Origin of the sequence: Thermovibrio ammonificans HB-1 (assembly GCF_000185805.1) — a bacterium.
Classification (GTDB): Bacteria; Aquificota; Aquificia; order Desulfurobacteriales; family Desulfurobacteriaceae; genus Thermovibrio; species Thermovibrio ammonificans.
This window is the reverse complement of the sequence record NC_014926.1, coordinates 1,610,001-1,664,561: the sequence shown is the minus strand read 5'-3', so window position 1 is coordinate 1,664,561 and position 54,561 is coordinate 1,610,001. Positions and strand designations below refer to the sequence as shown.

The following is a 54,561-nucleotide window of genomic DNA, read 5'->3' as shown; positions in this document are numbered from 1 at the left end:
GTGAGAACTTTACCTCCTCTGCCGTTGGAAGCTCCCCGGCCGCAAGCTTCCTTTCGTAGCTTTCAAGGCTTGAAACGTTCCTCCTGTACCTGCTATCGCTGAAGGAGGCCGCCGAAGGGCCTATTCCCAAGTAGTTGTTCAGCCTCCAGTAGTGGAGGTTGTGCTTACACCGGAAGCCCTCCAGCGCAAAGTTCGATATCTCGTAGCGTTTTAAGCCTTTCTCCTCTAAGAGCTTCGCCCCAAGGCGGTAGCACTCCTCAACCTGCTCCTCCGGCGGCAGCTCCACCTTCCCCAGCTCCACCAGTCTCCCCAGCTGAGTTTCGCTGTAGGGGGTGAGGGCGTACAGGGATACGTGCTTCACCGGGAGGGAAAGCAAGGTCTCCAGCTCTCTTAGAAACTCTTCCGGCCGCTGGCCGGGAACGCCGTAGATGAGGTCTACGCTCACGTTGTTGAAAACTTTTAGGGCCTCTTCTACGGCCTTTAACCCCTGCCGGGCGGTGTGCCTTCGCCTTAAGGCTTTAAGAGTTGTGTCTGAGAGGCTCTGAACTCCTATGCTGACCCTGTTCACCCCCAGCTCCCTTAAGGCCCTGAGCTTTTGGGGCGTTGCATCTTCCGGGTTAAACTCCACGGTGACTTCCGAGAACTGCCCCACCCGCGACAGAAGGGTTTCAAAGAAGGAAGGCTCCATAAGAGAGGGGGTTCCTCCGCCGAAGTATACCGTGGGGAACTGCTGAAGCTCCGGTTGTAGGAGGGAGAGCTCGGTAAGGAGGAGTTTTACGTAGCCATCCTTTGTTCTGCCGGCTTCCGAGTAGAAGTCGCAGTAGAAGCACTTTGAACGGCAGAAGGGAACGTGGACGTAGAGGGCTTCAAACGGCCTGTTCACTGCCCTCAATCTCCTCTATCTTCTCCTGAACCTCCGGGTCGTTGAGGACCTTCTGGGCCTCCCTGTACCACATGAGGGCCTTGTTGAGCTCCCCTTTAATCTTGTGGATGTCGCCTATGAGGACTTTGAGGCGGGCCTTCTCCTCGGGGGTTAGGGAGGAGTTCTTTATCGCCTCGAGCAGGAACGATAGGGCGTCGGTAAGCTCACCTTTACCTATCATCGCCTCCGCTATGAGGGCGGTGGCTTTAAAGGCGTTTTCGGTGTTGAGTGCCGCCTTTGCCGCCTCTATGGCCTCGTCGAACTTCCCGAGTCCCAGCAGCGCTTCGGCCGTAGATAGGGCCTTCCTGCCGTCCTTCTCGAAGGTTTTGAGGGTCTCTATCTCCTGCTTGATTTCGCTGGGCTTCTCCTCCTCGCCTATCTTCTCAACGTACTCCGATACTATGTCGTTCAGGTCGAGAACCTGCTCTAAGACTTCAAGGACCTGCTCGGGCTCTGGAAGCTCCTCTACCTCTTCGGGGAACTCTATACCCTCGAGAACCTCTTGGTACTTGCTCTTGACCGTTGCTGCAATCTTCTCGTAGAGGTCCCTGTCTACCAGCTTCAGCTTCTCAAGGTACTCCTGGGCCTCTTCCACCTCACCCAGCTCGAAGTTGATGAGGGCAAGGAGGGTGTACTTCACCTTGGGGGCTTGAAGCTCTTTTACTATCTGTTTCAGCAGCGGAAGTCTGTCGGCCTCTGAGAAAACGGAAACTACGAACTTTAAGAACTCCTCGTTGTTCTTGTAGTTCTGGAGCAGCGGGGGAAGGAGGTCTTTTATGAGCTTCGGGTCGTCTATGTGGGCAAGGGCTTCAACCACCTGCCTGTCGAGGGACTCGTTCTTCCTTATCTGCTCGGCCTTCAGCAGCGTTCTGAGGGCGGACTTGTAGTTCCCCAGCTTCAGGTAGAGGTTTGCCGCAAGCACGTAGTTGACAAGGGCGTTTTCCGTATCCTTCTCCTCCATCAGGAGGTCGGCGTAGCGCTCGTAGAAGAGGGGGTGGAACTGCTCCTTTATGAAGTCCTCAATCAGCTCCTTTATAGAGTCGGCCCGAATCCCCGACTCTTTAAACCGCCTGTAGCTCTCAACAAGGGTGTTGAAGGCTTCGTAAAAGAGCTCCTTCTTCTTGTAGGTGTTTGCGAGCAGCTTTATCGCCTTAAGGTTCAGCGGGTCTATTTTCAGGATTCTCTTCAGGATGGGAATTGCTACGTCGTAGTAGTCCTCTTTTATCCGCTCCTCGGCAAACGAAAGGAGCAGCTTAACGGCGTCCTCTTTCTTGCCGAGCCTGATGAGGGCGTCTATGTAGGGGTTTAAAATGGAGAGGTCGTTTGGCCTTTGGCGGAGGAGCTCCTCTCCCAGCTTCACCGTCTCCATTGCGTCCCCGGCTTTTACGGCTTCGAAGAAGAGCTCTTCCGGGGACTTCTTTTTAAAGAGGTCGAACAGTCCCAAAGCCACCCTCCAGAAAACGGCCGAAGCAGCTAAACCATTGGAGTATTATAATACACCATATAACCCCTTAGGGGCCATTAATGGCTGTTAATCTAACGTTAAACCCGGAGCGGGCAAGGGAGGTTGCCCGGGAGCTTCTGTCCGCCTTCGAGAAGGGCGGTATTTTCGGCAAGCGCCAGCTCCCCGACGACGCCGTAAACGAACTCCTCCCCTCCCTTGAGTTTGAGGAGGCCCTGCTTCTGGTCACGTTCACAACGGCACTCGACTACATGCGAAACGCTTCCGAGCTCTGGAGCTCCTCTATAAAGACCTTCTCCGACGAGGAGGTTAAGTGGGTTTTCGACCCCAAAGAGGTGAAGAGAAAAGGGGCGGAGGCCCTTAAAGAGGCCCTTTTGAAGCACGGGCTCGCAAAGAAGAAGAACAGGGACCCCCAAATCTGGTTCTCTATAGCCAGCTCCCTTGCCGAAAGGCACAACGGCAGCCTGAGGAGCCTCTTTGAGAGTTACGGTTACGACGTTGAATTTATGTTTAAAGACTTTCTGAAGAACCGGAAGGAGGAGTTCCCGAGCCTTTCGGGGGAGAAGCTCTTTCCCCACTGGATTCGCTCCCTGAGGGATAAGTTTAACCTGCCCTTTAAGAACGTTGAGAAGCTCCCGATTCCCGTTGACGTTCACGTGGCCCGGGCAACGTTCACAACGGGCTGCATAACGGGTAAGTACTCTGCCAAGGGGCTCAACGAGACCATAAAGAGAAGGGTTGTAAAGGTGTGGGAAGAGGGGCTAAAAGGAACCGGCATAGCCCCGATAGAGATGTTCCGCCCCCTTTGGCTTTTGAGTAAGTACGGCTGCCACTACAGGAAAAACGGCGAAAGGCCCAAGAGGGGTGAGTGTCCGGTGGGCCACCTGTGTGTAGACGGTAAAGTGGTTGTCACTTCCGGCAGGGTGGAGATAGATACCAAATGAGAGGCTTTACCCTGCTTGAACTTCTGATAGTTCTCGTTATCCTCTCCCTGCTCCTGACGGTTTCGCTTCCCGCCCTGTTTAACCTATCGCTTTCATCCCGGGAGAGCTTCGACAACAGGCTCTCCTCCCTCTCCTCCCAGATCTGCCTGCTGGGAAAGTGCGGTAGCGTGTGCGTAGATTTCCTGAACGGCACCCTTAGCCTCGGCGGAGAGAGCCTTAAACTGCCCTTGAAGCCCAAAACTTTCGTTGTTCCCGGAAGGCTCGTCTCCGGTGAGCAGTTCAACTCTTTCTGCTTCACCCCTTCCGGACCCACCGACGCCCTGCTCGTTCTAAAGGAGGGGGACTCCTACAGGGCCTACCTTTTCCTTTTCCCTACGGGAGAGGTTTACACTTACAACTTAACAACGGGGGAGGCAGATACCTTAAAGGACAAAGTGGAAAAGGGGAGGCTGGCGGAATGGTTCAGGTATTACTGATTCTGGTGCTTCTTGCCTTTGCAACCATGTTCGTTTTCTCGGTTAAACTCTACCTCTACGTAAGAGAACTTGAGGAGCACCTCAGAGACCTTGAATCGGACTTTTTAAAGAGCGCTTCCCTCCTTTCCGACCTTGAAACGAAAGTTGAGCAGCTTGAGAGTAAAATTAACTTCCTAAACAACGAAGTTAAGGTTCTCATAGCCGCTCTCAGGAGGGAAGAATGAAAGACTTTATCTCGATGCTCGATGCCGACAGGCTCTTCATAGAGAACATAATATCCCTCTCTGCCTTCCTAAAGGAGAAGCAGAAGAAGGGGGAGCTCTACAGACCCCTCGAGGGCTTTACCGCCGCACTGATATTTGAAAAGCCGTCCACCAGAACCAGGGTCTCCTTTGAAGTGGGAGTTTACCAGCTCGGCGGCCACGGCGTTTACATGGATACTCAGGGCTCCCAGCTGGGCAGGGGTGAGCCCATAAAGGATACTGCGAGGGTGCTCTCCCGCTACGTAGACCTGATAGTCATAAGGACCTTCGGCCAGGAGAGGGTGGAGGAGCTTGCCCGCTACGCCTCGGTTCCCGTTATAAACGCCCTTACCGACCAGGAGCATCCCTGTCAGGTTCTCGCCGACCTCTTTACCATCTGGGAGTACAAGGGAGAGTTGAAGGGGCTAAAAGTTGCCTACCTGGGAGACGGCAACAACATGTGTAACTCCTGGCTCGTGGGTGCAGCCTACATGGGAATGCGCTTTTACGCCGCAACCCCCAAGGGGTACGAACCCCTTGAGAAGTACGTTAAGGCCGCCAAGGAGATTGCGAAGAGTACCGGCGCAGAAATAGTTGTAACCAACGACCCCGAAGAGGCGGTTAAAGACGCCGACGTTATCTATACCGACGTTTGGGCCTCTATGGGTCAGGAGGCCGAGGCCGAAGAGCGCCGACGGATTTTCACCCCCTACCAGGTAAACGGCGAGCTTGTAAAGCTGGCAAAGCCGGATTTCCTCTTTATGCACTGTCTTCCGGCCCACAGGGGCGAAGAGGTTACAGACGAAGTTATAGAGGGTGAACGCTCCGTAGTTTGGGACCAGGCCGAGAACAGGCTTCACACCCAGAAGGCCTTGATTTTGAAGCTTGTGAGGAGGGTGAGGCCTTAGGGCCTTACCCTCTCTGCGGCCCTCAGCTTTGCGCTCCTTGCAGCCGGGTTCTCTACCACCTCCTCTTCCGTGGGAACTATCGGCTTCTTCGTCACGGGAGTGAACCCTTCAAGGTTCCTTAATATGTTCTTAACGAGCCTGTCTTCCAAGGAGTGGAACGTTATTACGGCGAGTCTGCCTCCGGGCTCCACGAACTCTGCCGCCTTCGGTATGCCGGTTTCAATCTCCTCAAACTCCCTGTTAACGTATATCCTTATGGCCTGAAAGGTTTTTACCGCCGGGTGTTTCTTCCTTCCGGCCCACAGCTTTTTTGGAATCACCTCCTCCACTATCGAGGCCAGCTCGGTTGTTGTCTCTATGGGTTTCCTCTTTCTCCTCTTTACTATCTCCGAGGCTATTTTCCGTGCGAACTTCTCCTCGCCGTACCGGAAGATTATCCTTGCCAGCTCCCGTTCGGAGAGTTCGTTCACCACCTCTTTTGCCGTTAACTTCTGGCTCCTGTCCATCCGCATGTCGAGGGGCTGCTCCTTCCAAACGGTAAACCCCCTCTCGCCCCGTAGGTGGAAGTGGGAAACGCCCAAGTCAAAGAGTACCCCCTTTACCCTTTCGACCCCTTCCATCTGTAGAACCCGGTCTATTTGGGAGAAGTTGGCGTGATAGATGGAAACTCTATCGCCGTAAGGTTTAAGCCTCTCCATTGCCCGTTCTATCGCCTCTTCGTCCCTGTCTATGGCTATAACCCTGTTCTCGGGGTGTGCCTTCAGTATAGCCTCGGTGTGGCCTCCTCCCCCTAAAGTTGCATCTACAAACACTCCTCCTTCTTCCGCCTTTAGTACTTTAAGGGACTCTTTGAGAAGTACCGGCGGGTGGTATATCTCCTCCATTGCTCCTCCTGCACAAAATTTGTGCACAGCTCGGACCTCAAGAACAGAAATTAGTCACACTTTTAGCCGATTACCACGTTTGAGGGGGATGTTGCCGTTTTGGCACGGGCCGTGCTTAAACTGGAGGTAGCTCCACCTGGGAGGTGATGCCATGAAGCGTTTAGTCTTTGCCCTTGCCTTAGCCGCGCTCCCTTCGGCTGCTTACGCGTCGGGTTCCAAGCTGGACAGCGGCGATACAGCCTGGATGCTCGTTGCCACTGCCCTTGTGATGCTTATGACCCCCGCCGGCCTTGCCCTCTTCTACGGGGGTATGGCCCGCAGTAAGAACATTTTGAACACGATAGCCATGAGCTTCCTCGCCTACTGCGTTGTCTCCCTCGTTTGGGTGGGGTGGGGGTACACGCTGGCCTTCGGCCCCGACTTCCACGGGATTATCGGTAAGCTTACTAAGCTCTTTCTCTCTGGGGTCTCCCCCTCCTCCCTTTCTGGCACCATACCCGAGTACCTCTTCGTTGCCTTTCAGGGAACCTTCGCGGCGATTACCGTTGCCCTTGCGAGCGGTGCGGTTATAGAGAGGCTGAAGTTCTCCACCTGGCTTGTCTTCTCGGTTCTTTGGGCAACTGTTGTTTACGCCCCTGTTGCCCACTGGGTTTGGGGAGGAGGCTTCCTCGCCCACGACGGAGCCCTCGACTTTGCCGGCGGCACGGTGGTTCACATAAACGCCGGTATAGCCGGCCTCGTTATGGCCCTTATGCTCGGAAAGCGCAGGGGATACGGCAGGAGCGCCTTCTTCCCCTCGTCGGTGGTCCTAACGGCCCTTGGGGCGGCCCTTTTGTGGTTCGGCTGGTTCGGCTTTAACGCAGGTTCGGCACTTGCCGCAAACGGCTCTGCTGCCGTGGCAATGCTCGTTACAAACACCGCTGCTGCTGCTGCTGCAATCTCGTGGCTGCTTGTGGAGTGGCTCTTCCTTAAAAAGCCCACCGTTTTAGGGGCAGCCTCCGGCGCCGTTGCTGGCCTTGTTGCAATAACTCCTGCCGCCGGTTACGTGGGAATCGGCGGAGCTCTGGCGATAGGGCTCGTTGCAGGTGCCCTCGGCTGGTTTGGCGTGTTTGTTCTGAAGAAGAAGCTCGGCTACGACGATTCCCTCGACGCCTTTGGCGTTCACGGTATCAACGGTATCTGGGGAGCGATTGCCACCGGTATATTTGCCTCAAAAGTGATAGGGGGAACGCCCGGCGTTCTCGAGGGGAACCTTCCCCTGCTGTGGACTCAGGTTAAGGCGGTTCTCGTAACCGTTATCTACTCTGCCGTTATGACCGCTGCCGTTTTTGCCGTTAGTTCCCTAATCACCGGCGGAGCAAGGGTAACAGAAGAAGAGGAAATTCAAGGCCTTGACTCTGCCGTTCACGGCGAGAGGGGCTTTAACCTGTAGGTGAAGGTAAAAAAAGGGGGGCGCAGGCCCCCAAGAAGAAGAGGAGGTGAAAATGGTGAAGCGCGCTTTAGGAATTTTAGCAACCGTGATTTGCCTTTCACAGCCTTCCTTTGCAGGTGTATCGGCTCAGGGGGCTCTCTCCTACGGCTTCTTTAACAGGGTTTCGGCAGGCAGCGGTGCCCGCCTATCCAGCGCCCTTTTGGAGTTAAAGGGGGGAACCGGACCCGCCTTCAACGTTGCCGTAGGCTCGTTACTTCTGCCCACGGTTGCAGGTGACCCCTTAAAGAACGGCGCAAACTTTGCAACAAACGGCGGAGGCAGCCGCTTCGGCCTTTTATGGGGGTATTTAAAGATACCTGCTCCCGGCGGTTTTGAGCTCTCTGTAGGGGAGCTTACTACAAACGTAGGTGCCGAGCTTCCCGCCACCTACTCAAACCCCAACGTCCAGTTCGGCCTTCTGTGGAGAGCCCAGCCCTTTATCTATAAAGGTGTGCGCCTTTCAAAGGAGGAGGGCCGTTTAAACCTTTACACCGAGTACGACTGGGGCAAGGGGCTCGGCAGCAGCGACAGCAGGGCTTTCGGTGCCGGTGTGGGATTTAACCTTTCCCGAGGGGAACTCGGCCTTAACTACTTTAGTGTTAACGGTTACAAGAGGATGCTCGACGCCGTTTACACCCTTCCCCTTTCCGGAGGTTTTTCGGTTACGCTGAACGCCGACTACCAGTGGCTTGTAGACTCACCCTCCAAAAGGGGTGAAGGGGTTGCCCTTTACCTTACCGCCTCCGGGGGAGCTTTCAGCCTGCCCGTTCGCTTCGAGGTTGTTAACGAAGAGGCCGGCTCGAACATATACGGCTTGAGCGGCGGCAGGGCGGTCTCCGTTACCGTAACCCCCACTTTTAAACTCAACGGCTGGTCGGAAATCAGGCTGGAGGTTTCGGAGGTCTCCGCTTCAAGGCCGGCCTTTAACGGTAAGAGTGAGGTTACGTCGGTTGCCGTTGAGTTTACCGCCTGTTTCTAAGGTTTTGGGCCGTTTCCCTTTGTTAGAATTTGCCTATGGAAGCCTTAACAAGTAGGTACCCGTGGGTTAAGAGGAAAACGGCTTACTGGGTTTGGCTCAACACCGTTGCGCGGGCCATTGCCGGCCTGTGCCGCCTTAGGGTTTACGGCAGGGAGAACGTTCCTGCCGAGGGCCCGGTTCTCCTTGTGGCCAACCACAGGAGCTACCTCGACCCTCCGCTTGTGGCCTATGCGGTTAAAAAGAGGCCCGTTTTCTTCATGGCGAAGTCGGAGCTTTTTACAACCCCCGTTCTCTCCACCCTAATAAAGCACTGGGGTAACGCTTTCCCCGTGAAAAGGGGTAGGGCCGACCTTACCGCCCTTAAAACGGCCCTTGAAGTTCTGGAAAAGGGGGAGCTTGTCTGCATATTCCCCGAAGGGCAGCGTGCCCCTGCCGGGAGGTTTGTAAGGCCCAAGTGGGGGGCCGGAATGGTTGCGCTCAAGGCCCGGGTTCCGATAGTTCCGTGTCTGATTGAGGGGAGCGAGAAGCTGATAGGTAAAGAGGGGCTTGTTACGGGGTGGCCGAAAGTTACCATTAGGTTCGGTAGGCCCTTTACCATAGATTTAGAGGATAGTAAGGAGAACTACCAGAGGGCAGCCAACCTGATGATGGAACGGATAAAGGAGCTTCAAAATGGAGATAAAAGTAGCTAAGAGTGCAGGTTTCTGCTGGGGTGTAAAGAGGGCGGTTAACATGGCCGTTGAGGCCCTTGAGAAAGACGGCAGGGCCTACTGCCTCGGCGAGCTCATCCACAACAGGCGGGAGATAGAGAGGCTCCGTAAACTCGGTATGGACTTTATAGAGGATATGGACGCCGTTAAAAAGGGCGATACCGTTGTTATCCGCTCCCACGGCGTTGCCCCCAGCGTTATAGAGTTCCTTAAGGGCAGAGGGGCCCGGGTTGTAGATGCCACCTGTCCCTTTGTTAAAGACGTTCACGAAAAGGCGATGAAGCTCGAAAGGGAAGGGTATCCCGTTTTAATCCTTGGAAACCCCAAACACCCCGAAGTTATCGGAATAGCCGGCCACCTGAAGGAGCCGATTATCGCAAGCACCGTTGAGGAGGTTGAGGCACTGCCCAAGATGCCCCGTTTAGGGGTAGTGTGTCAAACAACCCTGAACCTGAACTTCTTCAAGGAGGCGATATCCCTTCTTGCCCTGAAAGTTAAAGAACTCAAAGTTTATAATACAATATGTAGTGCCACCTCTATCAGGCAGAGAGAGACCCGCAAGCTGGCCGGCCAGGTGGATGTAATGCTGATAATCGGAGGAAAAAACAGCTCAAACACAACAAAACTCTACCAGATATCAAAATCCGTTAACCCCCGCAGTTACCACGTTGAGTCCAAGGACGAAATCGACCCGGCGTGGTTTGAAGGTGCAAAGAGCGTTGGTATAACCGCAGGTGCCTCTACACCTGCTTGGGTTATAGATGAAGTCGTTCAGTTCGTTAAAGACCTTGGTAAAGGGGGAGTGCTAAGTGGAAGGGGAGTTTGCCAAACTGCTGGAGGAGAGCTTTAAGAAGCTCAACCAGGAGGTTATAACCGGAACGGTGGTTAAAGTCACCGACCGGGAAGTTTTCGTTGACTTCGGCTGGAAGTCAGAGGGGGTGGTTCCTGTTAAGGAGCTCGGCTACAAGCCGAAAGTGGGCGACAAAATAGACGTTTGCGTTGTGGAGCCCGAAACCGAAGAAGGTTACGCTCTCCTCTCGGTGAACTGCGCCCGCTCCATTAAGGAGTGGGAGCGGATAGCCAACGAGATAGAGGAAAGGGGTGTCGTTCGGGGTGTCATAAAGCAGAAGGTCAGAGGTGGCTACAAAGTAAGGCTCAAAGAGGGTATAACCGTTTTCCTGCCCATGTCGCAGGTTGACATAATGCCCGTTGTTCACCCCGACCAGTGGCTCGACAGGGAGATAGAGGCCAAAGTTCTCTCGGTGGATAGAAAGCGAAGGAGCGTTGTAATCTCGAGGAGGAAGCTCCTTGAGGAGGAGAGGGCCAAGAAGCGTAAAGAGACCCTCAAAAGGCTTAAAGAGGGCGAAATAGTAGAGGGCACCGTTAAGAACATAGTGGATTTCGGTATCTTCGTTGACGTAGACGGGGTAGACGGCCTCGTTCACAAGAGTGATATCTCCTGGAGCGGGCTTAAAACGCCCTTCGACGTTGCCCAGATAGGCGACAAAATAAAGGTGAAGATAAAGAAGATTGAGAGAGATAAAGAAAGGCTCGTTCTCTCTCTTAAGGAGACCCGCCCCGACCCGTGGGAGCGGATAGAGGAGCTCTTCTCTCCCGGTCAGGTTGTTGAAGGGGAAGTGGTTAAAGAAGATAGAAAGGGCGTTTGGGTTTACCTGCCCAACGACGTTGCAGGTTTCCTTCCTGCAGGTGCCGTTCCCAAGGGGGTGAAGCTAAAGTACAAACACAGGTATAAATTTGTTGTGGACAGAATAGACCGGGATAAGAGGAGAGTTATACTGAAATGGCAGGAGGAAGAGCGCCGGAAATAAAGAACAAAAAGGCCTTTTACGACTACGACATACTGGAGCGTTACGAGGCCGGCATAGAGCTTAAGGGCACCGAGGTGAAGTCCCTCAGGGAGGGTAAGGCGAACCTGCGCGACTCTTTCGTCCGGATAGAAAACGGCGAAGCTTTCCTCTTTAACGCCTACATAGCCCCTTACACCCACGGCAACCTCTTTAACCACGAGCCCACAAGGAAGAGGAGGCTCCTACTCCACAAGAGGGAGATAAAGAGGCTTGCGGGAAAAGTTGCCGAGAAGGGGCTGACCATTGTTCCCCTGAGAATCTACTTTAACGAGAGGGGAAAGGCAAAAGTGGAGATAGCCCTCGTTAAGGGAAGGAAGAAGTACGACAAGAGGGAAGCCATAAAGAGGAGGGAGCTGGAGAGGGAGGCTCAGAAGGCCATGAAGTTCTACAGGTAATCTCCCCGTAAAACTCCCGTTTGCTAAATCTAAAAACTTGCCTTAAATTAAAGAGCGGCGGTTAGAAGCTGTCTGTGTTCATCGCACTCATACTCTCTGCTTTCAGAGCGGTTCTTCGGAACCGCTCCTTTTTATTTAACCCCCATTGTGAGGTAAGCCGTGGAGGAAAGGGTTCAGCAGGTTATAGATAAAGTAAAGGAGCTTCTGGCCCCTATCCTTGAAGAGGGGGGCTTTGAGCTGGTTGACGTTGAGTTTCAGAAGGAGCCCGTCGGTTGGGTTTTGAGGATATACGCCGACAGGCCCCAAGGGGGTATAACCATATCTGACTGTCAGTGGATAAGCGAGAGGATAGGAACTCTCCTTGACGTTGAAGACGTGATTCCCCACGCTTACCACCTTGAGGTTTCGTCTCCGGGGCTCGACAGACCCCTGAAAACCCAGAGGGACTTTGAGCGCCACAGGGGCGTTGTTGTGAAGATAAAGACCCACGAGCCCATGGATAACCAGCGTAACTTCAAAGGGGCCGTTGTTTCAACCTCGGAAAGGGGCGTTACCGTTCACGACGTTTCCCGTAACGCCGACGTTGAGATACCCTACGACAACATTAAGAGTGCCCGGGTAGACATAGATTCCCTTTTCAACAAGTAAATAAGGAGGACACCGTTTATGGAAACACTCGGTAAGACCATAGAGCTTCTCTGCAAGGAGAAGGGCATATCCAAAGAGGACGTAATAGAGGCCGTTAAGGTCGGTATCATAAACGCCGCCAAGAAGGCGGGCTACAGGGGAGACCTTGTCGTAAAAATAGACGAAGACGGAAAGGACTTCGGCATATACCAGCGCAAAAAAGTGGTTGAGGAGGTTACAGACCCCGACCACGAAATCTCCCTTGAGGAGGCCCGGGAACTCTTCGGAGACCAAGTTAAACTCGGAGACGAGGTTCTCATAGAGATAAAGACCGAGGAGCTTGGAAGGATAGCCGCAAAGGCGGCGGCTCAGGTTATCCACGATAAGATAACCGAGGCCGAAAGGCGTGCCCTCTTCGACTACTTCCGCCAGAAGATAGGGGATGTTATCTCCGGAACTGTAAAGGAGATAAAGCGTAACGGCGACATAGTTGTAGACTTGGGGCGGGTTATCGGCGTTCTGCCCAAGGAGGAGCAGATTCCGAAGGAGCGCTACCGTATAGGCGACCGGGTAAGGGCTTACATCTACGATGTTGTCTTCGACTATAAGCGCTACAACAGGAAGAAGCCCAGCAGGATAGACGACTACCCTCCCCCTTACGTGATTCTCTCGAGGACCCACCCCAAGCTCTTAAAGAGGCTTATGGAGATTGAGATACCGGAAGTTGCAGAGGGCCTTGTTGAGGTAAAAGCCGTTGCCAGGGAGCCCGGCGTAAGGGCCAAGGTGGCCGTTGACTCCAAGGAGGACTACATAGACCCCGTTGGTGCCTGTATAGGGGTCAAGGGTAGTAGGATTCTCCCGATTTCCCGGGAGCTCTCCGGCGAGAAGATAGAGATAATAAGGTGGTCTGACGACGTTGCAGAGCTTGTTGCAAGGGCCCTTTCGCCTGCCAAGGTGATACAGGCCGAAAGTTACGAGGATGAGAACGGGGAGTTCCGCGTGGAGGTTGTTGTCCCCGACGACCAGCTCTCCCTTGCCATCGGTAAGCACGGCGTTAACGCAAGGCTCGCCTCTAAGCTTGCCGGCCAGGCAGGCCACGTTGTCGGGATAGACATAATAAAGGAGAGCGACTACAGGAAGCTTGAAGAGCTTGAGGCGGAGGAAGAGGAGGCCGAAGAATGAGGCGGTGTGCCGCCTGCAGAAGGGAGGCCGAGAAGGAGAGCTTCCTCCGCTTTGTGGAGTTTGAAGGAAAGCCCTTGCTCGACGTTGCCGGTAAGCTGCCGGGCAGGGGCTTTAACGTTTGTCCCAGCTACGGCTGTATAAGGCAGTTCGTTAAAAGGCAGTTTAAGGGTAAGGTTGACCCGGACGGGCTCTACACAGAGAGTGTAAAGGCCCTGAAGGAGTATCTCCTCCACCTGCTCTCCCTTGCCCACAAGTCGGGGGCCACCGTTGTCGGCCAGGATAGCATAAAGGGGCTCACCTCTCCGGAAGGGGTTTTACTCTTTGCAGACGACCTCAGCGACAAAACGAAGAAGAGGCTCAGGCGGGAGGGGTGGCTTACGCTCGACGGAGTTTTTACCAGCGAGGAGCTCGGAAACGCCCTGAGAAAGGAGCGCAGGGCCGGTGCCGTTTTCGTTGAGAGGGTGGGCTTGGGCAGGAAGTTCTACGAGACCGCCAAGAAGCTCCACTCCCTTCTCTCCTCGCGCTAACCTCCTCCCTTGTTATACTTAGATTAAGGGAGGTTAGCCGCCATGCTCGACGTTCTCGCCTTCGGAAGCGTAGTTATAGACAACGTTCTCGTTGTAAGGAAGTTTCCCGCCGTTAACGAAACGGTTCAGGTGGATAAGTACCGCTACACTTACGGCGGAGCCGGGGCAAACGTTGCCGTTGCCGCTGCAAGGCTCGGCGCCAAGAGCGGGATATTTGCTGTTGCCGGCAGCGACTTTAAGAAGACCAACTACGAGAAGCACCTTGAGAAGGAGGGTGTAGACAGGAGGGGGCTCATTCCTGCCGACTTCCTCATGCCCAGGAGCTTCATCGTAAGCAAGGAGAGCAGCGACGACCAGATTCTCTACTACTACGAAAACAGAAAGGGCACGGCTAAAAAGCTCTTTGAGAACATGGAACTTGCCATCAGGCTGGGGAACGGGAGCCAGGTGTGCCACTTCTCCACCGGCCACTTTGAGTTCTACTACAGGCTCCTTAAAGGGGGTAGGCTGAAGAGCGTTGTGAGCTTTGACCCGGGCCAGGAGACCTTTAACTACCCCTACCGGGTTGTTCGGATTATCCCCTACGTTCATATGCTCTTTATGAACAACCACGAGGCCAAGCGGATAAAGGAGCTTTTGAAGATAAAGAGCCTGCGCCAGATAGAGGGGCCGAAGCTCCTGTGTGTCTCTTTGGGGGCTCAGGGCTCTGTTATTCTCTTTAAGGGTGAGGTCTACAGGATTCCGGCGGTTCGCCCCTCGAGGCTTATTGACCCTACGGGTGCGGGAGACTCCCACAGGGCCGGATTCATAGTTGCCCTTCTTAAAGGTTACGACGTTAAAACCGCCGGTAGGATAGCCTCAACAGTTGCCTCCTTTACCATAGAGGCCGAAGGGGCTCAAACGAGCCTGCCCACTTGGGAGAAGGTTGTAAGACGTTACGAGCACTTCTTTAAGGAGAAGTTCCCCCAGCCGCAGACCAGCTGGGAGGAGACGAAGAGGGAGCTCCTCTCTTAGAGGCTCCCCTTTAAACAGCTGAGGTTTTCGAGCTTCACGCCTTTTTCCTTCCAGAGCTTCCGGAGCTTCTCAACCTCTGCCTGCCGGAGCTTCTGCCTCTTTAAAACCAGCTTCACGTAGTTCTTCACCTCCTTGTACGGGAGCACCCCTCCGGGAACGAACTTCTCAACGTAAACGGTTACGTACTTGCCCCCGAAGTCGGCAACGAACACCTGACCCTTTTTAGGGTTGCCATTCATAAACACCAGGGCGCCTATCGGGTCTTTGGGGTCGCGGTAGTAGAACTTCTCCTTAGCGTTAAACTGGCCCAGCCTGCGGGCAACGTCCTGCCAGCTCTTGCCGCTTTCCAGCATCTTCTTGGCCTCTAAAGCCCTCTCCTTCGACTTAAAGTAGAAAACTACCGCCTTTACCCTGTCGGGCATTTTGAAGCGCTCCTTGTTCTTCTCGTAGAAGGCCTTGGCCTCTTCGTCTGTTACCTTTATCCCCTTTTCAAGCTCCTTCCTGAAGAGCTCAACGGCCCTGGTTGCGTAGTACTCCTCGTACATGTGTTTAAACCGGGGAAGCTTGTCGTAGCCCGCCTTTAAAGCCTGCCTGTAGAAGTACTCGGTGAGGAACTTCTCCTTGAGGTAGTTCTGAAGCTCCTTCTCCCTCTTCTTGTTATAGGGAGCCTCAACCTCGAGTCCGCAGCAGGAGGCTACAAGCTTATCCCCCTTCCTCTCGATTTTTAACTTCTTCGTTACCTCGTCGTAGAGCGACTTAACCGCCTGGTCAAAGTGCTTAACCTCCAGCTCGTGCCTGATAAAGTCCTTGTCGCCCTTAGACATTTTCGAAGGGTCTTTTTTGGGAAAGAGCTCCTTAAACCGCTCTACTATCTCCTCGTTTGTCACCGGCTTAAGCCTCTTCTTGGCCTCTGCCGATACGTAGTACCTTGCGAGCCACTCCTTCTTAAACTCCTCCATCTCCTTCTCAAGCCCGCTGCGCTCTGCAAGCCCTGTAGACTCAACGTAGTTTACAACGAGCCTGCGGTTCACCATCCTCTTTAACAGCTCTTCCGGGTGGGCGGCGAAGAAGTTCCTGCTCTGGGGGCTAAGTAACTTCCACGTGTAGCGGAAGTCTGCCAGCGTTACCTTTACACCCTTACCCTCGGCAAGGGGGGTATCCGGGGTGCACACTGCGTGCTTCTCCTCGGAGACCGTTGTGTGCTGCTCTTTAAGCTCTTTCGTCTGCGGGGAGTTGCAGGAGGCTACGGAAAAGAGCAGTAGGGCTACAAGGGCTTTTCTCATAGAACCTCTCCTAAACTGTTTAGTTGAGAGTATAAAAAAACCCCGGCAGAGCCGGGGCAGAAGAACTTTAAGGAAACGGGAGGTTACTGTCTCCTCTTCCTCCTCAGGCCGAAGAGTCCGAGGAGTCCGGAGAGGATAACTCCCAGGTTGAACAGGCCCGAGGAGGCAGGAGCAGTGGTCATTGCACAGCCGCCTCCGCCTCCACCGGTCGGGGCAGTAGCGGTCGGGGTGGTAGAGGTCTCACCGAGGGCAACGGTTATCGGTTCGGTTACCCTTGTTTCGGCCTTTGTCTCCTCCAGGTCGATATCTGCTACGAGGCTCGTTCCCTCAACCCTGGGCTTAACGGTCTTCTTAACGCCGTTGACTTCGTAGCCGACAACAGCGTTGTTGGGGTCTACAAGGAGCGTTCCGTTTTCAAAAGTTACCTGGAAGTTGCCGGTGGCAGTTGCCGTGAAGGCTACGCCCAGCTTAGAGAAGTTGAAGGTTTGGGCTATGGTCACAAGCTGGGCCTCCTCGGTGGGAATGTTACCGAGAACGTTCTCAACGGAGGCGTTGTCGGAAAGTGTAACGGTTACCGGAACAACCTTACCGCCTACGTCAACTTTGAGGTCTACCTTAGTTCCAGTTTCGGAACCTTCAACCTCAACGGTTTGTGGAACTTCTACCGCGGCGTTTGCCTGCCTCATTACGGAGAAGGCGAGCTCACCCTCTCCTGGGATGCCGTTTCTGAGGGCTGCAACGTTAATTGAGAGTTCCTTGGTGTAGGAGTCGTAGGAAGCCCAGCCCTTGGCTATGGCCTCTGTTACCGGTATGGAGGTGGGGTGGAACTGCTCCTTGTCCACCTCGTAGTAAACGTTCTCGCCCTCGGAAACCCTTACCTTGTGAATCTTGGTAGCGTTTATGTAGAGGGCGTCTATCGACGTAACCCCGAGATTTGCAAGGCTGAACTTAATCTTCTCTATGTACTCGGATGGGATTATCGGAGTGAACACCGGCTGGAGTCCGTCGGGTCCGGCTGCGAGTATCTCGTCGGCAAGGTGCTCAAGGCCGAGAAGCTCGGGAAGCTCGTTCTTCAGCCTGAGGACTATTGCCCTGCGGGGAACGTCGTCGTTGTAGAGGGCCTCTGTCTCAACCTCGGCCTCTACGCCGTCGAACTTCATCTTCCAGGAGGAGGTCTCTCCGTTGAGGGCGAAGGCTATACCCTCTATGCCGGAGCTCTCCACCGGAATTGGAACGAGGTGCCTGTCTACGTCCAGGCCGTTTGTGAGGGCGTTAACGAGGATATCTCCCGCCGTTGTAACCATTACCTCCTTACCGTTCATAGTGCCGTACTTGGGAGAGCCGTCTGCGTTCTCGGGAGAGTTGAAGAAGACCCTAACGGCCTCTTTGTAGGCCTCTGCAGGTATCTTCACGGGAACGGTAACTATCTGCCTACCCAGGCCGAAGTACTTAATGTGGCCCTTGTCGTCCTTAACTATGAGCTGCTGGAGGGACTCGGAAGACTCTATATCCGACATGTTTGCCTGCGGTAACCTTCCGTTGAGGGCGTCGTGGCAGGCGGAACAGTTGAGCTCCTCTCCGTTAACGGTCTTACCGGCACCGAGGGCGTACTCTTTGGGCAGAACGCCGTGGTCTATGCTGAACGGAGCTGTCCAGATGTAGAAGACGGGCTCTGGGTTCTTAACGCCCTCGGTCTTGAGGACCTCTTTGAGGGCGGACTTCATAGCCTCGTACTCGGTGTCCGTGTCGATTTCGGGCAGGTAGTCGCCGTTATCGTCGCAGATGTAGTCTCCGAGAATCGTCTTCACGCACACCTTACCGTTCTCTATGAAGTAGGCGGGAACGCGTTTTTCGGTTTGTCCTGCAGGCAGCAGGCCGCTGGATGCGGCGTCGGACTTAACCGCACCGTCGAGGGCGGCGGCTATCTCCCTCGTATAGAGGACCTTACCCGTTGACTTGTCGTACCAGGTTACGAGTGTGAGCGGGTCGGCAAGCCTGTACATAAACTTCTGGCCGCCGGGGGTGTCGGGCCTGAAGCCGTTGTTGATGATTACGGTTGCCCATCCCCACGGGAACGACTCTTTGGGCACCTTCCATATGCCGAATACGTTCTGCTCCAGCCTCAGGGCTGCCTGACGGGGGTCGAAGTCTGCCTGGTAGATGGGGACTACCGTGTCTTTGCCGTCGCTCGTCTTGGTGATGCAGAACGGCTGGGGAGCGCCGTAGCCTGCAATGGGCATGAACGGGCCGAAACCGGGTGTGAACATCTCTACAGGCAGCTTCTTCACCGTTCCGTTTGCAAGGTCGTAGGCGAGCATCCTGTTGTCGAAGTTGTAGGAGTAGCCTACAACGTCGTAGAAGGTCCTGAAGGTCCAGTGGGTCTTGTACGGAATGTGGCAGACCTCACAGGAGACCTTCTCCATATGGACTGCCGCGTTTCCTGAAGGGCCGAATACCTCGCTGTGGACGTCTGCTGCAAGCTGCCTTGAACCGCCGAAGTGGCAGTCCAGACACGTCTTAAGGGACGGGTTGTAGTCGAGGGACTGGTCCCAGTGTCCGCCCCAGTCGTTTCCTTTCAGGAAGTCGTGGTGTATCGGGTGGTACTCCTTCTCCTCGGGGGAGAGGGTTCCCTCTCCGTGACAGGACAGACAGGTAAGTCCGGCCTCTTTGCTGTCGAAGTGGACGTCGTAGCCTATGGGGATGTCCTCCCCTTCGGGGTCGGGTATGGAGACTACCGACTTGGCGCTCTCCATTTTCAGGAGAGCTTCGTGCATTGCCGTTGCGTTTGTGAAGTCTACGTTTGTGAAGGCGTCGGGCTGGAGGTTGCCCTCCTCTTCGCCTCCCCTGTGAAGGTCGTAGGAGAAGACGTCTCCCCTCTTAACGATTTCGGCCGCAAGTCCGAGGGTTCCCTTCCTTGTTACCCAGGTGTAGGTCTCTACGGTGTTTCCGTTTGCGTCTAAGGTTTTACCGCTCTTATAGGGTATGGCCATGTGACAGTAGGAACATACCAGGCCCCACTCCCTGTTCCTGTTCTCTGCGGGCTTTGTCATCTCGGGGAAGGGCTCGTTTGCATCTCCGAGCTTTTCGGGCACCGAGTAGGTGTAGGAGTCGGGCGGAACCTCCGTCGGCGGTGTGTCTTTGTCGCCGACCCTGTTTTCGAGAACGGGGAGGTCTACCTCTCCCTTGGAGTCAAACTCGTCTTTGTCGTAGTAAACCTCTGCCTTCCAAATGCCGTTTTCGTCCTTTACGAACCTTACATAGGCCAGGGGAACGCCGTTCTGGTTGGTGTCTACTCCCATCAGGGAGGCGGTAGAGATGTACTTGAAGAAGTAACCTGCGAAGGTTCTGTATACAACCTGGCCGTTGTCGTCCTTAAACGTTACAGCACCGCCGTTAACGTAAACCTCTCCGCCGTCTGCGGCCTTTGTGGACTCGGGGTGCTCAAAGTAGACGACCCTTGCAACTTCCCTCGTGGCACCGTTTGCGTTGTTGGGGTAGAGGTAGAAGTGCTGGTCGGTTCCGTTTACGATGTTGCCTATGAAGGTTTTGGGGTCGCTAACGTTGTAAACGGCCGCAAGTACCTGAACGGGAACGGAGTTATAGTAGGCGGAGTCTACGTGGTCTACAACTTTACCGCCGATAACCTCTCCCTTCTTCGGAGGGATTCCCAGGGATATCACAATTGTTTCGTTGTCGGCGGTGAGGCCCTTAAACACCATGACCCGCGGGTTTGCGGGCATTATCGGGTAGACCTCTGTGCCACCCACCTTAGACTTTATCATCTTATCGGTTTGGCTGGCGTCGGCGTGACACATGAAGCAGTCGGTGTCGTTAACGCCGGAGCGTGCAAAGTTAAACACTCCCGGCTTCCCGAGGTAACCTGCTCCAACTTCGTAGTCGGAGTACCCGAGCAGGTCGCCGTCTATTCCCGTTTTTGCTATGAGGTTCTCGTCGTGGATGAACCAGCCTAAGGTTTTGAGTTTTTCAAACTCGGTGTCCCCTATTCTCTCCCTTAGAACCTCGTCGAGGGGTTTCTTCTCCCTTCCGAACTGGGCCGCCCCTCCTCCTGCGTGACAGGAGTTACAGGTTATGTTGTGGTTCATTGTACCCATATCGAAGTTGAAGCCCTTGTAGGAGGCCTCGTCTGCCGGGTTGATGCCGTCTACGGCACCGTCGGGAACGGCAGGGTCTGTAAGGGGGTTCTTTGCCGCCAACTGGCGGTAGGAGGGGGGTCACCAGCCTCCGTAGTGGGACTTAGTCCTGAAGTAGCGCATTTTCAGGACTTGGTTTGTAACGAAGTCCTTTGCTCCCGTGTCGTCTCCGTGGGTCTCCATGTTGTCCATCCAGCCCATGTCGTGGAGCCCCACGGCGCCGTGGTGGGAGGCCCTTATGTCGGTGATTATGTTCTCGTGACACTGGGCACAGGACTTTTCAAAGCTTATGGGGGTTCCCTTTACGAGAGTAACGTTGCCATCGAAGCCTTGGACTGTAATGGTTTCGTTGTTTGCGAGGTTCTGGTCGAGAATCTGCTTCTCGGTTGTTCCGTTAACGTCGATAAGCTTTACAGCCGGGTGTTGAGCAGAGGCCTGAGATGCCAGCACGGCAGAGAGTATAAAGCCGGTTGTCAGGCTCAACCTGCTCTTGCGCCACTTCCTTCCCATGGTTTCCCTCCGAAAATTTACAAAACGTTTACAATGCAGGTTTCATTATTTTACCAGAGTAGGAATATAAAGAAAAGTTTATCCATCCATTTGAATATAAAAATGGAGTGGTTTTGTTAAGGAAGGGAGAAGGGGAGCTTCCGCTCCCCCGGGTTTACTCTGTTAGGAGTGAGTAGAACTTGTCGAAGGCTTCCTGAAGCCTTGAAAGGTCTTTAACTCCCCCTTGGGCAAGATCCGGTCTGCCCCCGCCTTTGCCCTGCAGGATGGGAGCCACTTCCCTTATGAGCTCGCCTGCTTTAAAGCGGTTCGTCAGGTCTTTTGTAAGGGCTATTACCAGGTTCGCCTTGCCCCCTTTAACCCCTACAAGCATTACCGCAGCGCTTTTGGCCTTGTTCCGCAGGGCGTCTGCAAGGTCTACCAGCTCTCTTCCGGCAAGGCCGTCTACTTTGGCCGTTATCACCTTAAAGCCGTTTGCCTCTTTTGCGTTCTTGAGGAGCTCGTCCAGTTTCCCGGAGGCCAGTTTCCTCTTCAGCTGCTCAAGCTCTCGCTCTTTCTCTTTAAGTTCCTCTTTCAGCCTTTCGACTTTTGCCGTCAGCTGCTCTTCGGGCGACTGCAGGGCGCCTTTGAGCTCTTCGATGAGCTTCTCTTTCTCCCATACCCACTTCAGGGCCTCCGGGCCTACAACCGCTTCCACTCTGCGGGTCCCCGACGAGATAGACGATTCCGAGGTGAGTTTGAAAAAGCCAATGTCTCCGCTCCTTTTAACGTGGGTTCCCCCGCAGAGCTCAACGCTTACCCCGCCTACGTCTACAACCCTTACAACGCTGCCGTACTTCTCGCCGAAGAGGGCGATTGCTCCCCTCTCCAGGGCTTCGTCGTAGGGCATCTCTTCTATTTTCACCGGGTAGTTTTCGGTTATCCAACGGTTTACGAGCTCTTCTACGGCCCGAAGCTCCTCCTTTGTTGGAGCTTCAAAGTGGGTAAAGTCGAACCTTAGCCTGTCGGGGAGAACCAGAGAGCCCGCCTGCTTAACGTGGTTTCCGAGAACCTCCTTCAGCGCTTTATGGAGCAGGTGGGTTGCCGTGTGGGCCCTTGTGATTGCCCTCCTGCGCTCTTCATCTACGCGGGCTTCAACGTAGTCCCCTACGGAGAGCTTTCCCCTTAGGACTTTTACTTTGTGGCCTATGAGCTTCTCTGTGATGTTCTGGGTGTCTGTAACTTTACACAGGGAGTCTGTCCCCTCGAGGGTCCCCGTATCTCCAACCTGTCCGCCCTTTTCGGGGTAGAAGGGGGTTCTGTCGAGAATTACTGTTGCCTCTTCCCCTTCGCTTATCGACTCTACAAGCTCTTCCCCTTTTAGTATCCCCACCACCTTTGCGTACTCTTCAAGGTGTTCGTACCCTGTGAAGAGGGTGGGGTGTTCCAGCGAAAGGCGCTGAAGCTCAGGGGATACAACCTTTTGGGCTCCCCCCTTCCACGCCTTTCTCGCCCGCTCCCTCTGCTCCTTGAGGAGCTTCTCAAACCCTTCAAGGTCTACCCGTAGCCCCTCGTCGTTTGCAACTTCAAGAACCAGGTCTATCGGGAAGCCGAAAGTGTCGTAGAGCTTAAACACTTCACTGCCGGGGATTACCTTCTCACTCCTAGACTTCAGCTCGTCTATAATCTCCTGGAATATCTGGAGTCCCCTCTCCAGGGTTCTCGAGAACCTCTCCTCTTCCCTCCTTACCACCCGCTCTACGAGCTCCCTGCTGAGCTCAAGCTCCGGGTAGGCTTTGCCCATTATCTTTACAACTTCTTTAACGCCGCTGTAAAGGAAGGGGCCCTTTATTCCCAAGAGCCTACCGTGGCGGGAAGCCCTCCTTATAATCCTCCTGAGAACGTATCCCCTTCCCTCGTTTGCCGGAAGAACTCCGTCGGATATCAGGAAGGTCATGGCCCTCAGGTGGTCGGCTATAACCCTCATGGAGGTGTCGCTCTTTTCGCTTCTGCCGTAGGGAACTCCGCTGAGCTTCGAAGCCCACTTAACAAGTGGGAACAGAAGGTCGGTCTCGTAGTTGCTGGGAACTCCCTGTAAAACGGAGGCTATTCTCTCAAGCCCCATACCCGTATCTATCGAGGGCTTCTCCAGCGGGCGGAGCTTCCCGCTTTCATCCCTCTCAAACTGCATAAACACCAGGTTCCATATCTCAAGGTACCTGTCGCAGTCGCAGCTACCTATCCCGCAGTTCGGGCCGCAGGCAAACTCCTCACCCCTGTCGTAGTAGATTTCACTGCAGGGGCCGCACGGTCCGGTGTCGCCCATCGCCCAGAAGTTGTCCTTCTCCCCCAGCCTGTATATGCGCTCTTGGGGAACCCCCACAACGTCCCGCCAGATTCTAAAGGCCTCTTCGTCCTCCTTGTATACAGAAACGTACAGCCTCTCCTTCGGGAGCTTGAACACCTCGGTTACCAGCTCCCAGGCGAACTTAATCGCCTCCTCCTTAAAGTAGTCGCCAAAAGAGAAGTTCCCGAGCATCTCAAAGAAGGTGTGGTGTCTGCCGGTTCTTCCAACGTTCTCAAGGTCGTTGTGCTTTCCTCCTGCCCTCATGCACTTCTGGCAGCTCGTTGCCCTTTTAAAGGGCGGCTCTTCCTTGCCGAGGAAGTAGTCTTTGAACTGAACCATTCCGGCGTTTGTGAAAAGGAGCGTCGGGTCGTTCTTTGGGACAAGGGGAGAGCTTTTAACCCTTGCGTGTCCCTTCTCCTCGAAAAACTTCAGGAAGGTCTCCCTTATTCTGTCAGCGCTCCACTCCATAGTCTCTCCTTAGCCAGTTTCGCTAACCAAATTCTATTAGACCTCTCTGAAATTTAGAGGCCCCTCACCTCTCTTCAACCTTCGTGCCTGCCCGGTTTTATTCCGGTGAATCACAAGTTTTATTGGAAAAATTTAATAAACATTCCCGTTCATTAATTATTAAACGGCGGTTTTGGAATATTATTTGGCCAAACCACGAGTAGATTAGGGGAGGAATTAATGAAAATTAAGAAGTTGTTGCTGGCAGTTCCTCTGTTTCTCCTTGCTTCCTGCGTTAAGGAGAGCGCCGCTTTAAGCGGGGATTTCTCAAAAGTCTCCACCCACGCACAGCAGAACGTTAAACACGTTGCAAACATGTCTGCCGGAAACGTTGCCGTTAACGATGAAACCGAGGAGAAATACAGAAAAACCGTTGAGGAGATTCGGAAACTGACCCAAGAGGCTCAAGAGGAAACCGCACGGGAAGCTACAAACGCTCAAAGTCAACTTAAAGAGCAGTTTAAGAGCCCTGCCGAGAGTATGGAGAAGCTCGTAAACAGCCAGTCCGGCTCTCAGGCTGCACAGGAGCAGGTCAAAACCGAAGCGGAAACCGCCGCTACAGAAACCGTATCGGGCTCTCAGGTTCAGCAGGAGAAGGCCTGCACCATAAACCTCTCCGAAGGGGTACCCCTTGTTCCGCCCAACGCCAAGCCCGGCGAGTGCTTCGCGATAGGATACCTGCCGCCGAAGTACGCTGTAGAGAAGGTAAGGGTTGAAGTAGACGAAGGCGGTGAAAAAGTTATAACCAAACCCCCGGTTTACAGAGTTGTTGAGAAGAGGGTGCTTGTAAGGCCGGCAACCGAGAAGATAATCACCGTTCCTCCGGTTTACAAAACCGTAAGGGAGAAGGTTCTCGTTAGGCCTGCAACCGAAAAGGTTGTTGTGGTTAAGCCCGCCGTTTACAAGTGGGTTACAGAGAAGGTTATGGTTGAGCCTCCCAGAACCGTGTGGAAGCGGGGAGAGTCCTTCCTAAACAAGGCTATAAAGAAGAAGTGGGACCCCAAAACGGGAGATATCCTCTGTTTGGTAGAGGTTCCCGCCAAGTACAAGTACATACGTAAAAGGGTAATGGTGGAACCTCCTGTTACAAAGAAGGTGGTTATACCCCCCGAGTACAAGTACGTAGAGAAGCAGGTTCTCGTTAAGCCTGCAACTACCAAGGTTATAAAGCTGCCTCCGGTTTACAAAACGGTAAAGGTTAAGGAGCTTGTAGAGCCTGCAAGGGTCGAGAAGGTGGTGATTCCTCCCAAGTACGCCTGGGTAGACAGGAGGGTGCAGGTCAGAGGACCCCAGTATCTATGGGTTAAGGTCCTTTGCAAGACCAACATGACTCCCGAGATGATAGGGAAGCTCCAAGTTGCCCTCAAAAAGGAGGGGTACTACGACGGTCCGATTGACGGCATCTGGGGAGCCAAAACCCAGAGGGCGGTTGTTGCCTACCAGAAAGACCACGACCTTCCCATAACTCCCGGTGCCGTTACGCTGAAGATGCTCAAGATGCTGAACCTGAGCTTTTGAGCTGAGTCTGTGGGGCGGGGCTTCTCAGGCCCCGTCCTCTTCAAACCTCTTTAATATCTCCTGGGCTTCCTGCCAGGAGAATCCCCTCTGAAGCAGAAACCGCAGGGCCTTTTCTCTCTCCTTCCTCCCTCCGATTCCTCCCGGGAATTTCTTCCTGAGGCTTTTTAGGGGCTGTTCGTAGCTGAACGTAGTTAGTAGCTCTGCCTCCTTTACCGTTTCGCTTGAGAAGCCGAGGGCCTTTAGGTGCAGGGCAATTTTTCTCCTGCCCCACCCTTTTCTAACCTTCTCCTCAAAGTAGGAGAGTGCCAGCTCGAGGTCGTTTAGGTAGCCCTGACGCGCAAGCTCCTCTACGGCCCTCTCTGCCGCCTCCGGGTGGAACTTCTCCTTGAGCTTGTTCAGAAGCCCTCTTTTTGAGTAGCCCCTTTTGGAGAGTAGCTTTAAGCCGTAAGTGTAGGCCTCTCTATATTCTTTCGGTTCCACCGCTTATTATGCCCTCCATCTTCAGTCGCAGGTCGTCGGGCTTTGTTGCGTACTTGAGGGCATCTTCCTTTGTTATGAGGCCTTTCTGCCACAGGTCGTATAGCGATTGGTCGAAGGTTTGGGAGCCGTAAACGTCGTGGCCCTGCTCTATGAACTGGGGAATCTCGTCGGTAAGCTCGGGGTTCATTATCCGCTCTTTTATGGCCTCGGTTACTATCATCACCTCTACGGCGGGCACCCTTCCCTTACCGTCGGCCCTGGGAATGAGCCTTTGGGATATGGTTGCCTTGAGGACGGAGGCGAGCTGGAACCTTATTGCCTGCTGCTGGTGAAGGGGGAAGAAGGAGATGATTCTGTTTATTGTCTCCTTTGCGTCTAAGGTGTGGAGGGTTGAGAATACCATGTGACCCGTTTCTGCCGCGTCGAGGGCGGTCCTTACGGTTTCCGCGTCCCTCATCTCTCCCACCAGGATTACGTCCGGGTCTTCACGGAGGGCCGCTCTCAGGGCGGTGAAGAAGTCGTCGGCGTCGTCTCCGATTTCCCTCTGGTAGAAGATGCACTTCTTGTCGCTGTGGAGATACTCTATAGGGTCCTCGATTGTTATGACTACCCGTGAGTCCCTCTTGTTCAGCTCGTTGAGCATTGCCGCAAGGGTTGTAGATTTACCCGAACCCGTTGTTCCGGTAACGAGAACGAGCCCCCTCTGGTAGAGGGCTATTTTCTTGAGGACCGGCGGAAGGTTCAGTTCGTCTATGTCGGGGACTTTAACGGGGATTGTCCTCATAACGATTGCAAAGGTCCCCCTCTGACGGAAGATGTTGACCCTGAACCTGCAGACGCCGGGAAGGGAGTAGGCAAGGTCTATGTTCTTTATGAAGGGAAGCTCCTTTTTCTTCTCTAAGGGGAGAATCTCTTTGACGTACTCGTCTATGTCGCTCGCTTCAAGTAGCGGGAGGTCCAGCCTTACTATTCTGCCGTCTACCCTGAATATGGGAGGGGCCTTCACCCTCAGGTGAAGGTCCGAGGCTCCCATTTTAAAGGCTTTAAGAAGGAGCTGCTTCAGCTCTATCTTCGGCACCGAGTGCCTCCAGAATTCTCTTTTCTATCTCTTGGGCTATTTCGGGGTTCTCCTTCAGGAACTGGCGGGCGTTTTCCTTGCCCTGGCCGAGCTTCACGTTGTCGAAGGAGAACCACGAGCCGCTCCTTTTTATTATGCCAAGTTCTTCTCCGAGGTTCAGCAGGTCGGCTTCCTTGGAGATGCCCTCGCCGTAATAAATCTCAACTACGGCCTCCCTAAAGGGAGGGGCCAGTTTGTTCTTCACGATTTTCACCTTGGCCTTGTGGCCTATACGCTCGTCGTTTCTGCCCTTTATCTGGCCTATGTTCCTTATGTCCATCCTCATAGAGGCGTAGAACTTCAGGGCCCTGCCGCCTGTAGTTGTCTCCTGGGGCCCTCCGTAGCCCATCATACCAATTTTTTCTCTGACCTGGTTTATGAAAATTAAAGCACACTTGCTTTTGCTGACTGCCGCCGTGAGTTTTCTGAGGGCTTGAGACATCAGTCTTGCCTGGAGCCCCACGTGGGAGTCTCCCATGTCGCCCTTGAGCTCGGCCTCGGGTGTGAGGGCGGCTACGGAGTCTATGACTATTACGTCTACGGCACCGCTCCTAACGAGGGTTTCGGCTATTTCAAGGGCCTGCTCTCCGCTGTCGGGCTGAGATAGCAGAAGCTCTTCCAGGTTTATCCCTAAGTTCCTTGCGTAGGTCGGGTCGAAGGTGTGCTCTGCGTCTATAAAGGCCGCTACGCCCCCTTCTTTCTGTGCGTTTGATATTACGTGGAGCGCCAGCGTTGTTTTACCGGATGCTTCCGGGCCGAAAATCTCGGTGATTCTTCCCCTGGGTACTCCGCCTATGCCGGTGATTCTGTCTACCGAGATGGAGCCGGTGGATATTGCCGGAACTCTCTCAACGGGCGTTTCCCCAAGGCGCATTATTGCGCCCTCTCCGAACTCCTTTTTTATCCGTTTAATTGCACTTTCAAGGACTTTTAGTTTTTCCTCTTTTGATGGTTGATTTTGGTTTGGGTGTTGTCCGGCCATGGAGTCTCCTCAATAGGGGTTAAGGTGGCGGAGAGGGCGGGATTTGAACCCGCGGTGGGGGTGTTTGCCCCCACACCCGATTTCGAGTCGGGCGCCTTAAGCCGGGCTCGGCCACCTCTCCGCTATCGGCGAAGGGACCTGAAGAAGGCTTTCAGGAGCTCCTCCGATTCTGGAAGCTCCAGCTTCACCACTTCAGGCCTGTGGTTGTTCCTCTCGTCGCCCAGCAGCCTGTATAGGCTCTCTACCCCTCCAAATTTAGGGTCGGGCGTGGAGTAGACAACCCTCTTTATCCGAGATTGAATTATAGCGCCACAGCACATTATACAGGGTTCTACCGTTGAGTAGATGGTGCAGTCGTTAAGCCTCCAGCTGTTGAGCTTCCGCGCCGCCTCCCTTATTGCTATCAGCTCTGCGTGGGCCGTTGGGTCCTGGAGGAACTCCTTCCGGTTGAAGGCCTTTGCTATAACCTCTCCGTTCCTTACTACAACGGCTCCTATGGGAACTTCCCCGAAGGATAGCGCTTTTTCCGCCTCCCGAAGTGCAAGCCTGAGGAAGTAGAGGTCGTTCAAGGCGGCTCCGGTGGAGGGGTAAGTGGCGCGCCCGGCAGGAGTCGAACCTGCAACCTTGGGATCCGTAGTCCCACGCTCTATCCAGTTGAGCTACGGGCGCGCTCTGTCGGCTATAAATTTATCCCTGCAACTTTTGATTTCAACTAAAATTGAGCAACTTCTTGCTGGAGGAAAAGGATGGAGATGGAACCCACCTACAACCCGGCCCTGTTTGAGGATAAGTGGTACAGGCACTGGCTTGAGAAGGGGTACTTTCACGCAGATACCGAAAAGGTGTTAAAGGGTGAAAAGCCCAAGTTCAGCGTTGTTCTTCCGCCCCCCAACGTTACCGGCGTTCTCCACGTGGGTCACGCCCTCAACTCTACGCTTCAGGATGTTATCTGCCGCTGGAAGCGGATGAACGGATACGAGGTGTGCTGGGTACCCGGAACCGACCACGCCGGCATTGCAACCCAGTGGGTAGTGGAGAGAGAGCTGGCAAAGGAAGGGCTCACCCGCCACGACGTTGGCAGGGAGGAGTTCCTGAAGAGGGTGTGGAAGTGGAAGGAGCAGTACGGCAGCAGGATAATAAACCAGCTTAAAAAGCTGGGAACCTCCTGCGACTGGGAGCGTGAGCGTTTTACCATGGACGAGGGCTTCTCGAGGGCGGTCAGGAGGGCCTTTGTTACTCTCTACAAGGAGGGGCTCATATACAGGGGCAAACGCCTTATTAACTGGTGTCCGAGGTGCCATACCGCCCTTTCCGACCTTGAGGTTGAGCACGAAGAGGAGCAGGGAAACCTGTGGTACATTCGCTACCCCCTTGTGGGCGAGGAGGGCTACATTGTTGTTGCCACAACGAGGCCCGAGACCCTTCTGGGCGACGTTGCAGTTGCCGTTAACCCTTCCGATGAGCGTTACAGGCACCTGATAGGCAAGAAGGTGCGCCTTCCCATTGTAGAGAGGGAGATTCCGATAATTGCCGATGAGTACGTTGACCCCGAATTTGGAACGGGAGCGGTGAAGATTACCCCCGCCCACGACTTTAACGACTACGAAGTTGCTCAGCGCCACGGCCTTCCGGAAATTCAGGTGATGGACGACTGGGGCAGGATAACCGTCGCTCCGTTTAAGGGTATGGACCGGTTTGAGGCAAGAGAGGCGATAGTTAAGATGCTCAAGGAGGAGGAACTCCTTGAGAAGGTAGAACCCCACACCCACGCCGTTGGCCACTGTTACCGCTGTAAAACAGTGATAGAGCCCTACCTTACCGAGCAGTGGTTTGTGAAGACGAAGCCCCTTGCCCAAAGGCCCATAGAGGCGGTTAAGAGCGGGGAGGTTAAGTTCATTCCTAAGCAGTGGGAGAACACCTTCTTCGACTGGATGTACAACATAAGGGACTGGTGTATTTCGAGGCAAATCTGGTGGGGTCACAGGATTCCCGCCTGGTACTGTGCAGACTGCGGCCACGTGAACGTTGCCGAGGAGGCTCCGGAGCGCTGTGAAAGCTGCGGTAGCAGGAACCTCAAACAGGACGAAGATGTGCTTGACACCTGGTTCAGCTCTGCCCTCTGGCCCTTCGGGGTTTTCGGCTGGCCCGACGAGACAGACGACCTTAAAGCCTTCTACCCCACCGACCTTCTGGTTACCGGTTTTGACATCATCTTCTTCTGGGTTGCCCGGATGATGATGATGGGCTACCACTTTACCGGTAAGCGCCCTTTTGCCGACGTTTACGTTCACGCCCTTGTAAGGGACGAGAAGGGCCAGAAGATGAGCAAAACCAAGGGGAACGTTATAGACCCACTGGAGATGGTTGAGAAGTACGGTGCCGATACTTTGAGGTTCACCCTTACCGCCCTTGCCGCTCAGGGTAGGGATATAAGGCTTTCGGAGCGGATAATCGAAGGGTACCGCCACTTTGCAAATAAGGTGTGGAACGTTGCCCGCTTTGTCCTTAACGCGGCCGACGCTGCAGCCGTTGAGGGGGGAGCTTCCACCAACTACGCGCCGGAGGACCTGTGGATTCTTACAAAGCTCTCTGAAACGGCCCAAGAGGTGGATAGGGCGCTTGAGGGGTACAGGTTTAACGACGCAGCGAAGGCCGTTTACCAGTTCATCTGGAACGAGCTTGCCGACTGGTACGTTGAGTTTACAAAGCACCGCCTCTATAAGGGAACGGAGCAGGAGAGGAGGACTGCCTCTCAGGTACTTTTAAGGGTGCTCAGGGAGGCGATGAAGCTCCTTCACCCGATAATGCCTTTTATAACCGAGGAGATTTACCAGAAGCTCCCCAACAAAGACGCCGAATCTATTGTTATTGCACCCTGGCCATCGAAAGAGTGCTGCCTCTTTCCGGAAGTTGCCCAAAGGGTGGAAACGGTTAAAGAGCTGATAAGGGGAGTCAGGAACGTTAAGGCCGAGCTCAACATACCTCCCTCTACTCAGGTGGAGGTTTTTGTAAAGAGCGGAGACTCCGAGCTTGTAGACGTTATAGAGAAGATGGAGCCGGCGATAAAACAGCTGGCCAGGGCCTCCTCTGTTAAGGTGGTTTCTGAAGCACCTAAAGGCTGTGTCTCCTTCTTCCTGCCCGGTGTGGAGGTTTACGTTAAGGTAGGTGAACTCATAGATGTAGAGAAAGAGGTTGAACGTATAAAGAAGAAGCTTGAGAAGATGGCCAAGGAGATTGCAAAGCTGGAGAAGAAGCTCTCCAACGAGAACTTCCTTGCCAAGGCTCCCAAAGAGGTTGTTGAGAAGAACAGAAAAGAGCTTCAGGAACTTACCCAACTCCACTCCAAACTCACCCAAACCCTTCAACAGCTTCAGAAGCTCGGTTAACCCTCGGGCGGGCTTTCCGCCCGCCTTTTAATTCCATAAATTGACCCATTTCAGGTACAGATTCACCCCTGGAGGCTAAAATCTCTAAGAAAAGAGGGGGATTTAGGCCAAGAGGGGGAGATGATGAGAGGTAACGGAAAGGTGAAGTTATTCGTCTACGGCTCCCTTAAAAGAGGCTACTGGAACAACAGGCTCCTTAGGAAGTGCCGCTACTTGGGCACCGGAGTTACCAAAGAGCCCTTTAAACTCTACTCCGTCGGCTTTCCCTACGCCGTTCCCGATAGCCGGGGTCTGCCGGTAAAGGGAGAGGTTTACGAGGTAGACCTTAAAACCCTAAAGGACCTCGACAACCTTGAGGGCTGTCCCAATCATTACAAGAGGAAGCTGGTGGAAGTTGAGCTTGCGAGCAAGCAGACCGTTGAGGCCTACATCTACTACGTAGACACCCCCAGGGGTGAACCGGTTCCTCCGAAGGAGGGTTTCTTTGTTTGGGAAGGTCGCTAAGTACCCCAGAAACCGTCCCTTTAGCGGAAGAGATTTATATAAACCCGAATAAGCCGCAATGTATGAAGAGGCAGTTTCTCGGCCTTCACGCAGTTTTCGTCCTCATGGAGAAGGGACAACTCCTGACAACGGCCGAACTCTTTAGGGAGCTTGTTAAAAGGGGCGTTCTTAAAAACTCAAAGGCCGATAAAAAGAGCCTAACCAGAACCCTCTCAAAACTTGAGAGTGCCGGCTTTGTCTGCTCTACCGGAGGAGTGGGCCGCCGCGGTAAAAGGTGGGAGCTGAAGCTCACCTACCCTAACTTAAAGGGCTCAAACTCGCTACGGGAGAAACTTTAAAAGTGAAAGGAATGCTCTCTGAATTTTTCGCCTCTCAGGACTGGTCGGACCTTAACGGCGTAGCCCGAATTGCCCTCAGTAAAAAGACCGAAGGCCGGGGGTCTCGGGATTTTGGCTTTGAGTGCCTGGTTCAGATTAAGCTCGCTTCCTACTTCCTTGAGAACTTTGAAAGCAGTGGGGAGTTTAAAGTTTACGTAGGAGAGCGCTTGGGCCGGCTTAAAATAAAACCGGACCTGACTTTAGTAAAGCCGGATTGGTCTGAGGGCACCCTATTGGAGCTCAAAACTATAGCCGATAACAATTTCTCGTGGCTAAAGGGAGATGTTGAAAAACTCCGTAGGGTGAACCTTCCTTGGGATAAATTCCTGCTCTCCGTTAACTGCTACTTAAGCCCCCAGGCCTTTGAGAAGAGCTCCCTGAGCGCCGAGCGTTTCGCCGAGAGGGAAGCCGTTGGCCTTCTGCTGTTTAAACCGTTTTACAAGTCGGACTGCGGAGTTACCTTCTCCTACGCCCTGTTTAAGGTTTAAGCCTCTTCTATTCTGGCTCCCTCCTTGTCAACGTCCAGAACCAGATACCTGCTCTCTATGCCGAGGGCGTCGAAAACGTTACACATAGCCTTTCCGATTTCGTCAAAGTTCTTGTCTGCAAGTGCCCCTATGCAGCTTCCTGCACCCGAAAGGTAAACGGCGTAGGCTCCCGCCTTGTAGCCTTCTGAGAGAACCTCCCAGAAAGAGGGGATGAGGTCGCACCGGTAGGGCTGGTGGATTCTGTCCTTTACCGCCTCTTTCAGTAGGCCGAAATCCCTCTTCTGAAGGGCCCCGAGGAGAAGCGCAACCCTTTGAATGTTGAAGATAACGTCCTCCCTGGAGTAGCTCTCGGGTAGAACCGAGCGGGACTCCTCTGTCGACAAGAAGAGCTCAGGAACAACTATTATCACCTTTAACTCGTCTGGCCAGTCGAGCTTCACGTAAGTGAGGTCTCCGTTTGTCGCCGCAACAACGAAGCCCCCGGTGTAGGCTGGCAGCACGTTGTCGGGGTGGGGCTCAAACTTAAAGGCAACATCTATAACCTCTGGGAGGGATAACTTCTTTCCGGAAATCCTCTCTGCGGCCAGAATCCCCCCCACTATTGCAGTGGCAGAGCTTCCGAGCCCCCTTCCCAGCGGAATCCTGTTTACCTGTTTCACCTTTATCGGTTGGTTCTGCCCCAGGTACTCCATTGTAGAGCGGTAGGCCCTTAAAAAGAGGTTCTTCTCGTCTTTGGGAAGGGAGTCTGCTCCCTCACCCTCTATCTCCACAGAGTAAAAGTCTGAGGGCTCAACTATAAAGTCGTTATAGAGCTTCAGCGCAAGTCCGAGGGCGTCGAAACCTGGCCCCAAGTTGCTCGTAGAGGCCGGAACGGAGACCTTAAACTTCATCACCTACTCCGAAGGTTTTAGTTAGGAAAAGTTTAACCTTTAGCCTTCTCTTTTAGAAGGGGTAAGGGAGATTCTTCCGTTGACCTCGAGGGCCGCTAAAACTTTTGCCACTGTTTTCAGGGAGATGTTGTCTGCTCCGAAAATTCTCGTAATGTAAGAAGGTGAGACCCCCATTCTCTCGGCAAGCTCTTTCTTGCTGATGCCCTTAGACTCCATTAACTCCTTTAACTGCTCTGCTAAGTCGTGCTTCAAACCTTCGTATATAAACTCGGGGTCGAACTCGTAACTGTTGAGTAGCTCCTTTATAGACATTTTTGCCTCGTTACAGATGGCTTTGGCCCTTCCGTTAAAACTTACCAAAGGCTGGCCGTCTGCTGTTAAATACAGGCTAAAGCTTAGTAGCTTCCGAACTGACAGCTCTTTACATAGCTTCCGTTCAGGAGCTTCGGGTAAAGGCTCATCTGGATTCCTTCGCTTTCAAGGCTTTCGCAGGCCCGGTTAAAGGCTTCCTCGTTTTGCAGCAGGGTTTGGTTGTACTCTATGTCGTAAACGGGTTTTCCCGCCTTTAAAAAGGGTAGGAAGAGGTTGCACGTGTTGAACTCCAGGCACTCCTCAACTATTGCGAAGTCGAAGAGCTCGTAGAGGTCCTTAACCTGTTCGGGGTCGTTCTTTAAGGCTATTAGGAGTCTGTTTTCCTTTGCTACAAGGGCCAGGTAGGCGTTGAAGCTGTACTGGTCTTTGTAGGTCAGGGGAAAGCCGGTGTTGTGGGTGTAGCCGTCTACGTTGTCCGGGTCTACACCGTCGCACCCTTTCTCCTTTGCAAGCAGGATTCGCCGTTTCATAACTTGACGTACCTGGGGATTTCTTATGTCCAGCCAGAACTCTCCGGGCCAGCCCTCTACCTGTTTCCCGACTGCAGATTCGGGGATTTGGTCGGCGTCGGGCCTCCACTCTTCAAGGGTCCCTGCGCTGAAGTAGCAGATAACCGTTTTCCCTGCGTCTTTCAGCTCCTTTATCGTTTGATTGGAGGTGTTGAAGAGGTCTACCTCGTAGACATTTGCCGGAATGTCGGTTCTCAGCTCTCCCGTTAGCTGTATGTAAAGGGTTGCGTTCTCAGAGAGCGAAGGCGGGGAGAGGTAGGTTACCGGGGTTGTTGTTACAACCTCTTTCCAGGGCCCGGAGGGAACTTGGTCGTCGTCTACAAACTGCCAGTCTACGTAGTCTACGTCTTTTAGGCCCAGGTAGTCCCTTACGGCGGGGCTCACATCGAGGCCTGCGCCGTTTACCGGGTTGCTGGGAGGGGCGTTGCCGAAAACGTAGTTAAAGTCGTCTTCACCGAACGGGCCCACGTCTTCCCACTGGGCGTAGGCCACCTTATCCCCTTTTACTATTCTTATCCACCTGTTTTTAAGGACCGAGCCGTTCTTCCTGTAAAGCTCCCAGCTGAACCAGGGGATTTTCTCGGCGCTTTTCTTCAGGGTTCCGTTTGGCGTTAGGTCGTTGTAGGGAAGGGCAAAGTAAAAGGGGTTTTGGTGCGGCGTGAACAGTGAGGGGAAGTAGCCGGTTCTGTTGTAGGGGTCGTCTACGCCCCCGTAGTGCCACAGCCATATGTCGTCCCAGGCGCTCTCAACGTTTGAGATGTAGTTGTTGTCGGGAGTTGCGGGCTCTCCAACGTAGAACCAGGTGGTTTTCACGTGGCGGTGAACGGGATACTTTGAGACCTCTTCCCCTGTTGTTCCGCCGCCTCCTCCTCCACAGGAAGCTGCTGCAATAGCCGCCAGAACTGCGGCGGCGAGCCGTTTCAACGTTTACCCCTGAGGCTGTTTCTCTATGAACAGGAACCGGCGGGTGAAGTTTACCCCTTTCGGCTCCACCGTTATCTCTCTGATTTTATACCCGGGAATGCTCTTCTGAAAGCGCTCCTTTCCCCTGTATATGCACAGGACGGCCCCCTCTTTTAGCAGGTGTTCCGTTATTTTTACGGCCCCTTCAGGGTCTTCTACCGCCCTCATGGTGAGCAGGTTAAAGGGACCGCTCACATCCTCTATGCGGCTGCAGGCCACTTTTACGTTTTTAAGGTTCAGTCTCCTTTTTACCTCTTCGAGAAAGACGCATCTTTTCTTCCTGGGCTCTACCAGCGTGAAGTCGGCGTTTTCAAGGGCAACGGCGAGGGGAACTCCCGGGAAGCCCCCTCCGGAGCCTACGTCGCAGATGGAAGCGTTTTCAACGTTGATGCCGGCCTCTTTAAAAGCCTTTAGGCCCAACAGGGAGTCGAACAGGTGTTTCTCTTCAATCTGGGTGTCGTCGAGGAGCGACGTGAGGTTTATTCGCCTCCCCCACTTTTTGAGAAGCTCTTTGAAGAGCTCCAGTTTTTGGTAGTGCTCCTCTTTAAGCTCTATACCGTTTAATGTGCAAAGCTCTCTAAGTCTTTTCACGCTGAAGCTCTCCCCGTTTCCATTTCTGTATGTAAATGGCGAGAACCGGTATAGATGCGGGCCTTATCCCCTCGAGCCTTGCGGCCTGCCCTAAGGTAACCGGTTTCATCTCCTTGAGCTTCTGCCTCTCCTCCACCGATATGGGAACTATGTCGTAGTCGAAGTCTTCGGGGATTTTTATGTTCTCGAGCTTCCGAAACTTCTTAATTTCCTCCAGCTGCCGCTTTATGTAGCCTTCGTATTTGACCTCTATTTCAACCTCTTCAAGGATTTCCCTGAGCAGTTTTTCATCCTCTACGTTTAGCTCAAAGGGTATGAGCTTCAGAATCTCCTCCAGCTTCACCTCGGGCCTTTTCAGAAGCTCGTAGGCGCTCTTACTCTCCTTAATCGGCGTTGAGCCCTCACTCTCAAGAATCGGGTTCACCTGCTCGGGCCTTAGCTTCACCTCTTTTAACTTCTCTATAAAAACCTTAACAGTCTCATACTTCCTCTTAACCCGCTCGTACTGCTCCCTCGTTAATAGGCCGAACTTGTAACCGTACTTTGCAAGCCGATAGTCTGCGTTGTCATAACGCAGCAGTAGTCTGTATTCGGCCCTCGAGGTAAACAGACGGTAGGGCTCTCTAACCCCCTTGTTTACAAGGTCGTCTATCATTACGCCTATGTAGGCCTCGTCCCTTCCCAGGATGAACCTCTCCTCTTTTCCCAGGGCGTAGAGTGCGGCGTTTATACCGGCCACTATTCCCTGGCCGGCGGCCTCCTCGTAGCCGGTTGTTCCGTTTATCTGCCCGGCGTTAAAAAGCCCCTTTATCAGCTTTGTCTCAAGGGTGGGGTAGAGGTGGCGAGGGTCTATAAAGTCGTACTCTATTGCGTATGCGGGCCTTATTATCTCGGCGTTCTCAAGGCCGGGAATGGAGCGTATTATTGCCACCTGAACGTCGTATGGCAGGCTCGTTGACGTTCCGTTGGGGTAGAACTCTACCGTGTTCCTCCCCTCCGGCTCAACGAAAACGTGGTGGCGCTCTTTGTCGGGGAACTTAACGATTTTATCCTCTATAGAGGGGCAGTAGCGAACCCCCACGCCGCTTATCAGCTTACACTCACCGTACATCGGTGAGCGGTGGAGGTTCTCCCTTATTATTCTGTGGGTCTCCGGTGTGGTGTAGGTCAGCCAGCACGGTATCTGCTCAGCCTCTCTGGGCTCGGTCCAGTAGGAGAAGAACGGAGGCGGCTCGTCTCCGTCCTGCCTCTCCATCTTAGAGAAGTCAATCGTTCTTCCGTCTATCCTTGTGGGAGTCCCCGTTTTCAGCCGGGCAACCCTGAATCCGTGTTTTTCGTAGAAGAGCGACAGCTTATTCGCGGGGGGCTCCCACATTCGCCCCCCTTCAAACTCGTTGAAACCTATGAATATCTTGCCCCTTAAAAACGTGCCGGCCGTAACAACTACGGCCTTTGCCCCGTACCTTGCGCCTATGTGGGTAACAACCCCTTTTACGGTGCCGTTTTCTACAACTATGTCGTCTACCGTCTGCTGGATAACCTGAAGGCCGGGGGTGTTCTCTATCACCCGGCGCATACGGTTCCTGTAGGCCTCTTTATCGGCCTGGGCCCTTGGGGCCCTTACTGCAGGCCCCTTTTTCTTGTTCAGAATCCTGAACTGGATGCCGGTTTCGTCTATGTTCTTCGCCATCTCCCCGCCGAGGGCGTCTATCTCCCTTACAACCGTTCCCTTTGCAACGCCCCCGATTGCAGGGTTACACGACATCTCGGCTATTCTATCTACGTTTATGGTAAAGAGTGCGGTTTTACAGCCCATACGGGCGGCAGCGAGTGCAGCCTCGCACCCGGCGTGGCCGGCACCCACTACAATTACGTCAAATACTTCATCCCACATGGAAGCTCCTAAAGGAAAACTTTAACCTTCGTTCCCCTGGTTGCCTTTAAAAGTTTGGCTGAACTTGCCATGTAGGCAACCACCTGAAGGTTCCCCTCCGGGTAAACGCTGACGAACAGCTCACCCTTCTGGAGCTTCTCAAACTTCGGCAGGAACTTCTCTACCCTAACGCCATTTACCTCAACCGCTTTCGGGGCCTCTCCGCCGAACTCAAAGTTGAGAATCAAGTTTCCGAACTGGTCAACCTCAAGGACGATGGTCTCGTAAACTCCCGGAGCAACCTCCTTAACGGGCGGAAGCCGGAACCTCTTTAGCCTCGATAGCTCTATCTCCTCACCCAAGTGAAGGGGAGAGGAGAGTTTGAGAAGCTCGGCTGCTATGGGAGCCAACTGATTCCTCGTCCTGAAGTGCCCTTTCCCCTCTATAAAGTAGTGGTCGGCCGTTATCCTGTATAGCGCCTCGGGAGGCTCCTCCTCGAACATCAAACTGCCTACGCCGTTATTCGGACAGACAACGTAGAACCTCTCGGTACTCACTATTACCGGCTCTGCCGTAGGGTCGGGGTCAACCATACAGAGGAAAACAGTACCTGTAGGAAAAAACCTGTAAGACCACTTCAGCTTAACGGCTGCGTCAACAAGGTCAAAAGGCCTAACGGAGTGGGTTATGTCAACGATTTTTGCTTCCGGCGTAATACTCCTAATAACCCCGTGGACCGTTCCTACGTAGTGGTCTTTAAGACCGAAATCGGAGAGCAGGGCGATTACTTTTTCCATTCCACCTCCCTGTCGGCCTCCCGGTTTAGCTCTTTTAACCTTAATTCTATTTCTTTTCTCAGCTCCTCTTCTGAATTTTGATTCAAGGAGTTCACAGGCTCACCTAAAATCACCTTACACTTTGAGAACGGACGGGGAATCAAAAATCGGTCCCACGAATTTAACCGAAATCCGCTGCTGCACGAAAAGGTCAGCGGAAAAACCGGAAGACCGGTTTTCGCCGCCAGCTTTGCGATTCCCGGTTTAACAACCTCTCTCGGCCCCCGGGGGCCGTCGGGAGTTATGGCAACAACGTAGCCTTTGTCTAAAAGCTCAAGCATCTGGAGGAAGGCCCTTTCCCCTCCCTTGCCGGGCCCGGTGGAGCCCCTCACCGTTTTAAATCCGAGCCTCTCTACAACTTCGGCTATAAGCTGGCCGTCTCTGTGCCTGCTTATGAGAATTGCCACCTTAGAGGAGAACTCCCTTAAGGCAAAGGGCAGTAAAAACATCCTGCCGTGCCAAAAGGCAACTATAGAGGGAAACCGGGGTTGGGCCCTGAACTCAACATCCACCTTAAGAGTTTTAACCCAAGCTCTGGTAACGTTGTATATGAGCCATGGGTTACTTAACTTCAAACTTCACCTTTACCCTAACCGAGTTTACTCCCTTCGGGAGGGGCGGGAACGGCTCTGCAGAGTAAACTGCAGAGAGGGCCGAGCGGTTAAAGGCGATATCGGGGGATAGCCTCTCCACCTCGAGCTCCCTTAACTTGCCGCTTGCCCCTATGGTGAGGGCGATTATAACCGATTGGCTGCCCTTCTCGCTCCTGTAAAACGGTGCCTTCCACCTCTCCATAATCCTGTTCCTGAGAGCTATCAGGTAGGGAACTAAACGGTTACTTGCAACTTTCGGAGTTCCCCTTCCCTCCTCTGTATTGACCTGGGCAGATAGGCTCAGCCTCCTTCCGCCCTTTCCGGTTGCCTGCGTTTTTATCCACCTGCTCCCGGAAACTGCCTGGACACCGGCTTTAGAGTTACTTCTAAACGGACCTTTAAGCTCTTTTGAGTTTGAAGTTTTGGCGTGGAGAAGGTTCTTCCTCGCCTTGGAGCTTCTCCCCCTTGTTACTGTGTTCTCATCCTTCCTTGGGGCCTTCTCGCTGTTTCCCTCTGAAGGTTTTACTCCCAAAAGGTCCGACTCAACCGCCGTGTCAAAAGTTAAGGGGACAACGCTTACAATCTGGTAAACCTTGGCCGTAAAGGCCTCCCGAACGGCGGGAACGGATAGAAGGGCTGCGTGGATTGCTAAAGATGCGGCAAGGGAGATAAGGTCTAACTTAAGCTGATTTCCCAACGGAAGACCCTTTTATTTTTATGGAGCGGGCGACGGGACTCGAACCCGCGACCCTCAGCTTGGGAAGCTGATGCTCTACCACCTGAGCTACGCCCGCCCTTCCTGCGCAAATAATAAATTAGTGAACCGTGGCCTGCTTATCAACCCTCCTGATAAAAGGTGTGGCCGTTCTCCTTTTCCCGTAGTAGAGGACCTCGAGCCCGTAGGCGGCAAGGAATAAAACGATTGTGGTTATAAACGTTAGCTTACTATGCTGGTACTGAAAGAGCGCTATCTGTATGGCAACGAACGTAATTACAATCAAGTTAAAGAACACAAGCCCCTTGTTTCCCCCTATAACGTCTGCCAACCGCAGGTGGGAGGTTATAACCCCTATATAGAGGGCCGTTGTTATTATGCTTATCATCGAGGCCACCGAAGTTATGTTGAAAAAGAGTGTGAAAAAGAGGCCCAAACTGCAGGTTAAGTAAAGCCCCAGGTGCTCTCCCATCCAACTCCTCTCTACGAGCTTCTGGGGGGCGGGAATGTAGCCGTCCCTCATGAGGGCGTAAGAGGCGTTTGCACCGGTATAGATAGTTGCGTTTAAGGCCGAAGATATACTGATGAGGGCTCCTATACTCAGGAGGAAAAAGCCCAAGTGCCCGAGTGCCGGCTCTGCCGCAACGGCCAGTGCGTTCTCCCTGTACTTAACTATTTCCGAGGCCGGTAGGGCTCCCAGGGCCGCCACCGAAACCAAAACGTAAACGGCCATAACCACCAGTATGCTGGTATAAATGGCCCTTGGAACCGTTTTCTGCGGATTTTCAACGTTCTCACTGATGTTTGTTATGAGGCCGAACCCCATGTAAGAGAGGAAGAAAACAACCGAGGCGTTCAGTATCCCTTTTAGGGTGTGGCTGTTGAGGTGAACCTTTAAGTACTCCGGGTGTATAACCGAAAGTCCCGCAACTATGAATATCAGCAGTATCAACAGCTTTGTTAGAACAATCCAGAACTCCAACTTTCCAACCGCCTGCGTTCCCCCAAAATAGCTCAGGGCTCCGAAAAGGGCTATCACGAGAACCTCAACTACCCTGTGAAAAACCGGGTAGTCCAGGTGAACCAGCGGCAGGAAGTAGCCTGCAAAACTTATGGCAAAAAGTGCAATCGATATGACGTAACTGAACCACATCAGAATCGATAAACTCCCAACAACGGGTGAATCTCCGAACCCCCTCTGAATGAAGGCTATGGGGCCGGCGTTTGAAACCAGCTTTGAGCCGAACTTGGCGTAAGAGTATCCCACCATCAGGGCGTATATACCGCTGATGAAGAAGGCTATCGGCAAGGCGTTACCCGCAATTTTCACCCCGTCTCCGAAAATAGAGAAGATGCTCGCACCTATCATCGTTCCTACTGCCATTGCAACGGCCTGCAGGAAGGTCATCTTCTTCTTTTTCTCCATCTCTTCCCTCCTTGTGTCGATAATAGCACTAAACAGCTATAGGGGTTTTCTATGAAAAAGTTTATAACTTTTTTCCTCCTTCTCCACCTGTTTGCCCCTGTGGCCTTCGGAGCCCCTTCCGAAGACGTGCCCGTAGAGGCCCGAATTGCCTACAAACAGGTGAACGGTAAAGTTGTAGAAGTTGTTGTCATTAAGACAAAATCGGGGAAAACTTACGAGCTCTACCCGGGAATTGCCCCGTCTCAGATTCCGAGGCCGAGCTCTTCCATCCCTCGGGAAAAATCGGAGTTCCTCTACCTAATTTCCGGATTCCTGGTAGGGCTTTTGGGGGCGGGAGTTGTAGCGGTGTGGTGGTTAAACAGGAGGGAAAAGGAAGGCCGCTAACGGGCCTTCCTAATGAGCTTCTCCTTCCTTGCTATTTCGGCTTCAACCTCGGCCCGGCGGGCCTCCTCCTCCTCGCCTAAGGAGGTAAGGAGCTCCTTGAGCTCCGCAACCTCCCTCTCTACGGCTTCAACGTCTACCTCGCCGGGCTCGTAAATTTCCTGAACGCCTATGCGAACAACGTCCGGCTCAACCTGGACGAACCCGTTGTAAACGAGCTTCCTTACCTCTTCTCCGTCGGCAGTTCTACAGGAGACAAACCCGGCGCTTATCCTGTAGAACTCCGGCTGGTGGCCGGGCAGAACGCCCAGGTCGCCGTCGTCGGTCTCAACGTAAACCTCTTTAACGGTAAGCTCGTAGTGCTTACCGGTTGCCGAAGCAAGCTGGAGCTTCATCTCAGCCGGTATTCCCTTGCCAGCCATCTAAACTCTCCTCTATTTCTTAGCTTCCGCTTCCTTCATGAGCTTCTCGCCCTTCTCAATGGCCTCATCAATCGTTCCGACCATGTAGAAGGCCTGCTCGGGCAGGTGGTCGAGCTCACCTTTAACAATCATCTCAAAGCCGCGGATTGTCTCCTCGATAGTTACGTAACGTCCGGGCATTCCGGTGAACACCTCTGCAACGTGGAACGGCTGTGTGAGGAAGAGCTGAATCCTCCTTGCCCTGTGAACAACCAGCTTATCTTCCTCGCTGAGCTCCTCCATACCGAGGATTGCGATGATTTCCAGGAGCTCCTTGTACCTCTGGAGGTACCTCTGAACCTCCCTTGCTACCCTGTAGTGCCTCTCACCTACAATGTGGGGGTCGAGCATACGGGATGTAGACTCAAGGGGGTCAACCGCCGGGTAAATACCCTGCTCTGCGAGGGCCCTCGAGAGAACCGTTGTAGCGTCAAGGTGGGCAAAGAGTGTAAACGGAGCCGGGTCTGTAAAGTCGTCTGCAGGAACGTAAATCGCCTGAACGGAGGTAATGGAGCCCTTCGTTGTAGAGGTAATCCTCTCCTGGATTGCACCTACCTCGGTGGCGAGTGTGGGCTGGTAACCAACCTCAGACGGAATCCTTCCGAGCAGAGCCGAAACTTCCGCACCGGCCTGGATAAAGCGGAACATGTTGTCAACGAAGAACATCATGTCACGGCCTTCAACGTCACGGAAGTACTCGGCCATGGTAACGCCGGTCATCGCAACGCGCCACCTGTTACCGGGGGGCTCGTTCATCTGGCCGTAAACCAGAACCGTGTTCTCAAGAACCCCCGACTCCTGCATCTCCAGCCAGAGGTCTGTTCCCTCCCTGGTCCTCTCTCCGACGCCGGCAAATACCGAGAAACCGCCGTGCTTCATTGCAACGTTGTGAATCAGCTCCATGAGGAGAACGGTCTTACCAACTCCTGCACCGCCGAAGAGTCCCGTCTTACCACCCTTTGCGTAAGGCTCAAGGAGGTCGATAACCTTAATACCGGTTTCAAACACCTCTGCAACGGTCTTCTGCTCTGTAAGGGGCGGTGCCGGCCTGTGGATGGGCCAGTACTCCTCGGCCTCAACGGGGCCTTTGCCGTCAATTGGCTTACCTACAACGTTGAAAATCCTTCCCCTTGTTGCGTGTCCAACCGGAACCTTAAGGTAGTCTCCGGTGTCTATAACCTCCATTCCCCTCTTAAGGCCCTCTGTGGCTCCGAAGGCAACGCACCTTACCCTGTTCTCGCCGAGGTGCTGGTGAACCTCGAGCATAAGGTCGCCTTCCTCAATCTTACCGTCCCAGGTAATCTGCTTAACCTTGGGAACCCTGAGGGCGTGGTAGATTTCAGGGAGTTTGCCGTCGGGGAACTCAACGTCTATAACCGGACCTACAATCTGAACGATTCTCCCCTTATGCTCTGCCATATCTATCCTCCTAACTATTTCATTGCTTCAATAGCGGTGGTTATCTCGATGAGCTCCTTGGTAATTGCGGCCTGACGCGCCTTGTTGAACGAAATGGTGAGCTTCTTAATGAGGTCTTCAGCGTTCTTCGTAGCGTTGTCCATCGCGGTCATCCTGGCCGCGTGCTCAGAGGTCTCAGACTCCTTAAGGGCCCTGAGAACAACCGCCGAAACGTAGGAGCGAACCGCCTCCTCTATCACCTTCTCGTCGGGGCCCACCGTGTACTCGGCGGCCTGAAGCTCCTCTCCGCCTTCCGCCGAGAGGGGCATTATCCTCTCGAACGTGACTTCCTGCTTTAAGGCGTTGATGAACCTGTTGTAAACCAGGTAGACCTCGTCGAAGTACTCAGACTCGTATCCCAGGTAGAGGTCGTAGGCTATCTCGTTGGCAAGGGGAAGACCTATGCGCCTGAATATATCCCTGACCTCTTTCCTGACCTTAAGGTCGGAGTACTTGGTGAAGAACTGGCAGGCCTTGTTACCTACAGTTGTGAGGCTTATCTCAATACCCTCTTTCTGCTTCTCCTGGGCGAACCTGTTAACGCGCCTTATGATGTTGGAGTTAAAAGCACCGCACAGCCCCTTATCGGAGGAGATAACCACAAGCTCAATCCTCTTAACGGGGCGAACCTTGAATATGGGGTGGGTTACCGGGTTCTCCCGCAGGTATAGCCCCTGGGCTATACCCTTCATAACCTCTGCGTAGGGCCTAACGTTTATGAGGTCTTCCTGAGCCTTGCGGAGCTTGGCAGCGGACACCGCCTTCATAGCGGCGGTAATCCGCTTCGTCCCCTTGAGGCTCTTTATCTTGGCTTTTATCTCTCTCATTCCGGGCATTGTTTACCTCTCAATTAGGCTGTGAAGGTTGCCTTGAACTCCTTAATTGCCTCGTGGAGCTTCTTGGTGAGCTCGTCGTCGAGCTTCTTCTTCTCGAGAATCTCCTTGAGAATCTCGGGGTGCTTGGCGTCCATAAAGGCGTAGAGCTCCCACTCAAACTTCGTAACCGCCTCAACGGGGATGTCGTCGAGGTAACCGTTAATTGCGGCAAAGAAGGCAACAATCTGCTTCTCTACGGGGATAGGCTTGTGGGGCGGCTGTTTGAGGAGCTCCATAAGCCTCCTACCCCTCTCAAGCTGAGCCCTTGTTGCAGGGTCAAGGTCGGAAGCGAACTGGGCGAACGCCTCAAGCTCCCTGTACCTTGCAAGCTCAAGCCTGAGCTTACCGGCAACCTGCTTCATTGCCTTAATCTGGGCTGCACCACCTACCCTGGAAACCGAGAGACCTACGTTGATAGCCGGCCTCTGACCCTTGTAGAAGAGGTCGGTCTCGAGGAATATCTGACCATCGGTAATGGAGATAACGTTTGTGGGAATGTAAGCGGAGATGTCTCCGGCCTTGGTCTCAACAATCGGGAGGGCTGTAAGCGAACCTGCTCCGAGCTCGTCGTTGAGCTTTGCGGCCCTTTCAAGGAGCCTGGAGTGCAGGTAGAAAACGTCTCCCGGGTAAGCCTCCCTTCCCGGAGGACGCCTGAGGAGGAGCGACATCTCACGGTAGGCAACCGCCTGCTTGGAGAGGTCGTCGTAAACTATAAGTGCTGCCCTTCCGGTATCCCTGAAGTACTCCGCTACTGTACAGGCGGCGTAGGGTGCAAGGTACTGAAGTGCTGCCGGGTCGGAAGCAGTAGCGGAGATAACGATTGTGTAGTCCATAGCTCCCAGCTCTTTGAGGAGCTGAATCGTTTGAGCAACGGTTGAACGCTTCTGACCTACCGCACAGTAAACGCAGATAACGCCTTCCCTCTTCTGGTTGAGAATAGTATCGATAGCAACGGTGGTCTTACCGGTCTGCCTGTCTCCGATGATGAGCTCCCTCTGACCCCTTCCGATGGGGATGAGGGCGTCGATTGCCTTGATACCGGTTTGAAGCGGCTCGTGAACCGGTTTCCTGGTTACGATTCCGGGAGCGATACGCTCAACCGCACGCCTTTCTGTGTACTCAATGTCTCCTTTACCGTCGATGGGATTTCCCAAGGGGTCAAGGACCCTTCCTATAAGGCCGTCTCCAACGGGCATGTCGAGGATACGGCCGGTCCTCTTGGCCTTACCGCCTTCTACGATGCCCCTTCCCTCTCCGAGGAGAACGACACCTACGTTGTCCTCCTCAAGGTTGAACGCAACGCCTTCGGTTCCGTCTTCAAACTCTACAACCTCACCGTACTCAACGTTCTCGAGGCCGTAAACCCTTGCAACTCCGTCTCCGACCTTGATAACAATACCCGTCTCGTCGAGGTTTACAGAGGCCTCAAACTCCTCAATCTGTTTTCTTATCAGTTCGGAAATTTCCTCTGCCCTAATCTGCATCGTTCCACCTCGCTTTCTGGTTTTTATCTTAATCGGCTATCGCTTTCTTAAGAGCTTCAAGCTGGCTCTTTATAGAGGCGTCGAGCACCTTGTCTGCAACCTTCACCACAAAGCCGCCGATTATGGAAGGGTCAAGCTTCACGGTAATCTCGGCCTTCTTCCCGAAAATCTCCTCGATTTTGGCCTTTATCCTGTTCAGGGTCTCCTCGTCTATCTCGGTAGCAGTGGTCACTTCTGCCTTTACAACTCCCAAACGGGCGTTTACGAACTGCTCAAACTCCTGGAGGAACTCCCTGAGAAGGCCGAGCCTGTTCCTTTCGGCCATAAGCTCGAGCACCCTTTTGAGCTCCTTGCTGACTTGAACCTTTTCCAGCACTTTCTCAAGGAGGGCTTTCTTCTTCTCTACGGGAATTATCGGGTTTTTAAAGTATTTGATTGCCTTGTCGTCAAACAGGGAAACAACGGTTTTCAGTTCGTTCAGAACCGCTTCCAGTCTGTCGTCGGGTAGAACCTCTGCCAGAGCTTTTGCGTACCTTCTGGCAACTCTTACTTCCAGTCTCAACTTGACCCCTCCTAAAGCTTTTCAAGGCTGGATTCGATGAGTTTCTTGTTAACTTCCGGGGTTATGGAGCCTTTGAGCTTGTTTTCTGCAAGCTCTACAGCCTTTTGAGCCGCGAACTTCTTGAGCTCCTCTTTCGCCTTGTAGAGCTCCTTCTCTATCTCCTCATCGGCCATCTTCACGATGCGCTCGGCAGTCTGCTTGGCCTCGGCGATAATCTGCTCTTTCTCCCTCTGGGCCACTTCCTTCGAGTAGGCGATGATTCTCTCGGCCTCCGCTTTTGCCTCTTGAGACTTCTTCTCGGCCTCCTTGAGGAGCTTCAGCGCCTCCTCTTTCTCCTGCTTGGCCTTCTCGAACTTGGTGGTTATCGCCTCTATACCGTTGGAGATGAAGTTTGAAACGGGCTTTCTGAGAATCCAGTAAAGGAGTGCAAACAGGATAATGGTGTTTACGAACTTCCAAAATAGCAGGTGTCCGCCGCCTTCCATCGTGCCCCCTTTAAGCTACCTTTCTGAGGATTTTCTTCACTATCTCTTCTGCCAGCTTCTCGGCCTCGGCCTCCAGCTTGGCCTTCTCCTTCTCGAAGGAGCTCCATATCTCCTTCTTGGCGCTCTCTACCCTTGCGGTTGCCTCTTCCTGGGCCCTTCTGATTATCTCTTCCCTCTCTGCACGGGCCTCTTTCACCGCCGTGTCTATTATGGTTTTGGCCTCGGCCTTGGCCTTCTCAAGGAGCTCCTCTACCTCTTTCAGGAGGCTTTCGGCCTTCTGTTTCAGAGCCTCTGCCTCCGAGTAGATAGCTCCCAGCTCGCTCTCCCTCTCTTCCATAAGCTTTAGGAGGGGTTGAAACAGGAACTTGTTGATGAGCACCATGAAGATGAGGAAGTTGACAGCCTGAACCACCAGGGTCCAGTCTATGGATACGATGCTTCCCTCCATTACCCGACTCCTTCCCGAGTGATTTCCCCTCCTCCCAGAAGCAGGTCGTTGCTGTAAAAGGCACAGACCTGCCCTGGCGCGGGGGCAGAAACTTTCGCCGCTAATTTTACACGATAAATGCCGTTTTTAAAATAGTGTAACGATTCTACCGGAACTGGCTCAGAACGGTACCTTACCTGGGCCAGCAAGGGTAGGTCGGTAAGGCGCTCTTGGGGTACGTGCCAGTTAACCTTCCACACCGTTATTTCGTCTTTTTCAACGGCCTCCTTCGGGCCTACAATCACCGCGTTCTCTTCGGGGCGGAGCTCAACTACGTGAAGTGGGTGTTTGTAGCTTATCCCCAGCCCCCTCCTCTGGCCTACTGTGTAGTAGATGAGTCCTTTGTGTTTCCCGAGAACTTCTCCGGTTGTGAGCTTAAAAGGCCCCGGCCGGGGTTTTATGAACTTCCTCAGGAAGTCGGCGTAGCTTTTCTCCTTTATAAAGCAGACGTCTTGGCTTTCTCCCTCAAAGGGGAATCCCAACTTCTTGGCTTTCTCTATTACCTCTCTTTTTGTAAGGTTCCCCAGCGGGAGAATCAAATTTTCAAAAACCCTTTGCTCTACGAGTGCCAGGAAGTAGGACTGCTCCTTCCCCGGTTCAACGCCCCGCTTTATGAGTTTTCTGCCGAAGCTCTCTACCTTTTCCACCCGTGCGTAGTGGCCCGTTGCTATGTAGGGAATTTTGAGTTTCCGGGCGAGTTTGTACAGCTCTTTAAGCTTTATCTCCCGGTTACACACTGCGCACGGGTTCGGGGTGAGTCCTTTCCGGTAGTAGGCGATGAAGTAGTCTATTACCGCCTTTTTAAACTCTTCGGTGAGGTCCACAACTGTGAGTTTAAGGTTTAGAAGCTCTGCGCTCCTTCTGGGTTTTGTGGTGTCGGCGTCGGGCAGGAGCTTGAAGTAAACCGGGTAAACGTTGAAGCCCTGTTCAAGTAGTAGGTGGGCTGCGTAGAAGCTGTCTACCCCGCCGCTGAACCCGAGTAGGACTCTTTTCATAACGGCCAGCTCTTTAGATTTAATTTCTTTAAACTCCATATTGCCCTTGGAAACTATAATAAAAGCGTTATGGGTGTTGAACTATTTAGAAAATTATACTTATCAGATTAAGTTAACTTCGGTTACCTATGCGTGAGTTTTTAAAGCGGTTCAAATACAAGTCAAAAACGGCCGTTAAGGCTGTCAGATACGGTATCTTAGACCTATTCTACGCTTCTCTTTGGGTGGTTGCCGCTCTTGCGATTCCTGTGGTTGTTAAGGTTATCTTTTCTTTGAAGGCCGGGATTGCCTTGAATGATTTAAAAAGCTTTATTTTCTCCTCCAGCTACTTCTCGGGGCTGCTCGGTACCGTCCTTATGTATATGGTGGAAGGTGTTATTCTTATATTTACTGCGACTATTGTTTCCGGCTTTTTAAAGTTGGACTTTTCAGAACTTTTAGGTGAGGGTGCATTTTTCTATTTAATGATTTTCGTCTTGGTTTTTGTCTGGTTCTTCTATAAGATTATGGGATGGCTGTTTCTCGGGCAAAATCCCTTTATTTTTCACAACAAAGACGCATTTGTTCTTCTGATAATTCTCTTCTTGATGGCCTTTGATAAGTCTCCTTATAAACTACGTAAGCCACTTTCTTCCGGAAAAGAGTAATTGGGGGAGGGACAAATGGAAGACATTTTAAGGGTTTTTGTTTTTAATTTAGTTTACGCTGTGGTTATTATTGGAGTTTTGTATTTGATTTACAAATCATTACTCCTTCGTTACAGCCGCCTTGAAAATGCTGGGAAACTTTCCGCTTCAGAGCCGAGTTCTGGTAGTGCCGTTAGTGTTCAAAGTGCAGAGTTGGAGGTTAGGGAGTTTGTAGACCCTAAGCTCACCCTTTCGTGGGAAAGGGGAGCAGTTTATCCTCTGGGACTTAAGGGTGAAAAGGTCATTCGGGTCAGTTTACCTTCCGAGGAGGAGCGGAAGGAACTTGAAAGGCTTTTAGGACCGGAACTCACTCGAGTTCTTTACCCTAAGAGCGGCGTTAAGCTTACTGTTTAGTCGGTTTACTCAGGTTGTTTAAACAAAGAATTTCCAAGCAAAGAGGGGGCGTATGTCTAAGGATTACTCGCAGGAGCTTCTCGATACTTTAAGAGAAATCTCCGAGCTTTTCTTCGAGCACTACTCTTCTCCCTACAACGCAATAATTGCCTTTACCAACGAGAAACCCGTTAAACCGCTAATAGAGCTTGAGGCGGCTTTTGTTCACTTGGTTAGCGCCGTTAAGGCCCTTTCGCAGGTTGACAACAGCGAGGAAGCTCTGGAGAGATTCGAGAACAACCTTAAGCGCTTTAAAGGGCACGTGGAGAGGATGCTCCTTGACCTCTATAAACTTGCCTATATAGAGATTATCTCCCTTCTTAAGAAGAGGTTGGAGGAGCTTAAGGGGGACCTTTACGAAAAGGAGTTTGTTGGATATTTGGAGCTTCTTGACACCGCCGTTAGTAGGTTCTACTCGGTCAGGCAGAGGGAGATTAACACGGTCGGCATTTCAAAGGGGGAGGTGCTCAACCTCTACCGGAAAGGGTTGGATGAACTTGTAAAGAAATATAAGGAGATTCGTTAGCACTTTTGAAACTGCCGCTGCTTATGTAGCCTTTAGATGGGTGGTAAAAGGAAGGGCGCCCTTGGCGGGCGCCCCTGTGACTCATGGGGAGGAGGGAGGGGGATAGGGGGTGTCTGCTATTAATAATAGTTCCTATTTTTCCTTTGTCAAGGGGTATTCACCTTGTTCAACTTCTGAATACTTAATATACGCCTTCTGCTTACCTTTTCAACTCCAGCCACTCTTTTAAAATCAGGGCCGCTGCGTAGTCGTCCAGCTCCTCTTTTTCTTTCCCCAAGCTTCTTGCAACTTCCCTTGCCTCCTGGGTAGAGAAGGATTCGTCGTGGGTGTAGATGGGGATTTGGTATCCCCTTTCCCTAAGGAAGCTCTGGAGCTTTGCTGTGAACTTCTCTATCTTTTGGCCTATTTTGGTCTTTTCCCCTTGGGCGTTTATGGGGATGCCCACCACTATCTCTTCTACTCCTTTGTCGAGCACTATTTTCAGAAGCTCTTCAAAGGTTTCTCTGTTGCTCTTTCTGTATAGTATTCGGTAGGGGGAAGCAGTCAGCTTTAAAGGGTCGGAGAGTGCAACGCCTATTCTTTTGAATCCTACGTCGAGGGCCATCACTCTTCCCAATCCTACCCCCGTGATGTGGCTACTACAACTTCTACCTTGTCGCCGTCTGTTAGGAGCTCGTCGTCGCAGAGAAGCTCACCGTTGCGAACTACTACGGCCGTTTCCGGGTATATGCCCATCTGAAGTAACAGCTTGTCTACCCTTATTCGGCGGCCGTTGAACTCTACGGCCCTTTCCCTGCCGTCCTGTTCTACTAAAATAGTTCCCAACTTTAACCTCCGGAGGAGTGGTGAAACTGTTCTTAGACGACTGGAGGGAGCCTCCACCAGATTATATACTGGTGCGCAGCGTTAACGAACTGAAGAAGCTCGTTAAGAGATTCGGCCCTCAAATAGAAGTGCTCGACCTCGACAACCACCTCGGCCCTTATCAGAGCTTGGGAGGAACCGGGCTCGACTTTATAAAGTGGCTGGAAGAAGCGGTTTACCTTGGTGAGGTGGAGCTCAACCCCGATGTTAAAATTGTCTCCCACTCCAGTGACCCGCTGGCAAGGGAACTTATAGAGGAAGTGGGAGCTTCCATAAAAGCCTATTTAAGGAGTAGGAGATGAAGCTGAGCAGGGAAGAGGTTCTTCACATTGCCATGCTGGCCAGAATAGAGCTCAGGGAAGAGGAAGTTGAGAAGTTCAGAAATCAGCTTTCGGAGATTCTTACCTTTGTTGAGAAGCTCAACGAGCTCGATACAGAGGGCATAGACCCGAAGTTTAGCGTAATTCCTCCCGAAAACGTCTTAAGGGAGGATGTGCCCGGTATGAGCTTGCCGAGGGAGAAGGTGTTTATGAACGCCCCCGAAACCGACGGAGAGTACTTTATCGTTCCCAAAGTGGTTAAAAAGTAGGAGGGAGAAATGGAACTGCTTGAGAAGAGCCTTAAAGAGCTTCACACCCTCATAAAGAAAAAAGAACTCAAACCTTCCGAGCTTGTACAGGCGAATATAGAGCGTATAGAACAGACCGAGGAGAAGCTCAACGCCTACATAACCGTCTGTGCCCAAGAAGCCCTTGAGAAGGCAAAAGTTGCCGATGAAGAACTTCTTAGGCTCTCCGAAGACGAAATCCCCGAGCTCTTCGGAATTCCCATAGCCATAAAAGACAACATCAACGTTGAAGGCATTAGAATGACCTGTGCCTCCCGTATGCTCGAGAGCTTCATCTCCCCCTACGACGCAACCGTTACAAAGAAGCTTCGCGAAAGGGGAGCTATCTTCATAGGCAAAAACAACCTCGATGAGTTTGCAATGGGCTCCTCAACCGAAACCTCCTACTTCGGGCCTACTAAAAACCCCTGGGACTTCTCCCGTGTACCCGGAGGCTCCTCCGGAGGCTCTGCAGCTGCCGTTGCGGCCCGCTCTGCACTGGCATCTCTCGGTTCTGACACCGGGGGCTCAATCAGACAGCCCGCCGCCTTCTGCGGAGTGGTAGGCCTGAAGCCAACCTACGGTAGAGTTTCAAGGTATGGCCTTACAGCCTTTGCCTCCTCCCTCGACCAAATCGGCCCCATAACAAAAAACGTAGAAGACGCCGCCTACCTACTAAACATCATCTCCGGCCTCGACTCAAAAGACGCAACCAGCGCAAAACTGCCGGTTCCCAACTTCCTGGAAGCTCTAAACGGAGAGGTTAAAGGCCTCAAAGTAGGCCTTCCGAAAGAGTACTTTGTAGAGGGGATAGAACCGGAAGTTAAAGCCCTTGTAGAAGAAGCAGCCCGGAAACTTGAGAAACTCGGAGCAGAACTCGTAGAAGTCTCCCTTCCCACTACCAAGTACTCCGTTGAAACCTACTACATAATCGCTCCCGCCGAGGCCTCCTCAAACTTGGGAAGGTTCGATGGAGTCAGGTACACCTACAGAGCAAAGAACTACAAGGGCCTCGTTGATATGTACTGCAAAACCCGTGCAGAAGGCTTCGGAGACGAAGTCAAACGCAGAATAATGATAGGAACCTACACCCTTAGTGCCGGCTACTACGACGCCTACTACCTTAAAGCTCAAAAAGTGAGAACCCTCATATACAACGACTTCCAAAAAGCTTTTGAGTCGGTAGATGTCCTGCTCACCCCGGTAACCCCCGAAGTTGCCTTTAAAATCGGTGAAAAAACCGACGACCCTATAAAAATGTATCTGTCCGACGTATTCACGATTGCCGTAAACCTTGCCGGGTTACCTGCCCTCTCCCTTCCGTGCGGCTTAACAGCTCAGAACCTTCCTGTTGGCGTTCAACTCATCGGAAAAGCCTTCGACGAAGAAACCATCTTAAAAGTTGCCCACGCCCTCGAAGCTGAGCTTAACCTCAGCCTTAAACCTGCCCTTTAACGGGAAGGCGGCCGCTAATGAGCCGCCTCTCCCTTCTCTCACTTTTCATCTCCGTTCTCATAAACGGAGCCCTTCTTTACCTGCTCTCAATCGAACTTAAACCTCCTCGACTCTCAGAAAAGCCGGAAGCACCTATTGTCCTAAACTTCGGATATCCTTCTCCAAAAAGAGAAAACGGTCCTCGCCCTAAAGCAGAAAGTAAAACTGTGAACAAAACTCCTCCACTTCCCAAAAAAAACGTAAAACAAAAACGCCACTACAAGAAGAAACGGAACCACTCCTTGAAAACTTCCCCTAAAAAAACTGTTAAACCCTCTACTCCAAAAAGAAAAACCCAACTCCTTCAAAAAAACTTAAAAATTACTAAAAACGAGATGAAACATTCCCATTTCGGCCCAACACATTCAAAAAGAACTTCTGCTAACTCTTTAACTACTCCTTCTACTCAAAATGGAACTTCACCTACCGCTTCCCCCTTAAAAACTCCTTCAGAAAGGAATTCCACTACCTCCGGTTTAGCAACCTCTGGAGCTTGTCCTGGCAGAAAACCCCTCTCTTCTAAAACAAACACAAAGAAAGAGCCTTCTCTTGAGAACTACCTAAAACAGGTTCTTAAAGAGGTAGAACGTCATAAATTCTACCCCCCGATTGCCCGCAGACTCGGCATAGAAGGCAGAGTGAAAGTTGAAATCGTAATCTCACCTGAAGGACAACTAAGCTCTCTGAGAATTCTCTCGTCACCTTCAAGAATTCTGACTTCCGCCGTAGTCAAAATACTGAATAATTGCTCCTTCCCTAAACCGCCAACTAACAAAAGAGTGAAGCTTGAGTTCGTTATCAACTTTAAGCTTGAACATTAAGCTTTTTTATAAAAAGATGGCTTGACCTTTAGATATAAATTTCTCTGAAAACTATTGAATCCTAATCCTGTGATATAGAATGTGTGTAGGAGATTTTCCAACCCTTCAAGAGATAAAATACTTTATAGAAAAAGAACTTCTGAAACCCAATGAGATAGAAGATATCCAATGCGGCTTCTCAGCTATTGTGGTCTATCTTAAAAAGCGACCGTCAATAGAAAGAAGTCTTGAGCTTAGAGATAAAGTTTACAAAGCTTTCGGAAAGAAAATAACAGTAATATTTGTGTAAACTGCTTATTATGTATCTATTAAGATTATGCATAGCCCCTTATCGCCTTTAATCCCACTTGTTCAGATAAAACCGTTTATCAACTCTTTAGGGACGAAGCTGATTATCGTTTAAATCCTACTTGCTTGTTCAGATAAAACGGATAGAAGCTATGGCAGGTAAACCGCCGTAGCTTGATTTAAATCCCACTTGTTCAGATAAAACCAGCTTCCTCTTCCACAACAAGGGGGTAGTAGCCCTGCAGTTTAAATCTCATTTGTTCAAATAAAACAGCATCTCTGATAGAAGGAATAGATATTGTATATGGTTTAAATCCCACTTGTTCAAATAAAACGGTGCCCTCTTTCTCCTCTCTAAGAGCTCCCATGCCGCGTTTAAATCCCACTTGTTCAAATAAAACTGGTTTAAAAAAGAATATTTAGGAGTATAATTGGAGTTTAAATCCCACTTGTTCAAATAAAACTTCTTACGAAAGGACGATTGAGACAGTTGAGAAGGTTTAGTTTAAATCCCACTTGTTCAAATAAAACGGTCCTTGGCGGGCAGGTTCAAAACATACCAGTCCGAAATGTTTAAATCCCACTTGTTCAAATAAAACCCGCCCGTCGCTACTTAATGAAACTTTACTCTATCTTCGTTTAAATCCCACTTGTTCAAATAAAACCTTCCTCGTGTTTTAGTTCAAGCT

At 52.5% G+C, this 54,561-nt stretch carries 58 protein-coding genes, 3 tRNA genes and 1 CRISPR repeat array (2 of these 62 running past the window's edge); of the genes, 28 read left to right on the top strand and 33 right to left on the bottom strand.

Annotated elements, in window-relative coordinates; all coding sequences use genetic code 11:
- Together hemW and THEAM_RS08665 are read right to left on the bottom strand one after the other, a co-directional pair.
- Window positions 1-883 carry the 5' portion of a radical SAM family heme chaperone HemW gene (gene hemW, locus THEAM_RS08670; RefSeq protein ID WP_013538443.1) on the bottom strand. Its footprint begins 248 nt before the window's first position, so only the first 883 of its 1,131 coding nucleotides appear in the window; it begins with the start codon at window positions 881-883; its stop codon lies beyond the left edge, outside the window.
- Entirely contained in the window at window positions 867-2,366 is a 1,500-nt protein-coding gene (locus tag THEAM_RS08665) for a tetratricopeptide repeat protein (protein ID WP_013538442.1), read from the bottom strand. Before THEAM_RS08665 ends, hemW begins: the two co-directional genes overlap by 17 nt.
- 80 nt (window positions 2,367-2,446) lie before the next feature.
- Here THEAM_RS08665 and THEAM_RS08660 point away from each other — a divergent pair, with 80 nt between their 5' ends.
- The 4 genes from THEAM_RS08660 to argF are packed head-to-tail and all read left to right on the top strand — an operon-like array spanning window position 2,447 to window position 4,954.
- Window positions 2,447-3,328: an N-glycosylase/DNA lyase gene (locus THEAM_RS08660; RefSeq protein ID WP_013538441.1), complete on the top strand. Its 882-nt coding sequence runs from the start codon at window positions 2,447-2,449 to the stop codon at window positions 3,326-3,328.
- A complete protein-coding gene (locus THEAM_RS08655) occupies window positions 3,325-3,804 on the top strand; it encodes a prepilin-type N-terminal cleavage/methylation domain-containing protein (RefSeq protein WP_013538440.1) in 480 nt (159 codons plus the stop codon). The genes THEAM_RS08660 and THEAM_RS08655 overlap by 4 nt, the downstream gene beginning before the upstream one ends.
- Complete coding sequence (locus tag THEAM_RS08650; protein WP_013538439.1) at window positions 3,786-4,028, top strand: hypothetical protein; 243 nt, start codon at window positions 3,786-3,788, stop codon at window positions 4,026-4,028. The genes THEAM_RS08655 and THEAM_RS08650 overlap by 19 nt, the downstream gene beginning before the upstream one ends.
- On the top strand, window positions 4,025-4,954 hold the full coding sequence (gene argF, locus THEAM_RS08645; protein WP_013538438.1) for an ornithine carbamoyltransferase: 930 nt from the start codon (window positions 4,025-4,027) through the stop codon (window positions 4,952-4,954). Before THEAM_RS08650 ends, argF begins: the two co-directional genes overlap by 4 nt.
- On the opposite strand, the gene rsmH is transcribed toward argF, so the two are convergent.
- The gene (gene rsmH, locus THEAM_RS08640; RefSeq protein ID WP_013538437.1) at window positions 4,951-5,838 is read right to left on the bottom strand and encodes a 16S rRNA (cytosine(1402)-N(4))-methyltransferase RsmH; all 888 of its coding nucleotides are present in this window, start codon (window positions 5,836-5,838) and stop codon (window positions 4,951-4,953) included. The genes argF and rsmH overlap by 4 nt on opposite strands.
- A gap of 151 nt (window positions 5,839-5,989) precedes the next feature.
- Between rsmH and THEAM_RS08635 the strand changes: the two genes are divergently transcribed.
- The 10 genes from THEAM_RS08635 (at window position 5,990) to THEAM_RS08590 (ending at window position 14,611) form a co-directional block, all read left to right on the top strand.
- Window positions 5,990-7,270, top strand: coding sequence for an ammonium transporter (locus THEAM_RS08635; RefSeq protein WP_013538436.1), 1,281 nt, complete (start codon window positions 5,990-5,992; stop codon window positions 7,268-7,270).
- 52 nt (window positions 7,271-7,322) lie between these two features.
- Entirely contained in the window at window positions 7,323-8,288 is a 966-nt protein-coding gene (locus THEAM_RS08630; RefSeq protein ID WP_013538435.1) for an outer membrane beta-barrel protein, read from the top strand.
- 35 nt (window positions 8,289-8,323) lie between these two features.
- On the top strand, window positions 8,324-8,980 hold the full coding sequence (locus THEAM_RS08625) for a lysophospholipid acyltransferase family protein (RefSeq protein WP_013538434.1): 657 nt from the start codon (window positions 8,324-8,326) through the stop codon (window positions 8,978-8,980).
- Window positions 8,961-9,848, top strand: coding sequence for a 4-hydroxy-3-methylbut-2-enyl diphosphate reductase (ispH, locus tag THEAM_RS08620; RefSeq protein WP_013538433.1), 888 nt, complete (start codon window positions 8,961-8,963; stop codon window positions 9,846-9,848). The genes THEAM_RS08625 and ispH overlap by 20 nt, the downstream gene beginning before the upstream one ends.
- Complete coding sequence (locus THEAM_RS08615; RefSeq protein ID WP_013538432.1) at window positions 9,808-10,827, top strand: S1 RNA-binding domain-containing protein; 1,020 nt, start codon at window positions 9,808-9,810, stop codon at window positions 10,825-10,827. The genes ispH and THEAM_RS08615 overlap by 41 nt, the downstream gene beginning before the upstream one ends.
- On the top strand, window positions 10,800-11,261 hold the full coding sequence (gene smpB / locus THEAM_RS08610; RefSeq protein WP_013538431.1) for an SsrA-binding protein SmpB: 462 nt from the start codon (window positions 10,800-10,802) through the stop codon (window positions 11,259-11,261). The genes THEAM_RS08615 and smpB overlap by 28 nt, the downstream gene beginning before the upstream one ends.
- A gap of 159 nt (window positions 11,262-11,420) precedes the next feature.
- Window positions 11,421-11,909 carry a ribosome maturation factor RimP gene (locus tag THEAM_RS08605; RefSeq protein WP_013538430.1) on the top strand — a complete coding sequence of 163 codons (489 nt, stop codon included), beginning with the start codon at window positions 11,421-11,423 and terminating at the stop codon, window positions 11,907-11,909.
- Between the two features lie 18 nt (window positions 11,910-11,927).
- Window positions 11,928-13,070 (top strand): transcription termination factor NusA, encoded by a 1,143-nt coding sequence (gene nusA, locus THEAM_RS08600; protein ID WP_013538429.1) that lies wholly within the window; start codon window positions 11,928-11,930, stop codon window positions 13,068-13,070.
- The gene (locus THEAM_RS08595) at window positions 13,067-13,597 is read left to right on the top strand and encodes a YlxR family protein (protein ID WP_013538428.1); all 531 of its coding nucleotides are present in this window, start codon (window positions 13,067-13,069) and stop codon (window positions 13,595-13,597) included. The genes nusA and THEAM_RS08595 overlap by 4 nt, the downstream gene beginning before the upstream one ends.
- Window positions 13,598-13,639: 42 nt before the next feature.
- Window positions 13,640-14,611 carry a PfkB family carbohydrate kinase gene (locus THEAM_RS08590; RefSeq protein ID WP_013538427.1) on the top strand — a complete coding sequence of 324 codons (972 nt, stop codon included), beginning with the start codon at window positions 13,640-13,642 and terminating at the stop codon, window positions 14,609-14,611.
- Here THEAM_RS08590 and THEAM_RS08585 read toward each other — a convergent pair.
- The 4 genes from THEAM_RS08585 to alaS form a co-directional block, all read right to left on the bottom strand.
- Window positions 14,608-15,894 carry a peptidyl-prolyl cis-trans isomerase gene (locus THEAM_RS08585; protein WP_013538426.1) on the bottom strand — a complete coding sequence of 429 codons (1,287 nt, stop codon included), beginning with the start codon at window positions 15,892-15,894 and terminating at the stop codon, window positions 14,608-14,610. The two genes, THEAM_RS08590 and THEAM_RS08585, sit on opposite strands and share 4 nt — an antisense overlap.
- An 83-nt stretch (window positions 15,895-15,977) precedes the next feature.
- Complete coding sequence (locus THEAM_RS08580; RefSeq protein ID WP_013538425.1) at window positions 15,978-20,108, bottom strand: hypothetical protein; 4,131 nt, start codon at window positions 20,106-20,108, stop codon at window positions 15,978-15,980.
- An 18-nt stretch (window positions 20,109-20,126) separates the two neighbouring features.
- Complete coding sequence (locus tag THEAM_RS08575; protein WP_013538424.1) at window positions 20,127-20,555, bottom strand: hypothetical protein; 429 nt, start codon at window positions 20,553-20,555, stop codon at window positions 20,127-20,129.
- Between the two features lie 154 nt (window positions 20,556-20,709).
- Entirely contained in the window at window positions 20,710-23,346 is a 2,637-nt protein-coding gene (alaS, locus tag THEAM_RS08570; RefSeq protein WP_013538423.1) for an alanine--tRNA ligase, read from the bottom strand.
- Window positions 23,347-23,565: 219 nt separating this feature from the next.
- On the opposite strand from alaS, the gene THEAM_RS08565 reads away from it, so the two are divergent.
- On the top strand, window positions 23,566-24,903 hold the full coding sequence (locus THEAM_RS08565) for a peptidoglycan-binding domain-containing protein (protein WP_013538422.1): 1,338 nt from the start codon (window positions 23,566-23,568) through the stop codon (window positions 24,901-24,903).
- Window positions 24,904-24,927: 24 nt separating this feature from the next.
- Here THEAM_RS08565 and THEAM_RS08560 read toward each other — a convergent pair whose 3' ends face one another.
- The 6 genes from THEAM_RS08560 to THEAM_RS08535 all read right to left on the bottom strand — a co-directional run bounded on the left by THEAM_RS08560 (window position 24,928) and on the right by THEAM_RS08535 (window position 28,151).
- A complete protein-coding gene (locus tag THEAM_RS08560) occupies window positions 24,928-25,383 on the bottom strand; it encodes a regulatory protein RecX (RefSeq protein ID WP_013538421.1) in 456 nt (151 codons plus the stop codon).
- Window positions 25,364-26,461, bottom strand: coding sequence for a type IV pilus twitching motility protein PilT (locus THEAM_RS08555; RefSeq protein ID WP_013538420.1), 1,098 nt, complete (start codon window positions 26,459-26,461; stop codon window positions 25,364-25,366). Before THEAM_RS08555 ends, THEAM_RS08560 begins: the two co-directional genes overlap by 20 nt.
- The gene (gene recA / locus THEAM_RS08550) at window positions 26,427-27,482 is read right to left on the bottom strand and encodes a recombinase RecA (protein ID WP_013538419.1); all 1,056 of its coding nucleotides are present in this window, start codon (window positions 27,480-27,482) and stop codon (window positions 26,427-26,429) included. The genes THEAM_RS08555 and recA overlap by 35 nt, the downstream gene beginning before the upstream one ends.
- Window positions 27,483-27,507: 25 nt before the next feature.
- Window positions 27,508-27,603: transfer RNA gene (locus tag THEAM_RS08545), tRNA-Ser, on the bottom strand.
- A gap of 1 nt (window position 27,604) precedes the next feature.
- Window positions 27,605-28,051, bottom strand: coding sequence for a nucleoside deaminase (locus THEAM_RS08540; protein WP_013538418.1), 447 nt, complete (start codon window positions 28,049-28,051; stop codon window positions 27,605-27,607).
- 23 nt (window positions 28,052-28,074) lie between these two features.
- Window positions 28,075-28,151, bottom strand: a tRNA-Arg gene (locus tag THEAM_RS08535).
- A gap of 77 nt (window positions 28,152-28,228) precedes the next feature.
- Here THEAM_RS08535 and THEAM_RS08530 point away from each other — a divergent pair.
- The 4 genes from THEAM_RS08530 to THEAM_RS08515 all read left to right on the top strand — a co-directional run bounded on the left by THEAM_RS08530 (window position 28,229) and on the right by THEAM_RS08515 (window position 32,237).
- Entirely contained in the window at window positions 28,229-30,868 is a 2,640-nt protein-coding gene (locus THEAM_RS08530) for a valine--tRNA ligase (protein ID WP_013538417.1), read from the top strand.
- Between the two features lie 120 nt (window positions 30,869-30,988).
- Complete coding sequence (locus THEAM_RS08525) at window positions 30,989-31,372, top strand: gamma-glutamylcyclotransferase family protein (RefSeq protein WP_013538416.1); 384 nt, start codon at window positions 30,989-30,991, stop codon at window positions 31,370-31,372.
- 62 nt (window positions 31,373-31,434) lie between these two features.
- On the top strand, window positions 31,435-31,710 hold the full coding sequence (locus THEAM_RS08520) for a hypothetical protein (protein ID WP_041439599.1): 276 nt from the start codon (window positions 31,435-31,437) through the stop codon (window positions 31,708-31,710).
- Window positions 31,711-31,712: 2 nt separating this feature from the next.
- Window positions 31,713-32,237: a hypothetical protein gene (locus THEAM_RS08515; RefSeq protein ID WP_041439597.1), complete on the top strand. Its 525-nt coding sequence runs from the start codon at window positions 31,713-31,715 to the stop codon at window positions 32,235-32,237.
- Here THEAM_RS08515 and thrB read toward each other — a convergent pair.
- From thrB to THEAM_RS08460, 10 genes are all read right to left on the bottom strand, one after another.
- Window positions 32,234-33,127: a homoserine kinase gene (thrB, locus tag THEAM_RS08510; RefSeq protein ID WP_013538413.1), complete on the bottom strand. Its 894-nt coding sequence runs from the start codon at window positions 33,125-33,127 to the stop codon at window positions 32,234-32,236. The two genes, THEAM_RS08515 and thrB, sit on opposite strands and share 4 nt — an antisense overlap.
- A 39-nt stretch (window positions 33,128-33,166) precedes the next feature.
- Entirely contained in the window at window positions 33,167-33,439 is a 273-nt protein-coding gene (locus THEAM_RS08505) for a helix-turn-helix domain-containing protein (protein ID WP_013538412.1), read from the bottom strand.
- Window positions 33,440-33,522: 83 nt separating this feature from the next.
- A complete protein-coding gene (locus THEAM_RS09510; RefSeq protein ID WP_013538411.1) occupies window positions 33,523-34,932 on the bottom strand; it encodes an endo alpha-1,4 polygalactosaminidase in 1,410 nt (469 codons plus the stop codon).
- Window positions 34,933-34,935: 3 nt separating this feature from the next.
- A complete protein-coding gene (gene rsmG, locus THEAM_RS08490; RefSeq protein WP_013538410.1) occupies window positions 34,936-35,562 on the bottom strand; it encodes a 16S rRNA (guanine(527)-N(7))-methyltransferase RsmG in 627 nt (208 codons plus the stop codon).
- Window positions 35,549-37,456: a tRNA uridine-5-carboxymethylaminomethyl(34) synthesis enzyme MnmG gene (gene mnmG / locus THEAM_RS08485; RefSeq protein ID WP_013538409.1), complete on the bottom strand. Its 1,908-nt coding sequence runs from the start codon at window positions 37,454-37,456 to the stop codon at window positions 35,549-35,551. Before mnmG ends, rsmG begins: the two co-directional genes overlap by 14 nt.
- 8 nt (window positions 37,457-37,464) lie before the next feature.
- Entirely contained in the window at window positions 37,465-38,232 is a 768-nt protein-coding gene (locus THEAM_RS08480; protein WP_013538408.1) for an SAM hydrolase/SAM-dependent halogenase family protein, read from the bottom strand.
- A complete protein-coding gene (locus THEAM_RS08475) occupies window positions 38,220-38,846 on the bottom strand; it encodes a lysophospholipid acyltransferase family protein (RefSeq protein WP_013538407.1) in 627 nt (208 codons plus the stop codon). The genes THEAM_RS08480 and THEAM_RS08475 overlap by 13 nt, the downstream gene beginning before the upstream one ends.
- A complete protein-coding gene (locus THEAM_RS08470; protein WP_013538406.1) occupies window positions 38,833-39,561 on the bottom strand; it encodes an energy transducer TonB in 729 nt (242 codons plus the stop codon). The genes THEAM_RS08475 and THEAM_RS08470 overlap by 14 nt, the downstream gene beginning before the upstream one ends.
- A 21-nt stretch (window positions 39,562-39,582) precedes the next feature.
- Window positions 39,583-39,658, bottom strand: a tRNA-Gly gene (locus THEAM_RS08465).
- 21 nt (window positions 39,659-39,679) lie between these two features.
- Window positions 39,680-41,005 (bottom strand): APC family permease, encoded by a 1,326-nt coding sequence (locus THEAM_RS08460; RefSeq protein ID WP_013538405.1) that lies wholly within the window; start codon window positions 41,003-41,005, stop codon window positions 39,680-39,682.
- Window positions 41,006-41,056: 51 nt separating this feature from the next.
- On the opposite strand from THEAM_RS08460, the gene THEAM_RS08455 reads away from it, so the two are divergent.
- Window positions 41,057-41,389 (top strand): hypothetical protein, encoded by a 333-nt coding sequence (locus tag THEAM_RS08455; protein ID WP_013538404.1) that lies wholly within the window; start codon window positions 41,057-41,059, stop codon window positions 41,387-41,389.
- Here THEAM_RS08455 and atpC read toward each other — a convergent pair.
- From atpC to mnmA, 8 genes are read right to left on the bottom strand one after another with little or no spacing between them, the layout of a single operon-like run.
- The gene (gene atpC / locus THEAM_RS08450; protein WP_013538403.1) at window positions 41,386-41,808 is read right to left on the bottom strand and encodes an ATP synthase F1 subunit epsilon; all 423 of its coding nucleotides are present in this window, start codon (window positions 41,806-41,808) and stop codon (window positions 41,386-41,388) included. The two genes, THEAM_RS08455 and atpC, sit on opposite strands and share 4 nt — an antisense overlap.
- 12 nt (window positions 41,809-41,820) lie before the next feature.
- Window positions 41,821-43,266 (bottom strand): F0F1 ATP synthase subunit beta, encoded by a 1,446-nt coding sequence (gene atpD / locus THEAM_RS08445; protein WP_013538402.1) that lies wholly within the window; start codon window positions 43,264-43,266, stop codon window positions 41,821-41,823.
- 14 nt (window positions 43,267-43,280) lie between these two features.
- The gene (gene atpG, locus THEAM_RS08440) at window positions 43,281-44,141 is read right to left on the bottom strand and encodes an ATP synthase F1 subunit gamma (protein WP_013538401.1); all 861 of its coding nucleotides are present in this window, start codon (window positions 44,139-44,141) and stop codon (window positions 43,281-43,283) included.
- A 14-nt stretch (window positions 44,142-44,155) separates the two neighbouring features.
- The gene (gene atpA, locus THEAM_RS08435) at window positions 44,156-45,664 is read right to left on the bottom strand and encodes a F0F1 ATP synthase subunit alpha (protein WP_013538400.1); all 1,509 of its coding nucleotides are present in this window, start codon (window positions 45,662-45,664) and stop codon (window positions 44,156-44,158) included.
- Window positions 45,665-45,692: 28 nt separating this feature from the next.
- Complete coding sequence (gene atpH, locus THEAM_RS08430) at window positions 45,693-46,226, bottom strand: ATP synthase F1 subunit delta (RefSeq protein WP_013538399.1); 534 nt, start codon at window positions 46,224-46,226, stop codon at window positions 45,693-45,695.
- An 11-nt stretch (window positions 46,227-46,237) separates the two neighbouring features.
- The gene (locus tag THEAM_RS08425; RefSeq protein WP_013538398.1) at window positions 46,238-46,711 is read right to left on the bottom strand and encodes a F0F1 ATP synthase subunit B; all 474 of its coding nucleotides are present in this window, start codon (window positions 46,709-46,711) and stop codon (window positions 46,238-46,240) included.
- Between the two features lie 10 nt (window positions 46,712-46,721).
- Window positions 46,722-47,159, bottom strand: coding sequence for a F0F1 ATP synthase subunit B (gene atpF / locus THEAM_RS08420; protein WP_013538397.1), 438 nt, complete (start codon window positions 47,157-47,159; stop codon window positions 46,722-46,724).
- Window positions 47,159-48,232, bottom strand: a complete 1,074-nt coding sequence (mnmA, locus tag THEAM_RS08415) for a tRNA 2-thiouridine(34) synthase MnmA (protein ID WP_013538396.1) — start codon at window positions 48,230-48,232, stop codon at window positions 47,159-47,161. The genes atpF and mnmA overlap by 1 nt, the downstream gene beginning before the upstream one ends.
- An 89-nt stretch (window positions 48,233-48,321) precedes the next feature.
- Here mnmA and THEAM_RS08410 point away from each other — a divergent pair, with 89 nt between their 5' ends.
- The 3 genes from THEAM_RS08410 to THEAM_RS08400 are packed head-to-tail and all read left to right on the top strand — an operon-like array spanning window position 48,322 to window position 49,798.
- Window positions 48,322-48,840, top strand: coding sequence for a hypothetical protein (locus THEAM_RS08410; RefSeq protein WP_013538395.1), 519 nt, complete (start codon window positions 48,322-48,324; stop codon window positions 48,838-48,840).
- A 15-nt stretch (window positions 48,841-48,855) separates the two neighbouring features.
- Entirely contained in the window at window positions 48,856-49,233 is a 378-nt protein-coding gene (locus tag THEAM_RS08405) for a hypothetical protein (protein ID WP_013538394.1), read from the top strand.
- Window positions 49,234-49,285: 52 nt separating this feature from the next.
- Window positions 49,286-49,798 (top strand): hypothetical protein, encoded by a 513-nt coding sequence (locus THEAM_RS08400; RefSeq protein WP_013538393.1) that lies wholly within the window; start codon window positions 49,286-49,288, stop codon window positions 49,796-49,798.
- A 199-nt stretch (window positions 49,799-49,997) separates the two neighbouring features.
- On the opposite strand, the gene ruvX is transcribed toward THEAM_RS08400, so the two are convergent.
- Together ruvX and THEAM_RS08390 are read right to left on the bottom strand one after the other, a co-directional pair.
- Window positions 49,998-50,405: a Holliday junction resolvase RuvX gene (gene ruvX, locus THEAM_RS08395; protein ID WP_232203442.1), complete on the bottom strand. Its 408-nt coding sequence runs from the start codon at window positions 50,403-50,405 to the stop codon at window positions 49,998-50,000.
- A gap of 11 nt (window positions 50,406-50,416) precedes the next feature.
- Window positions 50,417-50,623: a ubiquitin family protein gene (locus tag THEAM_RS08390; RefSeq protein ID WP_013538391.1), complete on the bottom strand. Its 207-nt coding sequence runs from the start codon at window positions 50,621-50,623 to the stop codon at window positions 50,417-50,419.
- A gap of 20 nt (window positions 50,624-50,643) precedes the next feature.
- On the opposite strand from THEAM_RS08390, the gene THEAM_RS08385 reads away from it, so the two are divergent.
- The 5 genes from THEAM_RS08385 to THEAM_RS08365 all read left to right on the top strand — a co-directional run bounded on the left by THEAM_RS08385 (window position 50,644) and on the right by THEAM_RS08365 (window position 53,873).
- Entirely contained in the window at window positions 50,644-50,964 is a 321-nt protein-coding gene (locus tag THEAM_RS08385; RefSeq protein WP_013538390.1) for a cyclic-phosphate processing receiver domain-containing protein, read from the top strand.
- On the top strand, window positions 50,961-51,251 hold the full coding sequence (gatC, locus tag THEAM_RS08380) for an Asp-tRNA(Asn)/Glu-tRNA(Gln) amidotransferase subunit GatC (protein WP_013538389.1): 291 nt from the start codon (window positions 50,961-50,963) through the stop codon (window positions 51,249-51,251). Before THEAM_RS08385 ends, gatC begins: the two co-directional genes overlap by 4 nt.
- 9 nt (window positions 51,252-51,260) lie before the next feature.
- Window positions 51,261-52,724, top strand: coding sequence for an Asp-tRNA(Asn)/Glu-tRNA(Gln) amidotransferase subunit GatA (gene gatA, locus THEAM_RS08375; RefSeq protein ID WP_013538388.1), 1,464 nt, complete (start codon window positions 51,261-51,263; stop codon window positions 52,722-52,724).
- 17 nt (window positions 52,725-52,741) lie between these two features.
- Window positions 52,742-53,584, top strand: a complete 843-nt coding sequence (locus tag THEAM_RS08370) for an energy transducer TonB (RefSeq protein ID WP_013538387.1) — start codon at window positions 52,742-52,744, stop codon at window positions 53,582-53,584.
- Window positions 53,585-53,663: 79 nt separating this feature from the next.
- Entirely contained in the window at window positions 53,664-53,873 is a 210-nt protein-coding gene (locus tag THEAM_RS08365) for a hypothetical protein (protein ID WP_041439591.1), read from the top strand.
- Between the two features lie 176 nt (window positions 53,874-54,049).
- A CRISPR array of direct repeats spans window positions 54,050-54,561; the repeat unit is 28 nt; unit sequence GTTTAAATCCCACTTGTTCAAATAAAAC; it runs 105 nt beyond the window's last position.

Coding starts and splice junctions, on each gene's coding strand:
- atpC (WP_013538403.1), bottom strand. CDS start 41,808: ATGGCTGGCAAGGGAATACCGGCTGAGATGAAGCTCCAGCTTGCTTCG.
- mnmA (WP_013538396.1), bottom strand. CDS start 48,232: ATGGAGTTTAAAGAAATTAAATCTAAAGAGCTGGCCGTTATGAAAAGA.
- THEAM_RS08480 (WP_013538408.1), bottom strand. CDS start 38,232: ATGGAAAAAGTAATCGCCCTGCTCTCCGATTTCGGTCTTAAAGACCAC.
- alaS (WP_013538423.1), bottom strand. CDS start 23,346: ATGGAGTGGAGCGCTGACAGAATAAGGGAGACCTTCCTGAAGTTTTTC.
- THEAM_RS08575 (WP_013538424.1), bottom strand. CDS start 20,555: ATGGGAAGGAAGTGGCGCAAGAGCAGGTTGAGCCTGACAACCGGCTTT.
- THEAM_RS08630 (WP_013538435.1), top strand. CDS start 7,323: ATGGTGAAGCGCGCTTTAGGAATTTTAGCAACCGTGATTTGCCTTTCA.
- THEAM_RS08405 (WP_013538394.1), top strand. CDS start 48,856: ATGGAAGACATTTTAAGGGTTTTTGTTTTTAATTTAGTTTACGCTGTG.
- THEAM_RS08655 (WP_013538440.1), top strand. CDS start 3,325: ATGAGAGGCTTTACCCTGCTTGAACTTCTGATAGTTCTCGTTATCCTC.
- nusA (WP_013538429.1), top strand. CDS start 11,928: ATGGAAACACTCGGTAAGACCATAGAGCTTCTCTGCAAGGAGAAGGGC.
- THEAM_RS08635 (WP_013538436.1), top strand. CDS start 5,990: ATGAAGCGTTTAGTCTTTGCCCTTGCCTTAGCCGCGCTCCCTTCGGCT.
- mnmG (WP_013538409.1), bottom strand. CDS start 37,456: ATGTGGGATGAAGTATTTGACGTAATTGTAGTGGGTGCCGGCCACGCC.
- THEAM_RS08520 (WP_041439599.1), top strand. CDS start 31,435: ATGAAGAGGCAGTTTCTCGGCCTTCACGCAGTTTTCGTCCTCATGGAG.
- THEAM_RS08660 (WP_013538441.1), top strand. CDS start 2,447: ATGGCTGTTAATCTAACGTTAAACCCGGAGCGGGCAAGGGAGGTTGCC.
- THEAM_RS08365 (WP_041439591.1), top strand. CDS start 53,664: ATGTGTGTAGGAGATTTTCCAACCCTTCAAGAGATAAAATACTTTATA.
- atpD (WP_013538402.1), bottom strand. CDS start 43,266: ATGGCAGAGCATAAGGGGAGAATCGTTCAGATTGTAGGTCCGGTTATA.
- recA (WP_013538419.1), bottom strand. CDS start 27,482: ATGGCCGGACAACACCCAAACCAAAATCAACCATCAAAAGAGGAAAAA.
- THEAM_RS08590 (WP_013538427.1), top strand. CDS start 13,640: ATGCTCGACGTTCTCGCCTTCGGAAGCGTAGTTATAGACAACGTTCTC.
- THEAM_RS08565 (WP_013538422.1), top strand. CDS start 23,566: ATGAAAATTAAGAAGTTGTTGCTGGCAGTTCCTCTGTTTCTCCTTGCT.
- ispH (WP_013538433.1), top strand. CDS start 8,961: ATGGAGATAAAAGTAGCTAAGAGTGCAGGTTTCTGCTGGGGTGTAAAG.
- THEAM_RS08650 (WP_013538439.1), top strand. CDS start 3,786: ATGGTTCAGGTATTACTGATTCTGGTGCTTCTTGCCTTTGCAACCATG.
- THEAM_RS08585 (WP_013538426.1), bottom strand. CDS start 15,894: ATGAGAAAAGCCCTTGTAGCCCTACTGCTCTTTTCCGTAGCCTCCTGC.
- gatC (WP_013538389.1), top strand. CDS start 50,961: ATGAAGCTGAGCAGGGAAGAGGTTCTTCACATTGCCATGCTGGCCAGA.
- THEAM_RS08400 (WP_013538393.1), top strand. CDS start 49,286: ATGTCTAAGGATTACTCGCAGGAGCTTCTCGATACTTTAAGAGAAATC.
- THEAM_RS08505 (WP_013538412.1), bottom strand. CDS start 33,439: ATGTCTATAAAGGAGCTACTCAACAGTTACGAGTTCGACCCCGAGTTT.
- THEAM_RS08455 (WP_013538404.1), top strand. CDS start 41,057: ATGAAAAAGTTTATAACTTTTTTCCTCCTTCTCCACCTGTTTGCCCCT.
- smpB (WP_013538431.1), top strand. CDS start 10,800: ATGGCAGGAGGAAGAGCGCCGGAAATAAAGAACAAAAAGGCCTTTTAC.
- rsmH (WP_013538437.1), bottom strand. CDS start 5,838: ATGGAGGAGATATACCACCCGCCGGTACTTCTCAAAGAGTCCCTTAAA.
- THEAM_RS08625 (WP_013538434.1), top strand. CDS start 8,324: ATGGAAGCCTTAACAAGTAGGTACCCGTGGGTTAAGAGGAAAACGGCT.
- THEAM_RS08370 (WP_013538387.1), top strand. CDS start 52,742: ATGAGCCGCCTCTCCCTTCTCTCACTTTTCATCTCCGTTCTCATAAAC.
- gatA (WP_013538388.1), top strand. CDS start 51,261: ATGGAACTGCTTGAGAAGAGCCTTAAAGAGCTTCACACCCTCATAAAG.
- atpG (WP_013538401.1), bottom strand. CDS start 44,141: ATGCCCGGAATGAGAGAGATAAAAGCCAAGATAAAGAGCCTCAAGGGG.
- THEAM_RS08595 (WP_013538428.1), top strand. CDS start 13,067: ATGAGGCGGTGTGCCGCCTGCAGAAGGGAGGCCGAGAAGGAGAGCTTC.
- THEAM_RS08460 (WP_013538405.1), bottom strand. CDS start 41,005: ATGGAGAAAAAGAAGAAGATGACCTTCCTGCAGGCCGTTGCAATGGCA.
- argF (WP_013538438.1), top strand. CDS start 4,025: ATGAAAGACTTTATCTCGATGCTCGATGCCGACAGGCTCTTCATAGAG.
- THEAM_RS08525 (WP_013538416.1), top strand. CDS start 30,989: ATGATGAGAGGTAACGGAAAGGTGAAGTTATTCGTCTACGGCTCCCTT.
- thrB (WP_013538413.1), bottom strand. CDS start 33,127: ATGAAGTTTAAGGTCTCCGTTCCGGCCTCTACGAGCAACTTGGGGCCA.
- THEAM_RS08410 (WP_013538395.1), top strand. CDS start 48,322: ATGCGTGAGTTTTTAAAGCGGTTCAAATACAAGTCAAAAACGGCCGTT.
- THEAM_RS08530 (WP_013538417.1), top strand. CDS start 28,229: ATGGAGATGGAACCCACCTACAACCCGGCCCTGTTTGAGGATAAGTGG.
- THEAM_RS08425 (WP_013538398.1), bottom strand. CDS start 46,711: ATGGAAGGCGGCGGACACCTGCTATTTTGGAAGTTCGTAAACACCATT.
- atpF (WP_013538397.1), bottom strand. CDS start 47,159: ATGGAGGGAAGCATCGTATCCATAGACTGGACCCTGGTGGTTCAGGCT.
- atpA (WP_013538400.1), bottom strand. CDS start 45,664: ATGCAGATTAGGGCAGAGGAAATTTCCGAACTGATAAGAAAACAGATT.